General features: G+C 67.1%; 43 protein-coding genes and 3 pseudogenes (2 of these 46 only partly in view). 6 read left to right on the top strand and 40 right to left on the bottom strand.

Annotation, left to right across the window (positions count from 1 at the left end):
* The 4 genes from BG90_RS14535 to fdxA form a co-directional block, all read right to left on the bottom strand.
* Positions 1-2,211, bottom strand: the 5' portion of a protein-coding gene (locus BG90_RS14535) for a molybdopterin-dependent oxidoreductase (RefSeq protein WP_025989889.1). The gene continues 123 nt to the left of window position 1, outside the view; only the first 2,211 of its 2,334 coding nucleotides appear in the window; its start codon is at positions 2,209-2,211; the stop codon falls past the left edge of the window.
* Between the two features lie 508 nt (positions 2,212-2,719).
* Positions 2,720-3,493 carry a ferredoxin--NADP reductase gene (locus tag BG90_RS14530; protein ID WP_010116017.1) on the bottom strand — a complete coding sequence of 258 codons (774 nt, stop codon included), beginning with the start codon at positions 3,491-3,493 and terminating at the stop codon, positions 2,720-2,722.
* Between the two features lie 7 nt (positions 3,494-3,500).
* The gene (locus BG90_RS14525; protein ID WP_010116020.1) at positions 3,501-3,680 is read right to left on the bottom strand and encodes a hypothetical protein; all 180 of its coding nucleotides are present in this window, start codon (positions 3,678-3,680) and stop codon (positions 3,501-3,503) included.
* Positions 3,677-4,015 carry a ferredoxin FdxA gene (gene fdxA, locus BG90_RS14520; RefSeq protein ID WP_025989890.1) on the bottom strand — a complete coding sequence of 113 codons (339 nt, stop codon included), beginning with the start codon at positions 4,013-4,015 and terminating at the stop codon, positions 3,677-3,679. The genes BG90_RS14525 and fdxA overlap by 4 nt, the downstream gene beginning before the upstream one ends.
* A 949-nt stretch (positions 4,016-4,964) precedes the next feature.
* On the opposite strand from fdxA, the gene BG90_RS14510 reads away from it, so the two are divergent.
* On the top strand, positions 4,965-5,528 hold the full coding sequence (locus BG90_RS14510) for a TetR/AcrR family transcriptional regulator (protein ID WP_010104761.1): 564 nt from the start codon (positions 4,965-4,967) through the stop codon (positions 5,526-5,528).
* Between the two features lie 164 nt (positions 5,529-5,692).
* Here the strand turns inward: BG90_RS14510 and map are convergent, their stop codons facing one another.
* The 24 genes from map to BG90_RS36150 form a co-directional block, all read right to left on the bottom strand.
* A complete protein-coding gene (map, locus tag BG90_RS14505; protein WP_025989891.1) occupies positions 5,693-6,520 on the bottom strand; it encodes a type I methionyl aminopeptidase in 828 nt (275 codons plus the stop codon).
* Positions 6,520-6,747: a ParD-like family protein gene (locus BG90_RS14500; protein ID WP_010104764.1), complete on the bottom strand. Its 228-nt coding sequence runs from the start codon at positions 6,745-6,747 to the stop codon at positions 6,520-6,522. Before BG90_RS14500 ends, map begins: the two co-directional genes overlap by 1 nt.
* Before the next feature lie 313 nt (positions 6,748-7,060).
* Positions 7,061-9,724 (bottom strand): lyase family protein, encoded by a 2,664-nt coding sequence (locus BG90_RS14490; RefSeq protein ID WP_010116027.1) that lies wholly within the window; start codon positions 9,722-9,724, stop codon positions 7,061-7,063.
* A gap of 88 nt (positions 9,725-9,812) precedes the next feature.
* On the bottom strand, positions 9,813-10,877 hold the full coding sequence (locus tag BG90_RS14485; protein WP_025989892.1) for a cysteine synthase family protein: 1,065 nt from the start codon (positions 10,875-10,877) through the stop codon (positions 9,813-9,815).
* A gap of 4 nt (positions 10,878-10,881) precedes the next feature.
* Complete coding sequence (locus BG90_RS14480) at positions 10,882-12,096, bottom strand: GHMP family kinase ATP-binding protein (protein ID WP_045568190.1); 1,215 nt, start codon at positions 12,094-12,096, stop codon at positions 10,882-10,884.
* 22 nt (positions 12,097-12,118) lie between these two features.
* Positions 12,119-13,084: a sulfate adenylyltransferase subunit CysD gene (cysD, locus tag BG90_RS14475; RefSeq protein WP_045568189.1), complete on the bottom strand. Its 966-nt coding sequence runs from the start codon at positions 13,082-13,084 to the stop codon at positions 12,119-12,121.
* Between the two features lie 142 nt (positions 13,085-13,226).
* Entirely contained in the window at positions 13,227-14,045 is an 819-nt protein-coding gene (locus BG90_RS14470) for a galactosyltransferase-related protein (protein ID WP_010116050.1), read from the bottom strand.
* A gap of 81 nt (positions 14,046-14,126) precedes the next feature.
* Positions 14,127-15,221 (bottom strand): phosphoserine transaminase, encoded by a 1,095-nt coding sequence (locus BG90_RS14465; RefSeq protein ID WP_010116052.1) that lies wholly within the window; start codon positions 15,219-15,221, stop codon positions 14,127-14,129.
* A gap of 40 nt (positions 15,222-15,261) precedes the next feature.
* A complete protein-coding gene (locus BG90_RS14460; RefSeq protein ID WP_010104782.1) occupies positions 15,262-16,389 on the bottom strand; it encodes an acyltransferase family protein in 1,128 nt (375 codons plus the stop codon).
* Positions 16,390-16,440: 51 nt separating this feature from the next.
* Entirely contained in the window at positions 16,441-17,562 is a 1,122-nt protein-coding gene (locus BG90_RS14455; protein ID WP_025989893.1) for a hypothetical protein, read from the bottom strand.
* A complete protein-coding gene (locus BG90_RS14450; RefSeq protein WP_010116057.1) occupies positions 17,559-18,467 on the bottom strand; it encodes a transketolase family protein in 909 nt (302 codons plus the stop codon). Before BG90_RS14450 ends, BG90_RS14455 begins: the two co-directional genes overlap by 4 nt.
* On the bottom strand, positions 18,464-19,288 hold the full coding sequence (locus BG90_RS14445) for a transketolase (RefSeq protein ID WP_025989894.1): 825 nt from the start codon (positions 19,286-19,288) through the stop codon (positions 18,464-18,466). The genes BG90_RS14450 and BG90_RS14445 overlap by 4 nt, the downstream gene beginning before the upstream one ends.
* Positions 19,289-19,307: 19 nt before the next feature.
* Positions 19,308-20,384 (bottom strand): sulfotransferase, encoded by a 1,077-nt coding sequence (locus BG90_RS14440; RefSeq protein WP_025989895.1) that lies wholly within the window; start codon positions 20,382-20,384, stop codon positions 19,308-19,310.
* Complete coding sequence (locus BG90_RS14435) at positions 20,378-21,157, bottom strand: ATP-grasp fold amidoligase family protein (protein WP_010116062.1); 780 nt, start codon at positions 21,155-21,157, stop codon at positions 20,378-20,380. The genes BG90_RS14440 and BG90_RS14435 overlap by 7 nt, the downstream gene beginning before the upstream one ends.
* Before the next feature lie 19 nt (positions 21,158-21,176).
* Positions 21,177-22,025 (bottom strand): class I SAM-dependent methyltransferase, encoded by an 849-nt coding sequence (locus BG90_RS14430; RefSeq protein ID WP_010104800.1) that lies wholly within the window; start codon positions 22,023-22,025, stop codon positions 21,177-21,179.
* Between the two features lie 68 nt (positions 22,026-22,093).
* The gene (locus BG90_RS14425) at positions 22,094-22,972 is read right to left on the bottom strand and encodes a TauD/TfdA dioxygenase family protein (protein ID WP_010116063.1); all 879 of its coding nucleotides are present in this window, start codon (positions 22,970-22,972) and stop codon (positions 22,094-22,096) included.
* A 4-nt stretch (positions 22,973-22,976) separates the two neighbouring features.
* Entirely contained in the window at positions 22,977-23,771 is a 795-nt protein-coding gene (locus tag BG90_RS14420; RefSeq protein ID WP_010116064.1) for a sulfotransferase family 2 domain-containing protein, read from the bottom strand.
* The gene (locus tag BG90_RS14415; RefSeq protein WP_045568188.1) at positions 23,768-32,662 is read right to left on the bottom strand and encodes a non-ribosomal peptide synthetase; all 8,895 of its coding nucleotides are present in this window, start codon (positions 32,660-32,662) and stop codon (positions 23,768-23,770) included. The genes BG90_RS14420 and BG90_RS14415 overlap by 4 nt, the downstream gene beginning before the upstream one ends.
* An 88-nt stretch (positions 32,663-32,750) precedes the next feature.
* Positions 32,751-34,163: an FAD/NAD(P)-binding protein gene (locus BG90_RS14410; RefSeq protein ID WP_010116100.1), complete on the bottom strand. Its 1,413-nt coding sequence runs from the start codon at positions 34,161-34,163 to the stop codon at positions 32,751-32,753.
* Positions 34,164-34,212: 49 nt separating this feature from the next.
* Positions 34,213-34,371 (bottom strand): hypothetical protein, encoded by a 159-nt coding sequence (locus tag BG90_RS36765; RefSeq protein ID WP_010104823.1) that lies wholly within the window; start codon positions 34,369-34,371, stop codon positions 34,213-34,215.
* Between the two features lie 40 nt (positions 34,372-34,411).
* Positions 34,412-35,713: an MFS transporter gene (locus tag BG90_RS14405; protein ID WP_038802685.1), complete on the bottom strand. Its 1,302-nt coding sequence runs from the start codon at positions 35,711-35,713 to the stop codon at positions 34,412-34,414.
* A gap of 56 nt (positions 35,714-35,769) precedes the next feature.
* Positions 35,770-37,608, bottom strand: a complete 1,839-nt coding sequence (locus BG90_RS14400; protein ID WP_010116105.1) for a non-ribosomal peptide synthetase — start codon at positions 37,606-37,608, stop codon at positions 35,770-35,772.
* A gap of 50 nt (positions 37,609-37,658) precedes the next feature.
* Positions 37,659-39,077 carry an adenylyl-sulfate kinase gene (cysC, locus tag BG90_RS14395; RefSeq protein WP_010116106.1) on the bottom strand — a complete coding sequence of 473 codons (1,419 nt, stop codon included), beginning with the start codon at positions 39,075-39,077 and terminating at the stop codon, positions 37,659-37,661.
* A 228-nt stretch (positions 39,078-39,305) separates the two neighbouring features.
* On the bottom strand, positions 39,306-39,908 hold the full coding sequence (locus BG90_RS36150; RefSeq protein ID WP_158335896.1) for a hypothetical protein: 603 nt from the start codon (positions 39,906-39,908) through the stop codon (positions 39,306-39,308).
* Between the two features lie 347 nt (positions 39,909-40,255).
* On the opposite strand from BG90_RS36150, the gene BG90_RS14390 reads away from it, so the two are divergent.
* The 4 genes from BG90_RS14390 to BG90_RS14375 all read left to right on the top strand — a co-directional run bounded on the left by BG90_RS14390 (position 40,256) and on the right by BG90_RS14375 (position 46,251).
* A complete protein-coding gene (locus BG90_RS14390) occupies positions 40,256-40,489 on the top strand; it encodes a hypothetical protein (RefSeq protein WP_232288885.1) in 234 nt (77 codons plus the stop codon).
* A 93-nt stretch (positions 40,490-40,582) separates the two neighbouring features.
* Positions 40,583-41,806 carry an efflux RND transporter periplasmic adaptor subunit gene (locus BG90_RS14385; protein ID WP_010116109.1) on the top strand — a complete coding sequence of 408 codons (1,224 nt, stop codon included), beginning with the start codon at positions 40,583-40,585 and terminating at the stop codon, positions 41,804-41,806.
* The gene (locus tag BG90_RS14380) at positions 41,803-44,949 is read left to right on the top strand and encodes an efflux RND transporter permease subunit (protein WP_010116110.1); all 3,147 of its coding nucleotides are present in this window, start codon (positions 41,803-41,805) and stop codon (positions 44,947-44,949) included. Before BG90_RS14385 ends, BG90_RS14380 begins: the two co-directional genes overlap by 4 nt.
* 81 nt (positions 44,950-45,030) lie before the next feature.
* Positions 45,031-46,251: an MFS transporter gene (locus tag BG90_RS14375; protein ID WP_010104847.1), complete on the top strand. Its 1,221-nt coding sequence runs from the start codon at positions 45,031-45,033 to the stop codon at positions 46,249-46,251.
* Between the two features lie 22 nt (positions 46,252-46,273).
* Here the strand turns inward: BG90_RS14375 and BG90_RS14370 are convergent, their stop codons facing one another.
* Both BG90_RS14370 and BG90_RS14365 read right to left on the bottom strand, forming a co-directional pair.
* Entirely contained in the window at positions 46,274-48,121 is a 1,848-nt protein-coding gene (locus tag BG90_RS14370; RefSeq protein WP_010116112.1) for an autotransporter domain-containing esterase, read from the bottom strand.
* 143 nt (positions 48,122-48,264) lie between these two features.
* Positions 48,265-49,310, bottom strand: a pseudogene (locus BG90_RS14365) (acetyltransferase).
* 547 nt (positions 49,311-49,857) lie between these two features.
* Between BG90_RS14365 and BG90_RS37335 the strand changes: the two are divergent.
* Positions 49,858-50,202, top strand: a pseudogene (locus BG90_RS37335) (transposase); the annotation flags it as partial.
* Positions 50,203-50,286: 84 nt separating this feature from the next.
* On the opposite strand, the gene BG90_RS32825 reads toward BG90_RS37335, so the two are convergent.
* The 10 genes and pseudogenes from BG90_RS32825 to BG90_RS14320 all read right to left on the bottom strand — a co-directional run.
* Positions 50,287-51,098 (bottom strand): IS5 family transposase gene (locus BG90_RS32825; RefSeq protein ID WP_181911577.1). Its coding sequence is split into 2 segments (ribosomal slippage): positions 50,287-50,750 and positions 50,750-51,098, totalling 813 coding nucleotides; the frame shifts between segments, so codons are not numbered across the junction.
* A gap of 68 nt (positions 51,099-51,166) precedes the next feature.
* Positions 51,167-51,433: a hypothetical protein gene (locus BG90_RS37330; protein WP_232355032.1), complete on the bottom strand. Its 267-nt coding sequence runs from the start codon at positions 51,431-51,433 to the stop codon at positions 51,167-51,169.
* A gap of 10 nt (positions 51,434-51,443) precedes the next feature.
* Positions 51,444-51,770 (bottom strand): hypothetical protein, encoded by a 327-nt coding sequence (locus tag BG90_RS14350; protein WP_010121927.1) that lies wholly within the window; start codon positions 51,768-51,770, stop codon positions 51,444-51,446.
* A 55-nt stretch (positions 51,771-51,825) separates the two neighbouring features.
* Positions 51,826-52,377 (bottom strand): peptidylprolyl isomerase, encoded by a 552-nt coding sequence (locus BG90_RS14345; RefSeq protein ID WP_025990503.1) that lies wholly within the window; start codon positions 52,375-52,377, stop codon positions 51,826-51,828.
* Positions 52,378-52,464: 87 nt separating this feature from the next.
* Complete coding sequence (locus BG90_RS14340; protein ID WP_038802158.1) at positions 52,465-53,265, bottom strand: alpha/beta fold hydrolase; 801 nt, start codon at positions 53,263-53,265, stop codon at positions 52,465-52,467.
* Positions 53,262-53,435: a hypothetical protein gene (locus tag BG90_RS36460; RefSeq protein WP_162486567.1), complete on the bottom strand. Its 174-nt coding sequence runs from the start codon at positions 53,433-53,435 to the stop codon at positions 53,262-53,264. The genes BG90_RS14340 and BG90_RS36460 overlap by 4 nt, the downstream gene beginning before the upstream one ends.
* A 230-nt stretch (positions 53,436-53,665) precedes the next feature.
* Positions 53,666-54,544: pseudogene (locus BG90_RS14335) on the bottom strand (Tn3 family transposase); the annotation flags it as partial.
* Positions 54,545-54,709: 165 nt separating this feature from the next.
* Positions 54,710-54,973, bottom strand: a complete 264-nt coding sequence (locus tag BG90_RS14330) for a PAAR domain-containing protein (protein ID WP_010121919.1) — start codon at positions 54,971-54,973, stop codon at positions 54,710-54,712.
* 9 nt (positions 54,974-54,982) lie between these two features.
* Entirely contained in the window at positions 54,983-56,641 is a 1,659-nt protein-coding gene (locus BG90_RS14325) for a type VI lipase adapter Tla3 domain-containing protein (RefSeq protein ID WP_045568186.1), read from the bottom strand.
* Between the two features lie 18 nt (positions 56,642-56,659).
* Positions 56,660-57,671, bottom strand: the 3' end of a protein-coding gene (locus BG90_RS14320; protein ID WP_045568185.1) for a DUF3274 domain-containing protein. The gene runs 1,229 nt beyond the window's last position; only the last 1,012 of its 2,241 coding nucleotides appear in the window; the start codon falls outside the window, past its right edge — the gene reads right to left on this strand; it ends in the stop codon at positions 56,660-56,662.

The raw sequence follows: 57,671 nt of genomic DNA, 5'->3' as shown, positions 1-57,671 counted from the left end.
CAGACGATTGAGCTCGGGCCCGATCGGCGGCCCGCCCTTGTAGCGCATGCCGTAGCCGTGCGGCAGCGTGACCATCCCGCGCCGCACGCTGTCGTCGACCTCGACGACGACTTCGATGCTGCCCGTCGCGGACGCGCATACGAGCTTGCCGCCGTCCGCGACGCCGAGCGCCGCCGCATCGTCGGGATGAATCCGCAGCGAGCCGTGCGGATCGACCTTGCGCCACGTCGGATCGCGATAGATCTGGTTCGCGTTGTACGAGCGCCGCTCGCCCGCCATCAGCACGAACGGATAGTCGGCGCCGGGCGGCGTCTCCGTCTCGAGCGCGCGCAACTCGTCGATCATCTCGGGAATGTGCAGATGCACACGGCCGTCCGGATGGCGGATGAAGCGCCACATTTCGTCGAATTCGTGAACGCTGATCAACGTCCCCGAGCGCCGCTCGAGAATCGCGCGAAAGAGCGCGGTGCCGAGTGTCGCGCGATTGCCGCGAAATCCCGCGCGGCGCATGGCCGCATGGTGCTGTTGCGCATACAGCATCGCGAGCGGCAGCAGCGGCGCGGTCGCCGCCGCGTCGTTCGGCAGCGCGCGGCCGAGTGTTCGATAGACGATCGACGCCGCGTGACGCTGCCACTTCTTGTTCGCCGCAAGCACGATCCCGAGCGCGCCCATGTAGGCCAGATGCTTCGACGCGCGCGGCTCGAGCCGCGCGACGCGCTCGAGGATGGGAAAGCGGCGCGGCAGCTCGCCCATCTTCTCGAGCAGCCGCGTGTAGATCTCCGGCTCGGGCAGCGATTCGCCGAGCGGCGGCAGCAGCGGATGGCGCAGATGGAACGCGTTCGCGGGAAACTCGAGGTTGAAGCCCGTCGCCTCCCATTTCTCGAACTGCGACGCGGCGGGCAGCACGTAATGCGCGAGACGCGCGGTCTCGGTCATCGCGACGTCGATCACGACGAGCAGATCCAGCTTGCCGAACGCGCGCTCGTACGCGTTCGAATCGGCATACGTGACGACCGGGTTCGCGCTGTCGACGAACGCCGCGCGCACGCGCTTCTCGCCCGCGAGCTCGATCTCGTCGGGCAGGATGTTCGGCGGATAAATGCCCGCGATCGGAAACATCCGGTGATGCGCGGTCCGCTTGAGCGGCTTGCCGTTCCTGGTCGCGCGCTCGTCCGTATGACCGATGACGGGCAGCAGGAACGAATGCAGGTTGTTGCCGCCGCGCTTGCCGAAGTTGCCGGTCAGCAGAAACAGCAGTTTCTCGAGATAGCCGTTGAGCGTCGTGTGCAGCGTGTGCTGGATGCCGAGATCGATGCGCAGGCATGCGGCGCGCGCAGTCGCAAATCCGCGCGCGACACGCTCGATGTCGTCGAGCGGCACGTCCGCGCGGCGTGCGTATTCGGCGATCGGCACAGCGCGCAGCGCGCGCTCGACGAACTCGAAACCCGCGCAGCGCCGCGCGATGAACTCGCGGTCGATCAGCCCGTCGCGCAGGATGATCGCGAGCATCGCGCTCATCAGATACGCATCCGCGCCGGGCCGCACCTGCAGATGCAGATCAGCGATCTTCGCCGTCTCCGAGCGGCGCGGATCGACGACGACGAGCGTGCGCATCGGATCCTTCTTCAGATCGCGCAGCGTGTCGCGCGCGTTCGGGATGCCGTGCGCCTGATACGGATTCGCGCCGATGATGAGCACGTAGTCCGCGTGCTCGATGTCCTCGGTCGTGTGGCAATCCTGACGACCGAACAACCGGCCGTTGAGCCAGAAATCGCCCGTCTTCTCCTGGCCGAGCGCGTTGTATGCATAGCGGCTTCGCATCGCCGCGAGCAACTGCCGGCTGTATGCGCCGCCGACGTGATTGCCCTGCCCGCCGCCGCCGACGAACGCGAATGCATCGCCGCCGTGCCGCTCGCGCAGCGCGACGAGACGCTGCGCGATATCGTCGAGCGCCTCGTCCCACGTGACGCGCACGAAGCTGCCGTCGGGCTCGCGGCGCAGCGGATGCGTCAGGCGATCGTCGTGATGCTGGTAGTACGCGAGGCGCGCGGCCTTCTGGCACAGATAGCCTTTCGAAACCGGATGATCGTCGTCGCCGCGGATTTTCGCGAACTTGCCGTCCACGACGTCGACGACAAGGCCGCAATTGCGCGAACACAAAATACAGGCGGTTTTTTCGACTGCCATCGCACGCTCCATCTGCCGGCGCATGAGCCGGGATCGGGGAAAAGTGAATATGAAATAACGATCGTTACTGTAACGAACGTTATTTCATGCATTGATCGAAGTCAATCGAACAGAGGCTCCAAACACGGCGAATGCACCGCTTGTGCGTCGGCCGCGAAACACAACGACGCGCGCCGCGAGCGCGGCACCGACGCAGATGCGGTGGCGCGGGAGAGCGATTCCGCGAATACGGACGCAAATACGGACGCGGATGCGCTCACGGTCGCTGCCGGCATGACGATTGGCGCTCCGGCCGACACGCCGTTCGAACGCCGAATCGCTTCGCGCGAAGCGTCGAACGCGAACCGCCGAAGCGGCTGCCGACCTTCGCAAGCGGCTCGAATCGAGAGCCGCCCGAGAGCCGCCCGTTTCGCCGTGCCGCACGACGCCCCGGGCACCGCGCGCGCCGCTCGACCCGAGCCGCACTGCCCGATGCGCGTGCGAAATCTCGTGCGCCAACGTCGCGCCCCAAGCAATGCGCCGGGGCATGCCGTCATTTCTCGACGAACGCGCGCTCGATCACGTAATCGCCCGGCGCCTGGCTCGTGCCTTCGACGAAGCCGCGCCGCTCCAGCATCTCGACCAGATCGGCGAGCATGCTCGGGCTGCCGCAGATCATCACGCGATCGACCTCGGGATCGAGCGGCGGCAGACCGGTGTCGTCGAACAGACTGCCCGAGTCGATCAGCTCGGTCAGACGCCCCCGGCGCTCGAACGCTTCGCGGGTCACGGTCGGGTAATAGATCAGCTTGCCTCGCACGAGATCGCCGAAGTACTCGTTTTCGGGCAACTCCGCGGTGATGTGGTCGAAATAGCCCAACTCGCTCTTCCAGCGCACGCCGTGCACCAGGACGATCTTGTCGAACGCGTCGTAGTAGTCGGGGTCGCGGATCACGCTGATGAAAGGCGCGAGGCCCGTGCCCGTCGACAGCAGATAGAGATGCTTGCCCGGCCGCAGATTGTCGATGATCAGCGAGCCGGTGGGCTTGCGCCCGACGAGCAGCTTGTCGCCGATTCGAAGATGTTGCAGGCGCGACGTCAGCGGGCCATCGGGCACCTTGATGCTGTAGAACTCCAGATGATCGTCGTAGTGCGCGCTGACGACGCTGTACGCGCGCATCAGCGGCCTGCCGTCGATCTCGAGCCCGATCATCACGAACTGGCCGGTCTTGAAACGCAGGCCCGGATCGCGCGTCGTCTTGAAGCTGAACAGCGTGTCGTTCCAGTGGTGAACGGACAGCACGGTTTCGTGGGCGTTCGCGGACATCTTTTCCTCAATCCCCTGTCATGTTCATGAAGCGCACGATTTGCGGCGGCGCGCTCAGATCGAAGTGATGCCGCTCGGGCTTCAGCGGCATCGCGGCGACGATGGCGGCGCGCAGCCGGACGCAACCGGCCGGCGGTTCTAGGCGGCGCAAGCCCGGCTCCACGTCACGCGACATCACGGGCTTCACGCGCCGTTGCGATCCAACTGGTCGAGCTTGCCCTTCACGTCGGTCCACGTCGCGTGATCGGGAAGCGCCGATTTCTTGCCGGTGATTCGCGGCCAGCTCGGATGCCGGGCGAGCTCGGCGTTGAGCGCGACGAAATGCGTCTGATCGTCCGGCAGATCGTCGGCGGCGCGTATCGCGTCGATCGGACACTCCGGCTCGCACAGCGCGCAGTCGATGCATTCGTCGGGATCGATGACGAGAAAATTGGGTCCCTCGTGAAAGCAGTCGACGGGACACACTGCCACGCAATCGGTGTGCTTGCAGCGAATGCACCCTTCCATCACGACAAAGGTCATGCCGTATCTCCCTGAAGGCGGACTCGGGTCCGCGCATTTTGGATCGAACGACGCGCGCCGGACTACGCGGCCTTCCGCCGAGCGCCCGTATGCCCGGATCGTTTCGCGCACATAGTAAGTTCTACTTTAGAACCTATCAAGCAGCGATTCTAGAATGGCTCGACTACCTGATATCGATCACACACCCCGCATGACGATACGGAGTCCGAATCGAAAGTCCGACGACCAAGCGTGTCTTCCCGCTCGCGAATCGATGCGAATCGATGCGAATCGACCGGGAAGCGGAATCGTCCGGCGACGTGGCGTACACGCTCAGTTCGGCGACGAAATGCGCAACGCAGCGATATGACGCGCGCATCGCGCGGACGGCGACGGTCGACGCGCGAGGGAGCACCGCCGTCGATCGGCCGCCAGACGGACATCGACTCGCGTCGCGTCCAGGCGCGGTCGCCAGCGGGCCAGCCACGCAATGCCGCCGGGATCGCCCGCCCTGCCCGCCCCCGACGGACGCGGGCGCGTCATCACCGCGCGACGCATGCAACGCGAGCGCGCGCCGCGCGATGTCGTCTTGCGTCGCACACATGAGGCCGCCTCGGGTGCGCGCTCGAGCGGGGCGTCAAGCGGCCGCCTTCGCGATGCCGATGGCAATGCAACGCACACCGCACGCTCGCTCGAACGGATAGATATCCGAAACAAGATGCGCTCCATCGCCACAACCCCTCGCGCACTTGTCCAGGTCCACGTCGACCTCGAAACCGCAAGCCTCGAAACCGCAATCGAGCGTGCGGAGAACGCATGCGGTTTTTCCCGGTCGATGACGGATGCGCGGCCCGCCGGGAGCGGACTGCACGCGACCGGCGAATCTTCGAATAACGATCGTTATGGTAACGGACGTTATTCTATACTTCCATCGACGTCAATCGAACAAAGCCTCGAATACGGAACGGACATGCGTTACTCACCGAAACACAAGGAGGCGAGCCGGGCGCGCCTCGTCGAGGCCGGCGCCGCGCTTGCAAAGCAGAACGGCTTCGCGAACACCGGCATGGACGCGCTCACCGCGGCGGCCGGCGTGACGACGGGCGCGTTCTATTCGCAATTCCGCTCGAAGCCGGAATTCCTGCGCGCGATCGTCGAGCACGAGATGTCGAAGGTGCTCGCGACGGTCGAGCACCGCTCGACGGACGACCTCGTCGCCGCGCTGCGAAGCTATCTGAGCACCGCGCACGCCGATCACCCGGAGCTCGGCTGCCCGGTGCCCGCGCTCGGCGCGGAGATCGCGCGCGCCGACGTCGAGACCCGCAAGATGTTCGAAGACCTGATCAAGCGCTTTCAGACGTCGCTCGCGAACGCGCTGCACGACGACGAAGCGGCATGGACGCTCGGATGCGCGGCGATCGGCGCAGTGCTCGTCGCGCGCGCGATGGCGACGCCCGAGCGCCGCAGCGAAGTGCTGCGCTCGGTGCTCGCCTATACGATGCGATCGTTCGACGGCAACGCGCCGAAGAAGTGACGCGCGCGCGCGTCACGCCGGCGTAAGCCGCGCGCGAGCCGGATGCCGGCCTGCGCACGAGGCGCACGCAACGCCCGAGCGACAATATCGCGGCCGGCACAAACCGGCCACGTGCCGCCCTGCCCGACGCGCGGCCGCGCTCGACCGTCCGGATCCCGGACGATTCAGCCCTGCACGGCCGTGCCCGTCGCGCTTGCGGCGACCGGCCGCCGCGCGAGATCGCGATCCGGCCACGGCGTCAGAATGTCGAAGCCGTCTTCCGTCACGACGACCATATGCTCCCACTGCGCGGACCACGAGCGATCCTGCGTCACGACCGTCCAGCCGTCGGCGAGTTGCCGCGTTTCGGCGCGCCCCGCATTGAGCATCGGCTCGATGGTGAAGATCATCCCGGGCGCGAGACGCAGCCCCGCGCCCGGCCGTCCGTAATGGAGCACTTGCGGCTCGTCGTGATAGATGCGGCCGATGCCGTGACCGCAATACTCGCGCACGATGCTGAAGCCCTCGCGATGCGCGACGCGCTGGATCGCATGGCCGACGTCGCCGAGCGTCGCGCCCGGGCGCACCGCCGCGATTCCCGCCATCATCGCTTCGTAGGTCGCATCGACGAGACGCCGCGCCGGCGCTGCCGGCTCCCCGGCGAAGTACATGCGGCTCGTGTCGCCATACCAGCCGTCGTTGTCGAGCGCGACGTCGATATTGACGATATCGCCGTCCTGCAACGCGTGATCGGAAGGAATGCCGTGGCAGACCACGTGGTTCACCGACGCGCAGATCGTCTTCGGGTACCCGTGGTAGCCGATGTTCGCGGGCCGCGCGCGCAGGACGTCGACGATGTACTCGCGGCATAGCCGGTCGAGCGCGTTCGTCGTCACGCCGGCCTTCACATGCGGCGCGATCATGCTCAGCACCTCCGCGGCCATCATGCCCGCGCGGCGCGCCATCTCGATCTCGGCTTTCGAGCGGATCGGCACTTGTCGTGAACGCGCCATCATGCGCTCCTCGCCGCGCCGTCGGCCGGCGACGTCGCTTCGTCGCCCTGAATTTCCGTCTCGATCAACAGACGGCAGATCTCCGCATAGCTGAGCGTCGGATGCAATTCCACGAGCATCCCGATTCGCAGCCAGTGCTCCGCCTGCGCGTTGATCGACCGGCTCAGCGCGGCGCTCGCGTGGCGCAGCGATTCATGCATCGCGTCGGATATCTTGACTATTCCCATTGCACGGATTTATACGGTTTATATACGAAACGTATATTATCCACAAACCGGGAATCGATCAAGCCGCCGAACCGGCGGCGACCGCAGACGTCGCGCGCCGGGCGGCCGGCTTGATCGAACAGCGGCTGCGCGCCGTCTCGCCGATGTCGCCGACGTCGTCAGGCGCGCCGGCATCCGCGCGTCCTCGGAACACAACTCGGACTCGCACGCCGGCGTCCGAATGGACGAACGGAACGAACGGGACGAACCGCATGCATCGGCCACGCCGTACGCGCCGCGCTCACGACGACGGTTTTTCGCGCACGGGCCGGAATCAGTCGCCCGCCAGTTGTTCCACCGCGAGCCGCCGCATCTGCTCCGCCTCCCGCCACACGTCCTGCCTGCGGCGAAACGCGGCTTCGTCATCGGCCAGCGCGCGGCACGCGCGCGCGACGCCATGGTTCAGGTCCGCCGCGCCCGGACCGCCGCCGAAACGATGGCTGCGCGCCCAATGGAGCGGACTGCGCGACACGAAGTCGGGATCCAGCGCGACGAGCGCGTCGTAACTCGAGCGCCCGTGTGCGAGGCTGTCCCGCACCGCTTGCGCGACCTGCGTATGCGCCGAGCGAAAATCGAGCGACCGGCGGACGACGAGCGATTCGGCCACCGCCATCGCGACCACCCCCGCGTCCTTCAGATGCGCGTCGATGCGCGCATCCGCCGCTTCGAGCCCGTCGATCAGCAGCGCGCCGACCGCCGCGGCCTCTTCGATCGCGGCGCACGCCTGCGTAATCAGCCCGTTCATCGGCGAGCCCGCTTCGAACGAGTTCGTGTACGGCGTCTTGCCGAGCGTCGCCGAGCAGCTCGCGAGCGCGCCGAGCGGCACGCCCGCGCGGCTCTTCACGAATTCGACGAGAAACGGGTTCTTCTTTTGCGGCAGCATCGACGAGCCGCCCGTCAACGCGGCGGGCAGCGAGACGAGCGCGAACTCCGCCGTCGTCCACATTTGCAGATCCTGCGCGAGACGCGACAGCACGAGGCCGATCGCGTTCATCGCAGACAGGAAATGGACGACGCCGCTGCGGTTCGCCACCGCATCGAGGCTGTTCGACGCCGGCTGCTCGAAGCCGAGCAGCCGGCAGACGAGCTCCGGATCGATCGGCAACGTCGTGCCGCCGCCCGCGCCGGCGCCGAGGGGGCAGACGTCGATGTGCTGAAACAGCGCGAACAGCGCGTGGATTTCGTTCGCGAGCGCGTCGTCGTACGCGAGCAACTGATGCGCGAGCGTGCCCGGCAGCGCCGGCTGATACTGGCTGTAGATCGGGAACGCACGCTCCACGTTCGCCGACGCCTTGAAGACGATGGCGCGCCGCAGGCGCCATAGCGCGTCGAACGCGCGCGACGTCGCGTCGCGCAGATGCAGCTTGGTCGTGGCCGCGTTGATGTCGTTGCGCGAGCGGCCCGTTTGCAGCACGCCGCCGACGTCCTCACCGAGCGTCTCGATCAGGTAGTTTTCGACGAGCATGTACAAGCCTCGCGGCTTCGGCCGCGCGAGCAGCGGCTCGTAGCCCGCGCGCCGCAGTCGACGGTGGGCGTCGAGAAGCGGCCTGATCCGGTCGAGCGCGACGATGCGCGTCGCCCCCAGCATGACGAGGTGCGCCTCGTTCAGATCGAACAGATAGTCGAGATCCGCGAGCGGCGCTTCGCTCGCCCCGTCGCCGTAGACGATCGCCTGCAGGCGCGCCGGCAGGCCCGGCGGCGTCGCGTTCGGCGCCGCCGCGGGCACGGGCACGGGCGCGTCGGCGTCGATGTCGGCTTGCAGCTCGGCGACGGCGCGCTCGGCGACCGCCTCGACCGATTCGCGATGATCGCCCGCGCAGACGACGGCGGCGATGCGGTCGCGGAAGCTGCCTTCGAGCCGCAGCGCGTCGCCCGGCCGCGCGATCGGATGAAAATACCGAAGCTCGGGCGTCGCGGCGATGTCCGCCGGTATCGCGAGCGGGCTTTTGAGCACGCCCTCGCGCGCCGGCAGCGCGAAGCGGATCGCGCCGTAGCGCTTCGCGGTGAGATCGGGAAACGCGGCCACGCCGAGCCACATGTCGAGCACGTGGTCGAGCAGGTCCACGCCGAACACCTCGCCGAGCAGCACCGGAATCAGGCCGCCCGCCAGGCGCGGGTTGATCTCGATGATCGTGACCGTGTCGCCGCGCACGCGCAGCTCGGTGTGCGCGGGCCCGAACGCATAGCCGACCGCCTCGAGCGCGCGCAGCACCGTGCGCTCGATTCGCTCGCGCTGCCCGCTCGACAACGGCGCCGGATAGTCGTGGCCGATCTCGACGAAGTGCGGCTCGCGCCCGAGGCGTTTTCTGACGATGCCGACGATTTGCGTCTCGTGCTCGACCGTCAGCGTCTCGACCGAATACTCGTCGCCTTCGACATAGGTCTGCACGAGCGCCGCGTGCGTGCCCGCGCGGTACAGCGCGGCGCAGTGCTCGCCCGCCTCTTCCGCATTCGCGCACAGTCGCACGCCGACGCTTCCGGAGCCCGTTCTCGGCTTGACGACAACCGGATAGGCCAACCCGTCGAGCGCGGGCGGCGCGTCGGTGTCGAGCGAAAGCGCACGCGTGCGCGGCGCGTCGAGCCCGTGCTCGGCGAGCGCGTCCGCGAGACGCTTCTTGTCGCGGCAAATGCGCGTCGCTTCGGTGTTCGCGGTCGGCAATCCGAGCCGCCGCGCGACTTCGCTCGCGACTTCGATGAAATATTCGGACGACGACAGAACGCCCACGACGCCGCCGAGCGACGACACGAAGTCGTGAATTCCGTCGGCGTCGCTCGTGTCGATCGATACCGTCACGACCCGGACTGCGTCGAGAAACGGATACTTGCCGCGATCGGCCGTGAGGAAGTACGGCGTGAGGCCGCGTTGCAGCGCCTTGCGCACGAGGAGTTCGCCGGTGCCGGTCGTGTTGCTTTCGATGAAGACGAAGATGCCCGTCATGTTTTCCGCGAAACGTCGATGAATGAGGGGCCGGACGCGCCTTCCGGGCGCCGGGCGGATGCGGGCCGGGCCGCGCGTGCGCAATGCGTCATGCGCCGAGCGCCACGCGCCCCTGCTGCTCGGCGAGCGACTTGCGCCCCCATGCGATGCAGGCCCACTCGCGCGCGGGATCGACTTGATCGAGCCGCTCGACGCGATGAGGGGCGGCGCACGGCGCGCCGGCGATCTCGCCGTTCATCTTCAGCCAGCGTTCGTCGAAGATCGTGTCCTGATAGCGGTAGCCCGTATCGGGCGCGACGAACAGCGTCTTGCGCTCGGGCTGCCGCGCCGCCGCGTGGCGCGCGATCCGGTAGGCGGCGCCGCTCGTCGGGCCGCAGAACAGGCCGTGCCTCGCATGCAGCTCGATCGCGGCGAGATTCGCCTGCGGGCTCGTGAGCCAGTGGATTTCGTCGAACTGCGTGTGATCGAGGATCTTCGGCATGATGCTGTTGCCGAGCCCGCGAAGCGTGCGCTTGCCGTCCGGCAAGCCGAACAGCACGCTGCTGAACGTGTCGACGCCCGTCACGCGGACCTGCCCGCTGTGCCGCCGCAGGTGCGTCGCGAGGCCGACCGACGAGCCGCCCGAGCCGACGCACGCGACGAGATCGAACGCCGGGCCGACTTCGTCGAGCAGCCGCTCGGCGAGCGAGCGATACGCATCGGGATTCTGCGGGTTGTCGTATTGCTGCACCCAGAACGCGTTCGGATGCGCGTCGAGCAATTGCGCGACGCGCGCGAGCCGCAGGCGCTGGTACGCGCCGAACGCATCCGGTTGCTCGATGATGTCGACTTCGGCTCCGAGGTTGTGCAGCATGCCGCGCAGCTTCGGATCGATCGCCGGATCGCCGACGATCCTCAGCTTGAGTCCCTGCTCGCGGCACACCACCGCGAGGCCGAGCGCGAAGTTGCCGCTCGACGACTCGACGACGAGCGTGTTCCGATCGATCCTGCCGTCGCGCATCGCCTGCTCGATGATGTGCTTGGCCGGAATGATCTTCATCACTTCGAGCGCGACCGCGTAAAGATTCGGCGAGAGCTGGACGATGCGCGGCTCGGCCATCGCATCGGAGACTTTCTCTCGGGTTTTCCTGTTCGCTGCAGTGCCGTATGTCATGAGCTCACCTGGTGAAGAATCGCGAGATGGGTTGGCGAAGCGCGTCGCGCAGCGTGCGCTCGGCGTGCGCGATCGTGTCGAGCGCGTCGGGATGCGACGCATCGAAGCACAGGCCGATGAAGGTGCCGCTGTGGCAGTTGACGATGCCGTCCGCGCCGACTTCGCGCATCAGCGCTTCGAGCTGCCGCAGCGTCCGCTTCGGGTTGCGCTTCTGGTGCATTTGCGCGCTGAGCGTCGCGGCGCGCCCGATTTGCCGGACGTCGCTGCGCGAGATCGCCGCGTCGACGTCGGCGAGGAGCGCCGCATACTGGTCCGCTTCGTCGCGGGAGAATTCGAAGCGATGGCCGTTGTACTCGACGGTATCGATCGTGCCGCCTTCGTCGATCGCGAGGATGCAGATTTTCGGCAGCTTGCCCATCACCTTGCCGAGCTCGACCCTGCGATGGAAGAACGCGACCGATTCGTCGAACATCACGCCGTCGGTCGGCTCGATCTCGCGGATGATCGCGCACATGTCGTCGGGCGAAAGCGGAATCTCGAAGCACACGGCGAGCGCGCGCAGCGTCGCGACGATGTCGGAGGACGAGCTCGCGAGCCCCTTGCCCTCGGACACGTCGCTGCAGATCTGCAGGACGCCGCCCGTTCGGATGCCGAATCGATCGAAAAAAAGCGTGGCCGCCTTCAGCGATTTCCTCTTGCTCGCAGGGAAAACATACAGGCGATCGGAATGCCGGAAGCGGCAGAATCGGGCGGTCGACGTCAACGTAATCGGAAGCGTGATCAGAAAATCGTCTCCGGACACCGGTTCGCGCCCCTGCACCAGTTCGCCGAACGTGGCCGGGGCGTTGCCGACCGAGAAGAGGCGCCTGGCCGGCGAATGCGCGCGTCCCGGCGGCGGCCTTCCAGGCTTGGCGAACGGCCGCTCGGCGTTGCGCCCGGCATTGCCGTCGGCGTCCGCCGAAAGCCGGTCCGCCGCGCGTGCGCGAGCAATCGCATCGAGGTCCGGCGCCGCATCCTCGTGGCGGCCCGGCGCGAGGTCGAGCTCGTCGCCGACCGTGCGCTTGTTCTTTGCGCGCGACAGCGCGGACAGCTGGTCGGACAGCACCGCCTTGCTGTCGTACAGCAGCCGCCCGATCAGCGTGCTCTTGCCGTCGTCGACGCTGCCCGCCGTGATGAAGCGCAGCACGCCGAGGTCTTCGTTGTTGTCGATGATGCTCATGATGGGAATGTCCTCGCGTGCGTCAGAAATAGCCCTGCTTCTTGCGCTGCTCCATCGCGGCCTCGGACGTCTGGTCGTCCATCCGCGTCGCGCCGCGCTCCGTGATCCCGGTCACCGCCGTCTCCGCGATGATCTTCTCGACGTCGTCCGCGTCGCTCTCGACCGGGCACGTGCACGAGATGTCGCCGACCGTGCGGAAACGTACGAGCGCCGTCTCGCCCGTCTCGCCCTCGCGCATCGGCGTAAGCGGCGTGACGGGCACGAGCAGGCCGTTGCGCCGCACGATCTCGCGGCGGTGCGCGTAGTAGATCGACGGCAGCTCGAGCTTCTCGCGCGCGATGTACTGCCATACGTCGAGCTCGGTCCAGTTCGAGATCGGGAACACGCGCAGGTGCTCGCCGCGGTGCAGGCGCGCGTTGAACAGGCTCCACAATTCCGGGCGCTGCGCCTTCGGGTCCCACTGGCCGAATTCGTCGCGGAAAGAGAAGATCCGCTCCTTCGCGCGCGCCTTCTCCTCGTCGCGCCGCGCGCCGCCGATCATCGCGGTGTAGCCGTGCGCCTCGATCGTCTCGAGCAGCGTGACCGCCTGCGCGGCGTTGCGCGAATCGGTCTCGCGGCGCAGCACGACGGTGCCGCGCTTGATCGAATCCTCGACGTGGCCGACGACGAGTTCCGCGCCGATTTCCTTCGCGCGGCGGTCGCGGAAGTCGATCACCTCGTCGTAGTTGTGGCCCGTGTCGATGTGCACGAGCGGGAACGGCAGCGACGTCCTGCGGTTCGCGCCGAGCCCGAACGCCTTCAGCGCGAGATGCAGCACGACGACCGAATCCTTGCCGCCCGAGAACAGCAGCGCGGGCTTGCTGCACTCGGCGACGAGCTCGCGCAGGATGTGGATCGACTCGGCTTCGAGCCAGTCGAGATGGCCCATCCGGCCGGACGACGCGCCGGCGGGCGGGGCAAAAGCGGACGGTTCGAGCGAGGCATTCATTGTTCCGGTCCCCGGTTCTGCGCACATGCGGCGCGATCGCCGTGCGACGGCGTCGGTCCCGCGCGCCGGCCAAGCCTGTGAAAGGCGATGCCGGCCGCGCGGCTGTCGCCGGGCCGCTTCGCCGCGGCCCGGCGCGCGTCGCTCATGAGCAGGCCACGCCCATGTCCGCCGCGAAATGCTCGACGTCCTCGGCGTACGTCCCGAGAAAATCGTCGTCGTCGTAGTACGCGAGCGCCTGCCTGAACATCTTGTCGCGGCTCTCCCAGCGGTTCGCCATCGGGTACTGCGACACGCGCGCGTGATCGTCGTGCGAGATGTGCAGCGCGTGACCGTCGACGTGCCGCACGAGGCCGGCCCCGAGGGTCAGCCGCGAGATCATGTCCTGATCCTCCCAGCCCCATCCGTGCAGACGCCCGTTGTAGCCGTTCACCGACAGGAAGTCCCGCTTCCTGACGAGCAGCAGCCCGGGCGCCTGGCGCGTGCCGTCCTGCGCATCTTCCTCGTTGTCGACGATCGTGAGCGCGCGGCCGTTCCGGATCTTGACTTCCAGGCGGTAGCCGAAGCAAACGACGTTCTTCGCCTGCCGCGAATTCTGTTCGGTCTCGCGCACTCCCTTCAGGGTCGCGAACGTGCCGGGCGTCGCATCGAGCTTGCGCACGAGCGACACGATCACGTCCGGATCGACGATGATGTCGCAGTCGCAAAAGAACAGAATGTCGTGACGGGCCGCGTGCGCGCCGAGATTCTGCGCCTTCGTCTTGTGGAAATAGCGCTGCTCGCGCAGCTCGGCGACGTGGACCGCATGCTCGTGACCTTCGAGCTGGCGGGCGAGGCTATCCGCGTCGCCGCCGAAATTCACGATCACGATCTCGCCGTTCAATCGGCCCGCGGTCTCGACGAGCCCCGGCAACGCGCCAGCCAGCTCGTTCCGGTTTCGCCATGTCACGATGATGGAAAGCATGGTCAATCTCCTTCTGGTTGAGCAGATGTCGATGAAGCGACGCATGTTCTCGCGCGCGTCGCGCCGACGATCGCCGATCCGTCACGCATGGCGGATCGCGAAGTCCTTCAGGAACGCGGTCAGCCGGCCCACCGCTTGTTCCGATACCGCGTTGTACAGCGACGCCCGGATGCCTCCGATCGAGCGGTGCCCGCTCAGGCCGGACAGGCCGGCCTCGGCGGACTTCTCCTTGAAGAGCGTGTCGAGCCGCGCGTCCCTGAAGCGGAACGCGACGTTCATCGTCGAGCGCGCCGCCTTCTGCGCATGGCAGTCGATCACCTCGTCCAGCGCGTCGAGCGTCGCGTAGAGCGCGGCGGCCTTGCGCGCATTGATGTCGCGCATCGCGCCCACGCCGCCGATGGCGTCCCTGATCCAGCGCAGCACGAGCGCCATCACGTAGATCGCGAATACGGGCGGCGTGTTGTAGTTGGACCGATGCTCGACGTGCGTGCGGAAATCGAGCATCGGCGGCAGCGTGTCGGGAATGCGCTTGAGGAGCGCGCGCCGGATGATCGCCACCGTCACGCCGGCGGGCCCCAGATTCTTCTGCGCGTGCGCGTAGACCATTCCGTACGCGTCCACGCTGAACGGCCTCGACATGAAGTCCGACGACATGTCCGCGATCAGCGGGCTGCCGGGCAGATCCTCCACCTCCGGAAACTGAAGTCCCTCGACGGTCTCGTTGGACACGTAGTGACGAAACGACGCGCGCGCATCCCAGTCGAGCGCGGCGAGCGGCGGCAGCGTGCGGTAGCCGCCCGCCGCGCCGTCCCAGACCACGCGCATCGCGGCGACGCGCGACGCCTCGCCGATCGCCTTGCGGCTCCAGTAGCCCGTCGTCACGTACTCCGGCGCGGCGGCGCCCGGCAGCGAGAAGTTCATCGGGATCATCGAGAACTGCAGGCTGCTGCCGCCTTGCAGGAACACGACGCCGTAATCGTTCGAAATGCCCAGCAGTTCGCGCAGATCCGCTTCCGCCTGCGCGAGCAGATTCGAGAACCAGCCGGAGCGGTGGCTCATGCCCAGCACCGACAAGCCGGTTTCCGGCAGCTCGACGACCGCCTGCCGGACCTGCTCAAGCACGGAATCCGGCAGCGCGCCGGGGCCGCCCGAAAAATTCAGTTGATTGCGATGCATCTGACGACACTCCCGCGACAAGGTGAGGACCGGAATCGGATCATTTCTGCAGATAGCCTGCCGACGGGCGCATCGCCCCCCGTCTGAGCGCGCCGTTGAGCGGCTCCGAGTAGTACTTGAAGACGAGTTGCGCCACGAGCGCCGACACGCACAGATAGAAGACGAGCCACAGCGGTTTCGCGTAGATGTCGACGTTTTCCCGCGTGACGTACTCGCGCAGGACGCCGAGCACGACGATGTGAAACAGGTACAGCTCGTAGCTGCGCTGCCCGAACCAGCCGACGAAGCGGGAGACGAGCGAAGGCGCCGCCGCCTCGCGCGGCGCGCCGTTTCTGAAGCTGTACAGCAGCACCGCGGTGCAGAACGCGACGACCGACACGCCCCAGACGACGTGCTGCATGATCGGGCCGGACAGATACGTCGCGGCGATCGCAACCCCGGCGATCCATCCGATCGCCCGGCTCCAGCCGCGCGAGATGGCGCGCGCGGGCAGCAGCGCCGCGCAGCATCCCATCGCGATCGCGTCGAAGCACGACAGATAGCCGTACAGCGCGACGATCTCGTCGTCCGCGTGCAGGCTCCGGTAGACCGGCGCGACGATGATCGGCACGCACAGAAACAGCAGGATGTAGCGGCGGCGCTTCAGCAGCAGGCACAGAATCGGAAACGACAGATAAAACACCTCCTCGACCGACAGCGACCAGAGGATGTTCATGCTGTAGTTGAAGTAGCCGGCCTTGGACATCAGCACGTTGTGCCAGAAGGTCAGCACGGACAGCACCGAGACGAGCACGCTCGCCGTATCCGGCTTGTTGACGAACGAGCGCATGCCGAGCGAGCCGAGCGCGACGATCACCGCCAGCACGAGCACGAGGCACGGCAGGATGCGCGACGCCCGGAACCGGTAGAAGGTGGCCGGCCGGATCGCGCCGAGCGAGCCGAAGCGCTTGATCGACGTCGACGTGATCAGGAAGCCCGATACCGCGAAGAACATCGTGACGCCGTAGTTGCCGTTGCGCGAGATCGCCTTGATCGCGTCGGACAGCCACGGGGCATCGAGGGGCGTGACGTGCAGCCGGTATGTCAGGTGAAAATGCAGGATCAGCACGAGCAGGATCGCGATCCCGCGCAACAGGTCCACACCATCGCTACGTTTTTTCAATTCCATCTTCCATTCCTGTTCCAGATTCCCGTTCCGCGGCGGCCGGCGGCGGGCCGCTCAAGCGGCGCGGCGTTGTAAATCCGCCTTCACGCGCAAAATGTGTCGAGCGACGTCCTCGATCTCGCCGATGCGATACGACAGCGGCAGCGCGGTTCCGCCCTCATCGTCCTCATCCCCCTCATTCCCCTCATCGCCTTCAACGGCCGCGCGCGCCCGCGCGATCCGGACGCCCCCGCGCGCGTCGAGCGTGACGCCCTCGTCGCGCGCCCATTCGCGATTGCTCGCGACCGCGTCGTCGAGCGTCAGGCCGGGCGGCAGGTCCACCTCGAGCCGGCCGCCGGACAGCGTCACCGGATAGCCGCCGCAAAGACCGAGCGGCCCGGGCGCGTGCCCCGCGTAGCGCTCGATGCGGCCGAGCAGCGCGGCGAGCAGCCGCGCGCCCGTCGCCCCGGTGATGAGGTTCAGCGCCGGGCCGGCCGGCAGCCGCACGTCGGGCAGCGCAGCCGGCGTGCTCGCCGCCGCGCCGTCGATCCACACCCGCGGCGGATGCAGGCGGCTCTGCCCGGCGATGGCCGCGGCGACCTGCCGGTGATGCGCGAGCATCCGGAGCCGCGACGGCGCATCGAGGCCCAGTTGCGCAGCATACGTCGCGGCCAGCGTCGCGACGTTGCCGATGCCGCATGTCACGTCGTGACCGAGCCGCACGAGGATCTCGTTCGATGCGTCCGGATAGCACGCGTTGACGAGGCGGCTCGACGGCGCGCGCTCGCCGATCGCACGCGCGACGCGCAGCGCCAGCGCGAGCTGCAGCGGCAGCGTCGCGCCGTAGCCGCTCGCGCGGATCTCGGCCGCCCACGCGTCGTTGCCGCTCGCGATCTCCCACATCGATTGCAGCGACGCCGCATGGAACACGACCTTCGGCGCGCAATCGCCGACGAGCCTCGCGAGATCGTCCGGGGCGTCCCAGTCGATCGCGCGGCACGCAACCCGGTGACGCGTGTCGAGCGCGCACGCGCGCGCATTCGCGGCCTGCGCGAGCCACGCGAGCCGGCCCGCATTGCGCGCGGCCAGCATGATCGTCATCGGCTCCGCGGGCGCCGGCATCGTCGCCAGATCGAACAGCACGGCCTCGACGAGCGAGCCGGAACCCGTCACGAGCAGATCGGCGGGCATCGTCAGCCCCCCCGCCCCAGTTCGGCCGCGATCCGCCCGGCGATATCGGCCGCGCACAGGCCATGACGCTGCAGCAGCTCGGCGGTCGGCCCCACGTCGCCGCTCCAGTTCGCCGGCCAGCTGAACACCGGCTCGCGGACCGCGTAACCATTCGCGCGGAGCAGATCGGCAAGACCGCCGAAGCGAGTATGGTCGTCGACGACCCAGATTCCGTCGACGCCGTCGACGAGCGCGGCGAAAGCGTCGGCGGGAAACGGCGCGAGCCGCGCCATGTGAAGCGCGCCCGCGTCGACGCCGAGCGCGCGCAGTTGTCGGGCCGCGCCGTCCGCGACGTGCGTGAACAGTCCGCAGCTCACGAGCGCGAACCGACGCCGCTCGCCGATCCAGCGACACACGGCAGGCTCGCCGGGCAGCTCGCCCCACGGCTCGCGCGGGTAGCGGATGTACGCGGGCCGATCCGCGTCCATCACCGCATCGACGACGAAACGCGTGTCGCGATCGCTGGCGGGCGTCCAGACGTCGACGTTCGGCAGCGACGCCATCACCGCGATGTCGTTCAGCGCCAGATGGCTCTTGCCGTTCGGGCCGCCGCATCCGCCGCCGTGCGAGCCGACGAGCGTGACGGGCATCCCGGTCTGCGCGAGACCGACACGGATCTGATCATAGGCGCGGTAGCACAGGAACGCCGCGAACGAGAACACCCACGGCCGCAGGCCGCATGCGGCCATGCCCGCCGCCGTCGACACCATCGACTGCTCGGCGATCCCCGCCATCAGGAACCGGTCCGGATGGGTCGCCGCGAAACGGTCCGCGCCGTACGAATCGGCGAGATCGCCGTCGAGCACCCAGATCCGGCGATCGTGCGCGGCGCGCTCGACGAGCGTCTGCACGCAATGTGCGGCGGGCCTCATGCGACGCCCTCCGCCACGGCCACCGCGTGCCGGAACTGATCGTCGGTGAGCGACGTGCAGTGCGACAGCCCGGGATCGAATTCGAACGCGGGAATGCCGCGCCCTTTCACCGTGGTCGCAAGCAGCACGCTCGGCCGCCCCCGCTGCGCGGTCATCCCGCGCATCGCGGTCTCGAGCTGCACGAGGTCGTGCCCCGCCGCTTCGCTCACGTGCCAGCCGAACGCCGCCCACTTGCGCGCCGCATCGGGCAGCGGATCGGGAACCACGCCGTCGATGCCGCGCCAGCCCATCTCCTGAAAGCCGTTCAGATCGACGACCGCATGCAGGTTGTCGACGCCGTAGCGCGACGCGAGCTGCGCCGCTTCCCACACCTGGCCTTCCTGGCATTCGCCGTCGCCAAGCACGACCCAGACGCGCGCGCCGGTGCCGCGCAGCGCGAACGCCATCCCGAGGCCGACGGACAGCCCCTGCCCGAGCGAGCCCGTGGAGAAATCCACCGCGTCGAGCAACGTCATGTCCGGATGGCACGGCAGACGGCCGCCGCCCTTGCCGTACGTGGCGAGCTCCGCCTCCGGCAACTCGCCAGTCGAAGCGAGCACCGCGTACAACGCGACCGACGCGTGCCCTTTCGACAGGATCAGCCGGTCGCCGAGCCCGGCGGCCCGGCGTCCCGCGTCGCGCCGAAGCACGCGGTGATACAGCACGACGAGCGTATCCAGCACGCTCATCGCGCCGCCGAAATGTCCGCCGTCGACGCCGTGCAGCATCTTCAGCACCCGCTTTCGATTTTCCAGCACCTGCTTGTCGAGATTCATCGTGATTCCTGTTCGAAAGAAGGGTTCAGCGCAGCCGCGACAAACCGCGTTCGCTCAACAGCCGCTCCGGCCGGATCTCGCGCCAGCGCGCGTCGAACGCGGCGAGCGCGCCGGCGTCGCCCGTTCGCGCCGCGAGCGACGCGCGCGACAGGCCCGAGCCCTCCTGCGCGTCGGTCCCGAGCGCCTGCTCGATGGCGGCGCGGTGCGCATCGAGATCGTCGCGCGCGCGCAGGATGCGCCGCAGCGATCCCACCGGATCCGCGAGCAAGTCCTCGTACCAGACGAGCACCGGATCGACGCCCGCCGCATGCATCCGGTCGAACGCTTCGACCGACGCCTTCAGCAGGTCGGCGAGCGCCTCCCCGCTATCGCCGAACGCGCGCGAGCTCGACCGCACCCAGTCGTCGCGGTTGCGGCACATGAACACGTAGCGCGCGTGCGGCATCGCGTTCAGGAACACGTCGATCGCGCGATTGCAGCGCGCCCGCAGCTTGATGATCGGCGCGCTCCCGCACGCGGGCTCGAACGCCGCGACGCAGCCCTGCACGACCCGCTCGCGCGCACCGTCCGCCGCCGCGCGCTCGGCGTCGTCGTCGAAATGCGCGACGCTCGTCAGCACGTCCGGCTCCGACACCGCCTGCTCGCCGGCCGCGGCCAGCAGGCGCGACAGCAACGTCGAGCCGCAGCGCCCGACCGAGAAGATGAAGGTCGGCGTCATGCGGGCCGCGCGACCGGGCATGTCCAGATGCTCGAACGGCACGTCGAGCAGCCGCCGCGCGGTGCGCCGCTGACGCTGGTAGAGAAACGGCACGTCGGTCATCGCGCAATCGTCGTCCCAGCGGCTCATGAAGAGCCGCGCGTCCCGCCAGTCGACGCACAGCGGCACGTAGCGCCGCCAGTCGGCGACGTCGGCGACGCTCGCCGCCTGCGCGACCACCTCCGTCTCGAAATCCCGCGGCCGGACCATTCGCGTCGAGTCCGCGTGACGGGACGCCAGTACGCGCAGCACGCGCACCGGCCGGCGCGCGCGTGATGACCACTCGTTCATCGTGTCGTGTCTCCGATCATCCGGCGGCGATGCACCGCGTCCGCCGCTCACCACAGCGCACCCAGCAAAACCTGCGCTTCCTCGGTGAACCCTTCCCCGCCGTTCGTGCCGCCCGCGTACTCGCCGAACACGGGCCCCTTGTCCGAATCGAACAGATCGACCCGCACGTGCTCGATGCCCGTCCAGTGCCGGTAGTAATCCGCGAGGCGCTCGGCAAGCCCGATCACCATCGGGAAGGTGTCCGGGCGCGCAATGCCGCGCTCGACGGGCTGCGCGCTGTGATACAGCCTGACGCGGTTCCAGTCGCGGTCGTAGTCGTAGGCGACGCAGCCGAGGTCATAGCCCGCGGTCACGTAGTGGACGTATTCGACGCGGCCGTGAAACGTCAGACACTTGAACTGGGACACGCACGGCGAGCCGTCGCGGTTCTCGATCATCTCTTCGACCAGCACGTCGTTGTTCAGGCCGCGATAGCACCACTGCCGCTCGAAGAACGCGCGGATGCCGTCATGGCCGACCGCCTTGCCGGTCTTCAGGTCGACGCCGTCGTCGATCAGCATCAGCACGCCGGTCTGGCAGCGCGGCTTGATCACGTAGCGCGACGGCAGCGCGGCGAAATCGCAATCGGCGACGTTGCCCTCGAAGTACAGCCTCGGCAGATACTCGCCGTATGCGTGGAGGTGGGAGCGGCACGTCAGCTTGCAGTCGAGCTGCGTCTCGCACGCCACGCGCCGCATCTCGTCCGGCGTCGCGCCGGGCAGGAAGACGCCGCGCCGGTCGTCGTAGTGCGGCCATCTCGCCCGGACTTTCTCTCTGAATGTCTTCACGACTCTCTCCGCTCGAACGTCACGCGCGGCGGGCGCGCGCGATCCAGCTCTCGCGCCTGCCGAGCCGATAGTCTTCGAGCTCGCTCCAGTCGGCGACGCCTTGCGCGCGCCAGTCGACGCGCTCGTGCGCGAGCCCGTAGTGATCGAACAGCATCTCGACGAGCGAGCGGTTCGCCCAGCCCATCAGGCCGCTCTGGCGCACGGTCGCACCCGGCGCCGCCGCGTCCTCGTAAAGGAACACGAGATTGCCGGTGCGGCTGTGCTCGCTCGGGATCACGTCGTTCAGCCAGCTGCGCATGCGCGCGAGTCCCGACACGCCGCCGAAGCCGCCCTGCTGCGTGCGCCGGACAAATGCGTTGACGCGACGGTTGCGCAGCCGTTCCCGCAGATTCCAGCGCTCGCGCGCGACCCACGTGTCGAGGATGAACGCGCCCGGCGCGATGCGGCCGACCTCGCGCACGATGTCGACGTGCTCGATCAGGTGGCTCAGCACGCCGAAGCAGAGGATCGTGTCGAACCCGCCCGTGTCGACCGACTTCAGGTATTCGACCAGGTCCGCGCAGACCACGTCGTAGCGGTCGCGATCATGGCCGCCTCGCGCGAGGTTCGCCCGCGCGCTGTCGACGTGGTCGGCGCGCGCCTCGACGCCGACCACCTTCGTCGCGCCGTGCGCGAGCGCCGCGTGCATGAAGCGGCCGTCGTGGCTCGCGAGATCGAGCACCCGCTTGCCCTTGAAATCCGCCGCGTGAGCGCTGATGAGCACTTTCGAGCGCCAGTTCAGGCGGTGCGCGTTCGCGCGGACGTTGCTCGATGCAAGAAACACCGAACCGGAGAAATCGACGCCGGATTGAATCAACTGATTTGACATATCGGACTCGCGCTAAATTGAAGAATCTGCCGCGGACCGCCCGCGGCGATCGTGTCTGCCGCCGCCCGTCACGCGGCGACGGTCGTGGCCGGCGTGCGTTCGCCGACGCCGAAAGGCACATCCCCGCGCACGCAGACGCGCTGCGCGAAGCGGCGCCCCGCGCCGTAGTCGTCGACGGCCGTGTGCATCGTGCACCGGTTGTCCCAGAGCGCGACGTCGCCGTTCGACCAGTGCCAGCGCACCACGTACTGCGGCCGCTCCATCAGCGCATACAGGTGGTTGAGGATCATCGCGCTTTCGGCCGAGTGAAAGCCCGTGATGTGGGACGTGAGAAACGGATTGACGAACAGGCACTTGCGCCCCGTCTCCGGGTGCACGCGCACGACCGGATGCTCCGCGCCGAACACGTTGGACAGGTCCATGTCCGAGCGGCCCTGCGTCTGGAACGCGCCCGGCCGCTCGGCATACTGCGGGGTCATCATGTCGTGCACCGCGCGCTGCCCTTCGAGAAACGCCTGCATGCCCGGCGACAGCGCGGCGTACGCGGCTTCGAGGTCGGCCCACATCGTGTCGCCGCCGCTGTCCGGCGTCTCCTTCACGCACAGGATCCCCATCGCGCTCGGCCGCTTCGCGATGCTGAGGTCCGTATGCCAGATCGACGCGCGGCCGGTCGACACCGCGCCGTCGAACACGGTGACCTCGGGCTGCCCGTCGGGCTTCGCGGTAAACGACGGGAAATCGGTCTCCAGTTCGCCGAACAGCTTGCCGAACGCGATCTGGGTCTCGACGCTCAGATCGGGCTGGTTCGTGAAGAACAGCACCTTGTAGCGCAGCAGCGCCTGCCGGATCTCGTCGACGCGCCCGCTCTCGACGACGCCGGCGAGCGTGCAGTTGCGCACCTGAGCGCCGATGGTTCCGCTCAGCGGCCGAATCTCCAGTGTTTCCATCTCGTCAGCTCCTTGTCGTATGAATCGCATGATCGGCCGCGCGATCGGCCGAACGATCTGCACCCTCGCCGCCGCCCGCTGCGGCGGACTCGAAGTGCGCTTGCGCAAAGCGGTACAGCTCGATATCGAATCGGTTTTTTTCCTCGACGCAGGCGCGACACGCGTCGCCAAGCGCCAGGTCGCGCCCGTACGCGCCCTCGTTGCGGCGCGCCTGCGGCGCGAGCGGCCAGCCGAATTGCCGCGAAAAGCGTTGCATCGACGCGTCGAACCGCTCCGTGAGCCCGAACGCCGCGAACCGCTCGACCAGGTTGTGCTTGGCCATCTCGAGATGCGCGTGGGTCACGCGCTCGCGTGGCGACGCGAACGTCGCGCCGGACACCGCGCGCACCTGGTAGTTGTCGAGGTCGATGCTCGCGTCGCTCGTCAGGAACTGCTCGAGCCCGATGCGTCGTTGCAGCAGATACGCGTGCAGATAGTTCATCGGCTCCTTCAGCGCGTAAAAGTAGTACGACACGAGACGCGCGACGGGCTCGCGCAGCAGCGTGACGTAGCGGCAGCCGCTCTCGCCGCCGTCGAAGCCGTACACGAAATGGCCGCGCAGCAGCGCGAACGACGCCTTCTCGCCGGCGTCGAGCCGGCGAAACGCATCGACCTTCTCGTTGACGACGGGATGCGACTCGTCCGCATAGAACTTCGCCGCGTCTCGGCCCGCGTACAGCTCGTCGAGATACGCGCCGAACGTCGTGCCGGCCGTTCTCGGGATATGCACGAATGCGATGCGATGGCCGTGGGTCGTCATGCCTCGACGCTCCGGCGGGACACCGCTTCCCACGCGTCGCCGAGCGTGCGCGCGACCGCTTGCGGACAGTCGCGCAGCAGGTAGTGGCCCACGCCCGCGTACTCGACGAGCTGCACGCTGCTGCCGATGCGCGACCAATCCCGGTAGCGCGTCTCGTACTGCGAGACGAGCGGATCCTCGGTGCCGACGAGGCACCACGCCGGGATGTCGAGCGGCGCGAGCGCGCCGCGGCTCGCCTCGTCGACGAGGTGGTTGTAGTAGACATCGGCGAGCCAACTGTCGTAGCGGAAGTCGTGCAGGAAAAACGCGCGCTCGTCGGGCCGGCTCGGCAGCGTCGAGCCGATGCCGCCGAGGAAATTCAGGATGTCGTTGTCGGTGCGCGCGTCGCGCTCGCCGCTCGCCGTGCGCATCAGCGCGCCGCCCACGCACAGCGCGCGCACATCGGCCGACCGCCTGACGAGCTCGCGCGCGACGGCGATCGCGAGCGCCGAGCCGTTGCATTGCGCGAACACGATGATCGGCAGTCCACTCGCCGCGAGGAGATCGTCGCAAACCGCGTTCGACAGGCGCGTGACTTCGGCGAGCATCGCCGCGTCGCTGTCGACCGCGTTGCGCGGCAGCTTCACCGCGAACACCGCGAGCTCGTGCGCCTGCCCGGCCATTGCCCGGCTCATCTCGACGAAATTGACCGGGCCGCCCGCCGCGTTCGCGATGCAGACGACGACCGCCTTCGCCGTCGCCGGATCGCCCGCCATCGGCACGATCGAGCGCTCGAGCCCGGGCGCGCGCTCGAGATGCGCGGCGAGCGCCTCGATGGTCGGATGATCGTAGATGTCGGTCACTTCGAGCGGCGCGCCGTATTTGGCCGCGATGCGAATCGCCTTGAACGAATCGCCGCCGAGCTCGAAGAAATCGTCGCGAACGCCGAACGCGTCGTGGCCGAGCACGTCACGGAAGATCTCCGTCAGGCGATGCTCGACCGGCGTGCGCGGCGCGACCGCGCGCGCGCTCGCGCGCGGCGTTTCGTTCAGGAACTGCTCGCGCAGCCGGTTGCGGTCCACCTTGCCGCTCGGCAGTTGCGGCAACTCCGCCTCGAAGCGGAAGACGGACGGCACCATGTACGGCGGCAGCTTCGCCTTCAGCAGATCGACGATCTCGTCGCGCGCGCCGTCGAGCGGCACGACATACGCGCAGAGGAACGCCTCGCGGTTCTCGGGCCGGATCGCGAGCACCGCCGCCTGCCGGACCGCGGCGATCGCACGCAGGCTCGCCTCGACCTCCTCGAGCTCGATGCGCATCCCGCGAATCTTCACCTGCCGGTCCTTGCGGCCGTGAAACATCAGCACGCCGTCCGCGCGCATCTCGCCGACGTCGCCCGTCCGGTAGAGGCGCCCCTTGTAGCGGTCGGGAAACGGACTCTTCACGAACGCCTGCGCGGTGGCGCCCGCCATGCCGATGTAGCCGCGTCCGATGCCGACGCCCGTCGCCACGATCTCCCCCTTCGTGCCGATCGGCACCGGGCGCAGCTCGTCGTCGACGATGTAGATGTCGAAATTGGCGAGCGCACGGCCGACGGGGACCGGATTCTCGATCTCGTCGTCGGGCGACATGATGTGATGCGTGATGTCGTCGGACGCCTCGGTGGGGCCGTAGGCGTTGATGAGCTTCGTCGCGGGAAACAGCGCGAACCAGCGCCGGATCAGCGTCGCATCGACGGTCTCGCCGTTGACGATCAGGAACGTCAGCGATGCGGGACGCACGCAGTCGGGGTGCTCTTCCAGATATTCGACGACGGCGATCAGATAGGTCGGCACCACCTCGAGGATCGTCACGCCGTCGGCGGCCATCCGACGGACCAGCCCGGCGATGTCGTTGACGACGCGGTCGTCGTAGACGAACGTCGTGCCGCCCTTGGTCAGCGCGATGAACATCTGCCAGACGGACACGTCGAAGCTCATCGACGAGTTCTGCGCGACGCGGCTGTCCGCGCCCATCTCGAGGTCGAGCGCCTTGTTCGCGATGTTGTTCAACATGCCGATGTGCTCGATCATCGCGCCCTTCGGCTTGCCGGTCGATCCCGACGTGAACAGCACGTAGCTCAGATCGTTGCCCGAGAGGTGGACATCGGGGTTGTCCTCGAAAAGCGGGTCGTCCTTCACGAGATCGTCGAACACGACGCGCGGCACGCCGGCGACGGCCGGCTCGGCGGCGGCCACTGCCGCATCGACGACGAGCGCCTTCGCGTTCGCCAAGTCGAGCATCTCGCGCATGCGCTGCTCGGGCAGGACGGGATCGATCGGAATGTAGGCCGCGCCGATCTTCCAGATCGCGAGGATCGTCAGGACCAGCCGGTCGCTGCGCGCGATGCGCACGCCGACGAGCGAATCCGTGCCGAGATCCGGAAACGCCTGCATCAGCCGATTCGCGATCCGGTTCGCGGCACGGTTCAGCTCGCCGTAGCTGTATGCGCGATCGTTGTAGACGAGCGCGCGGCGCTCGGGCGTGGCCGCCGCGTGATCCTCGACGAGGTGCGGCACCAGATGGCGGCCGAGCCGCAGCTCGCCCTGCCGCAACACGCAACTGAGCGGCGCCGCGCCGTCCGCCCGAGGCTGCGCGCGCGCGGCGCCTTCGCCGCCGGGCACGTCGCCGACGGGCCGCTCGAGGTCGTCCGGAATGCGGTTCAGCACTGCTTTCAGGTTGTCTGCCATGGTTTCGATATCCTCGATGTGGTACCGCGAACGATCAAAATTGATTTCGAGGCGCAAACGCGTCCCCGGTGTGGCGGAAACGGTCAGGCCGTAATGCGTTTCCTCGGCGTAGCCGTAATCGCGCAGGCCGAGAATGCGCTCCGCGCTGAGTTCGGCGAGCGGATAGTTCTCGACGACGAGCAGGCTGTCGAAAAGCGACTGCCCGCCGCGCATTCCGCTTTCGCGCTGGATGTCGATGAGCTCGACGAGCTGCGCGTGCGCCTCCCTCTCGACGTGGCGGTCGTGCACCGCGCGCAGCCAGTCGCGCAGCGGCATCGACGCGTCGATGTCGACACGCGCCGGCACCGTCGCGATCAGCGGGCCGACGATCGTCTCGATGCCGGGTAGGTCGATCGCGCGCCCCGACGTCGTCACGCCGAACACGGGCGCCGTCTCGCCGCTCCCGCGCCCGAGCATCAGCGCCCAGGCCGCCTGCAGCATCGCCGCCAGCGTCACCCGGCATACGCGCGCGGCTTCCACCAGACGCCGCGTCGCCGCTTCGTCGAGCGAACGCTCGACGACGGGCGTCGCCTGCGCCTGCCCCGCGAGCCCGGTCTGCTCGATGCCGAGCACGGTGCGATGCGTGCGCGCGCCGATCTGCTCGCGCCAGTACCGCCTGTCCGCGTCGCTCGCGCGCTGCTGCCGCCACGCGAGCACCGCGTCGAACTGCGCCGCCGCCGGCAGCGCGGCGGGACGCCCGTCCGCGAGCGCCTCGTAGATGCGCAGCAGATCGGACCAGACGAGCTGCACGCTCCATCCGTCGAGCACGGCGTGGTGATAGGTCCAGACGAAGCGGTATTGCGCATCGTCGTGGCGCACCAGATGGAAACGCATCAGCGGCGCGCATCCGAAATCGAACGGCGTGGCCTTGTCCGCCGCGAGCAACGCCTGGAAGGCCGCATCGCGCGCGTCGGGCGCGAGGTGCCGGTGATCGATGTCGCGCCACGGGCACGCGACGTGCGCGCTCACGATCTGCAACGGCTGCTCGCGCTCGAATCCGACGAATGCGGTGCGCAGCGCCGCGTGGCGCTCGACGATCGCCTCCCATGCACGCCGCAAGCGCGCGGCGTCGAACGTGTCGCCGCCGACAGTCGCATAGACCTGATTCGTATAGGCGCTCGCCTGGTTCGGCAGCAGACTGTGGAACACCATCCCCCACTGGATCGCGGTCGCGGGGTACAGCGTGTCGAGCTTCGGATGGCGCGCGTGCCAGGCGGCAAGCTCGTCCTGCGTCACGGCGGCGAGCGGGAAATCCTCGGGCGTCGGGCACCACGCGGCGCGCGCGTTGCAGTGCGCGGCGATCTCGCGCAGCGCATGCATGAAATGCCCGCCGAGCGCCGCGATCGACTCGTCGTCGAACGCGTGCGCCGAGTAGTCGATCTCGAACGCGAGGCAGCCGTCCTTGACCTCGCCGTTGATGCCCAGCTCATGCTCGCGCGGCCTCGCCGCCGAGATGTCGTCGCGCGACGACATGCCGAGCACGGCGATGTCGGCCGCCTCTTCGTCCGCGACGTCGAACTGGCCCAGATAGTTGAAGACGATCTCCGGCGCGTGGGCGGCCTCCTCGGCCGCCAGTTCCGGATCGCCCGTTATGTGGCGCAAAATGCCGTAGCCGAGGCCGTGATGCGGCGTCGCGCGATACTGCGCCTTGACCGCCATGATCGCCGCGGCCACCGGGTCGGAGGCCCGCGCGCGCTCCGCCAGCGTCAGCAACTGCGGGTAATAGCTCGTGAACCAGCCGAGCGTTTCGCCCACGTCGAGCAGCGCGAGCTCCGCGCCGTACCGGGCGAGCACCTCAGCTTCGCGCCCGTGTCCCTCGAGCGCGACGCGAAGCGTGTCGTGCCCCTGCCACCGGTGGGCCGCGAGCAGCAGTCCGGCGAGCAGCAGCTCGATGGTCTGCGTCCGGTACGCGTGATGCGTGTCGGCCAGCAGCGCGCGGGTATCGGCCGCATTCAGGCCGAACGACCGGACGCGCGTCGCGCGGCGGGTCGTGTCGCCGCGCGCGCCGCGATCGAGCCGCAGGCGCGCCGCCGGCGCGCGCAGCACGCGCAGCCAGTGCGCGCGCTCAGCGCGCAGCGCCGGGCTGTCGGCTGCCGCGACGACCGCTTGCGCCCATGCCTGGTAGGTGTCGCGCTTCGGCCCGAGCGTGAGCGAGTCCCGCGCCGCCCATTGCGTGAACGCTTGCCGCAGGTCCTCCACGATCACGCGCCAGGACACGCCGTCCACCACCGCGTGATGCCCGATCAGCAGCAGGCGCCCCCGTCCCTGCGCGCCGGCCGCAAGGGCGGCGACGAAGAGCGGGCCGTCGGCGAGGCGCACGCTGCGCCGCGCGTCGGCGAAGAACGCGTCGACCGCCGCTTCGGCCGGCCGGGCCGACGCGGCGCCGCACACCGTCAGGCGCACCGCCGCGTCGCATGCCTGCGCCGCGGCGAAGTGCGCGCGCCAGCCCGCCTCCGTACGCCGGAAGCGCAGCCGCAGCGCGTCGTGGCGCGCGACGAGCGCCGCAAGCCACGCGGCGAGAAAGTCCGCGTCGACGCCCGCGGGCACGTCGAGGAGCCGCGACTGGTGATAGTGATCGACGTGCATCGAATCGACCGAGAAAAACCAGTGGTGAATCGGCAGCAGCGGCATGTCGCCGGCGCTCGCCTGCCGCTGCGCGCCGAGCGCCTCGCATCGAACGTTCGCCGCGAGAAGCTCGACGGTCTGATGGCGGAAGATGTCGCGCGCCGAAAACACGAAGCCCTGCTGGCGTGCGCGCGCCGCCACCTGGATCGACAGGATCGAATCGCCGCCGACGGCGAAGAAATTGTCGGTCACCCCGAGATCCGGCATGCGCAGCACGGATTGCCAGATCCCGCACAACGTGCGTTCCGCGTCGTTGCGGGGCGCCACCGCGCCGGGCGCGGCATGCCGGGCCGGCGCGTCGACGGGAAGCGCCTCGAGCGCCTTGCGGTTCAGCTTGCCGGTGATGCCCTTCGGCAGCGAAGGCGTCAGCACGTAGGCCGCCGGCACCATGTAGTCCGGCAAACGCTGCTTGAGCGCGCTGACGAGGGCGTCGCGAAAGCGCGCGTGCTCCTCGCGCGCGGCGCTCCGCTCCATGCCGTCCGCGGCAACGACGTATGCGACGAGCTGCGCGGCGCCGTCGGGCTCCCGCTTCAGGATCACGGCCGCCTCGTCGACGAGCGGGTGCGCGTTCAGCGCGCTCGCGATCTCGTCGAGCTCGACGCGATAGCCGCGGATCTTGATCTGCTGATCGGTGCGCCCGAGAAACTCGAGCATTCCGTCGCGCGTCCAGCGCGCGAGATCCCCGGTCATGTAGATGCTGCCGCCCGGCGCGAACGGGTCCGGCAGGAACCGCTGCGCGGTCAGCGCCTCGCGATTCAGGTAGCCGCGCGCGACGCCCTCGCCGGCGATATAGAGATCGCCCGGCATCCCGACCGGCATCGGCCGCAGCCGTTCGTCCAGCACGTAGACGCGCATGTTGCCGAGCGCGCGCCCGATCGGCACCCTGCCGTTCGGGATCGGCACGGCGTGCGCGTAGCCGGTGGCGAACACGGTCGCCTCGGTCGGGCCGTACATGTTGTAGATCGACGCGGGACGCAGCGCGCTCAATGCGTCGTTCGCGAGCGCGCTCGTCAGTTCCTCGCCGACGACGAACACGTGCTCGAGCCGGTGCTCGCGGGCAAAGCGCGCGTCCGACGCCGCCTCCGTCACGAACTGGCGCAACAGCGACGGCGTGAAGTTCACGTGCGTGACGCCGTGCCGCAGCACCGCATCGACGATCAGATCGGGCGAGCCTTCGGCCTGCGGCGCCAGGATCGCGAGCGAGCCGCGGCCGACGAACCAGCCGAACAGCTCCGGCACCGACACGTCGAACGCATAGTTCGTCTTCAGCAGATAGCGCTCGTGCGCGCCCACCGGATAACTCGCCTCCATGGCATCGAGCAGGTTCGTCACGTTCGCGTGCGTGACGACGACGCCCTTCGGCGTGCCGGTCGACCCCGACGTATAGAGCACGTAGGCCGCTGCCTGCGGGTCGACGGCGGGCGCCGCCTCACGCGGCGGCGCGGCGCGCGGCGGCGCGGGCTCGTCGAGGCACAGCGTCTCGACGCCGAGCGACGGGAACCGCTCGCGACGGATCGGGCGGATCGTCAGCAGCATCGCCGCCGCGCTGTCGCTCAGCATGAAATCCACCCGGTCGGCCGGCAGTTGCGGGTCGATCGGCACATACGCGCAGCCGGCCTTGAGCGTTGCGAGGATTGCAATCAGCATGTCGAACGAGCGCTCGAAGCAGATCGCGATGCGCTTCGGCTCGCCGCCCGTTCGCTCGAGCAGCCGGCCGGCGAGCGCATCGACGCGCCCGCCGAGCGCGGCGAACGTCATCGACGCAGCGCCGGCGCGCAGCGCGATCGCGTCGGGGCACTCGCGCACGCGGGCGTCGAAGCGCGCGTGGATCAACGGCGACCCCGTCCGCTCGAATGCGGTCGCGTTCCAGGTGCGCGTGACCTTGTCCAGTTCGTCGTCGGGCATGCACGAAAGCGACGCGACGGGCGCATCGGGCATCGTCGCGATCTGCTCGAGCAGCGCCTCGTACTGCGCGAGCATGCCGTCGATCGAGCTGCGCGCGAACAACGCCGTCGCGTATTCGATCGCGCAGGCGAGGCCGTCGTGGCGATGGGCGATCTCGAGGCTCAGGTCGTACTTGGCCGCGCCGACGTCGTGCTGCACGGCGCGCACGGGCTCCGCCTGCTCGGCCCCGGCGCCCGCCCGCTCGTTGTGGAACTCGAACATCACCTGGAACAGCGGCGTGTGGCTCGGGTTGCGGCTCGCGCCCGCGAGCTCGAGCACCTCGCGCAAGGGCAGTGCCTTGTGCTCGTATGCGTCGAGCGTCGCTTGCGCGACCCGCGCGAGCAGGCCGCTGAACGGCTCGTCCGCGCGCACGCACGCGCGCAGCGCGACCGTATTGACGAGATAGCCCACGGTCGACTCGAACGCGCCGGCATCGCGCGCCGCCATCGGCGTCCCGATCGCGAACGCGTGTTGCCGGCTGCAACGCCACAGCAGGATCTGCCATGCGGCCATCAGCGTCATGAACAGCGACGCGCCGTGACGCGCGCCGACGGCCGCGAGCCGTTCGGCGAGCCCGGCGGGCAGCGTGCGCAGCGCCGTCGCGCCGGCGCCGTCGCGCACGGCCGGCCGCGTGAAGTCGGTCGGCAAATCGAGCACTTGCGGCACGTCGGCCAGTTGCGCGCGCCAGTATTCGCGCAACCGGGCGCAACGCTCGGGCGTGAGCGCTGCGCGCTGGCCGCGCGCGAACGCGCCGGGCGAAGCCGCCGCCCCGCTCCACGCGATCGCCCGGCCCGCTTGTAGCGTGCGGTACGCATCGACGATGTCGCGCGACACGACCATCCGCGACCATGCATCGAAGACGATGTGATGGACGACGACCTGCAGCACGTCGCCATCCGGCGCCACGCGGTACAGGCACGCGCGCAAGAGCGGCCCCGCGAGCAGATCGAAGCGCGGCTGCGCGAAGCGCGTCAACGCATCGCGCAGGCGGGATTCGCGCTCGTCGACTTCGGCGGGCGCGGGCAGCGCGGTCTCGGACCAGTCGACCTCGGTCTCGGCGCGCACGCATTGCCGCAAACCGTCTGCGTCGTGCCGAAAAGTCGTGCGCAGCGACGGATGACGCGCGACCACCTCGGCGAGCGCCTGCTTCATCAGCGCGCAGTCCACCGGGGCGTCAAAGCGCAGCGCGATCGACAGATGGTAGGCGGCGCCCTCGTCCTGAACCTGCGCGGCGAGCCACAGATCCTCCTGTGCGGGAGAGGCCGGCGCGTCGTCGGCGTCCTCCGGCACGGCGGGCGCATCCGAGCGCGCGGCGTCCGGCTCGCGCGCCGCGCCGCCCGTCCGCTCGACCAACGCCGCCAGCTCGCGCAACGTCGCGCACGCGAGCACGTCGACGCGCGTCGCATTCGTGCCGCCGCACGCGCGCACGACATCGACGAGTGCGTCGAGCGACAGCGCGTCGCCGACGTGATCGACGAGCGGTTCATCCACGTCGATGTCCGCCACGTCCAGATGCGCGGCGAGCCCGGCGCGCAGCCGCAGCGCCCCCTCGACCATGTCATATGATTGATTCATATGCAGTCCTGTTTTATGCGTCTCGTACTGAAGAACTCGTGCTTGCGCCGTCTTCCGCAAGCGCGCGGACCCGCCCCGATCCGCGCCGCTAGATCAGCACCCCTTCGTTGCGCGGCGCGAGCAGCGTATCGGCGAGCCGCTTCACGTACTGCCGCAGCTCGGGCACCGCCGTCGCTTCCCAGTCGCGCGCCTGCAGCAACGGCCCGACATAGCGCAGCCATGCCGATGGCGAGCCGTCGCGGCCGCGCACCGCGCCGTCCTCCGCGATCTCGAACCCCATGCCGATCGCATCCGGCACGATCAGACCGGCCGCGTACAGATTGCCGAGCAGCGACCCCGCGCGCGCGCTGAAGTCGGGCGCCGGCCCCGTGCAGTTGACGACCGCACCGACTTCGAGGCGCTCGTCCACGGTCGCGCCGCGCCGGCGAACCGCCACGCCGACGCCACGCGCATGCTCGGTGTAGCCCGTCACCCGCCCCGCCATGACGACGACGCCGCCTCGCCCGACTTCCGCTTGCAGCCGCGCCGCCGGCCCGGGCGCGCAGCGGTGGCGATGCACGTCCCAATACGGCCGGACATGGCGCAGGAAGCGCCGGCGCTCGTCGCTCGACAATTGACGCCACAACGCGGGCGTCGCCGCTCGCAGCGAACCGATCACGTCGCGCCAGTCGCCGCCGCCACGGAGCGCGTCGCGCACCGCCTCGCGCACGGCACGCACGTAATGGCGCACGTTCGCGTGCGCGAGCATGCGGCTCGCCAGCCGGTCGTCGTAGTACGGCGCCGCGTCCATCTCGCGATGCGCGAGCGGCAACAACCCATGGCGCGACACCACGTGAATCGGCGCCACGTGACCTCGGGCACGCAGATCGAGCACGACGTCCATCATCGTGAGGCCGCTGCCCACGAGCAGCACCGGCGCGTCCGGCGCGATGCCGCGCAGCGCGCCGGGGCGCCACGGATCGCTGACGTAGGCGCCGCTGTCGTAGAACCGCCTCTGCGATTCGGCGATGAACGGATCGCGACGCATTTCGTTGCCGCTGCTCAGCACGACGCGCTCGGCATGGATCACCGTGCCGTCGTCCATCGTGATCGCCCCGCGCGCGCCGCCGTCGACCGGCACGATCCGCACCGCGCTTCCCACCACGCTGCGCAATTCAACGCCCGCTCCGGCCTGCTCGATCGCCTCGGTCAAGCGCGCCTCGAGGTAATCGCCGTATATCCGCCGCGGCACAAAGCTGTTGCGTGCGACGCGCGGATCGCGCCCGTTCGCGTACCGATAGAAATCGTCGTCGTCCCCCGCCATCGCGCTCATCCGGCCGGCGGGCACATTGAGCAGATGGCCGAGCGCGCGCGTGCCGTAGGCCACGCCGCGAGCCATCGCGCCCGATCGATTGATCAGCAGCACCCGCATCGGCCGCACCGGCGGCCGCCGCAGCAGATGCGTCGCCAACGTCGCCCCGCAAAATCCCGCACCGATAATCGCAACTGTCGTCGTGCTCATCGATTCCTCGTTCGCTTTGAGTGAGTCGAGCGCCCCGGTCCCCGGGCGCCTATTCGTTCGTCGCCGCCATCGGATCGCGCCGGCCGCGGTCCGTCACCTTCGCCGGAAACACCACTGCGCCCGCCTGCTTCCCGCCGATCCGCGCGGGTTCGTGCTCGCTCGTCAGCATCTGCCCTTGCGCATCGGTCACGTTCGGGTAGGAGCGCATGCCGTCGCGATCGATTCGAATTCGACGGCCGATCTGCCGTTCATGTCCGTTGCGGCTCGCCGCGCGCGTGCTCGCCGAGCATCTCGTGCGTCGGCAACGGCAGCCATGCCGCGAGAACCACCGATACCGCCATCATCAGCGCCGATATCGCGAATGCCGAGTTGATCGAACTGCTCGTCGCCGCGACGCCCCAGAGGTAGCTGCCGATCGAGAGTCCGCCGACGATGAACGAGTGAAACAGCGACAGCGATCGCCCCGCCACCCAAGCCGGCGACGCCGTCTGAATCGTGAGGTTGTAGGTCGAGACGCACGCGACCCAGCTCCCGCCCGCGACGGCGAGGCCAAGCATCGCGACGGCCTGGCACGGGCTCCACGCCGTGGCCAGCATGCCGGCCGCGAACGTGAGCGTGCACAGCCGGATCAGCGCCTCGCGGCCGAGCCTCGCGCGCCCTGCCGCGCCGCCCAGCGCGCCGCACGCCGCGCCCGCGCCGAACGATGCGAGCAGGATCCCGTAGGTGCGCGCCTCGCCGCCGAATTGCGTCTTCGCAAAGAGAGGCAGAAGCGCCCAGACGGGGCTGCCGAGAAATCCGAACAGGCTGCTGCGAATCAGCGTGCCGCGGATGCCGGGCGTGCGGACGCAATAACGAACGCCTTGAACCAGCATCGTCGCGAGGCGCGCGCGCGCGGGCTTTCGCGCGGCGGCGCCGCGTAGCGAACGCGACAGCACATAGATGAGCCCCGCGTACGACAGTCCGCTCAGGACGAACGCCGCATTCGGCGAGACGGACGCCACGATGAAGCCGCCCAACGCCGGCCCCGCGGTGCGCGCGAAGTTCATCGAAAAGCTGTCGAGCGCGATCGCCGCGGACAGCTCGTGCGCCGGCACCTGCTCGGTCACGGCGGACTGCCACGCGGGCTGAAACATCGCGCCCGCGCAGCCGCCGACGAACATGCAGACGAGCAGGCGCATCGGCGTCATCGCGCCCGCGGCCACGAGCGCGACGAGGCACAGCGCCACCGAGAACATCAGCGACTGCGACAGCAGCATCACCGTGCGGCGATCCCATGCGTCGGCGGCGACGCCCGACATCAGCGCGAACAGCGCGATCGGCAGCGTGAACGCCGTCTGCACGAGCGAGACCATCGTCGGCGACGGCGCCATCGACGTCATCAGCCACGAGGCCGCAACGGTCTGAATCGATCCGCCGATGTTGCCGACGAGGCTCGCGATCCAGATCGACGCGAACGTGCGGTACGCGAACGGACCGCGCAGCGTCGCGAGCCACGAGACGCGCGCGGGCCGCGTGGCTTCGTCGATGCTGTCCTGCGCGCTGTCGGTCATGTCCGTCTCGCTGAATCGAGTTGATCGCGTCGACATTTCTCCGGCCGCGGGGCCGGTCATCGTGAAGCCAGCAAGTGCTCGGCCAACGACTCGACCGTCGGATGACGGAACAGGTCGCCAAGCCGCGCATCGAGCTCGAGGTCGCGCTTCACGCGCGAGAGCAGTTGCGTGCCGAGCAGCGAATCGCCGCCGAGCTCGAAGAAGTTCTCGTCGATGCCGACTGCGTCGCGTCGCAGCACGTCGGCCCAGCACGCGGCGAGCACCCGATGCAGCGGCGTGCGCGGCCCCTTGCGCTCGCCCGCCGATGCGTCCGCCCGCGGCGGCGCCGGCAGCGCGCGACGATCCAGCTTGCCGTTCGGCAGCAACGGCATCGCGTCGAGGCGAACGATCGCGCGCGGCACCATGTACGCGGGCAGACGCTGCGCGACGTAATCGCGCAACGCCGCGACGTCGACCAACGCCTCGCGCAGCACGACGTAGGCGACGACTGTCTGCTGCTGCGTGAGGTCGTCGAGACGCGGCAGCACGATTGCCTGCAGCACATCGTCGTGCCCGCCGAGCGTCGCCTGGATCTCGCCCAGCTCGACGCGCAAGCCGCGGATCTTGATCTGATCGTCGACCCGCGTCAGGTGCTCGTAGCATCCGTGCGCGTTCATCCGCAGCAGATCGCCCGTGCGATACCGCCGCGCGCCGTCCGGACGCGCCGCTTCGCCGAAACGCTCGGCCGTCAGGTCCGGACGCCCCCAGTACCCGAGCGCGACGAACGGGCTGACGATCGCGAGCTCGCCTTCCGTCGCGCAGACATCGCCGGCGGCATCGAGCAGCGCGACCTCGACGCCCGGCACCGGCCGGCCGACCGGCAGGCGCGCGACGGCCGCGTCGGCGACGGGATCGGCGACGTACTGCAGCGCCGTCGTGCATTCGGTCGGCCCGAGGCCGTTGAGCAACCGGCATTGCGGGCCGCCGTGCCGCGCCACGAGCGCCACGTCGCCCCCCGTCGCCGCCTCCCCGCCCAGCACGACCCAGCGCAGCGCGGCCGGCCGGGCGAAGGCGGGAAACGCGGCGCGCAGCACGCTCGGCGTCGAATGCCAGATCGTCATGCGCTCGCGCGCGAGCCAATCGCCGATGCCCTCGACGCCGCGCTCGCGCACGTCCCAGAGATGAAGGCTCGCGCCCGTCAGCAGCGTGGCGAAGATATCCATCACCGACGCGTCGAAGCCGTAGTACGGCAACAGCGTCATCCGGTCGTCGTCGCCGAGGCCGATCGACGACGCATAGCACGCGGCGTGGTGCAGCACGTTGCGGTCGCATTGCATCACGCCCTTCGGCACGCCGGTCGTGCCGGACGTGAACAGCAGATACGAAACCGCGTCGCTGCCGCGCGCATCCAGCGGGCCGTCCGCTTCCGGCAGGCTCGCGTCGTCGACGACGCTCGCCGCGACGCCAAGGCGCGCCGCCGTCTCGGCGAGCGCAGGCGCGGCGAGCACGATCCGGCAGCCGCACTCGCGCACGATCGACTGCAGGTGCGGCAGCGGGTGGTCCGCGATCAGCGGAACGTAGAACTTGCCGGCGCCCAGCACGCCGAGCATCGCGGCGATCATCGGCGCGCCGTGCGCGTAGAGCAGCGCGACCGGCTCGCTGCCGTCCCCGCCCGCCGCGCGCACCGCTTCGGCGATGCGGCATGCCCGCGCCGCGAGCATGCCGTACGTCCAGCGCTCGTCGCCGCACACCACCGCCGCCGCATCGCGACGGCGCGCGGCCACGTCGGCGAATCGCGCCGTCAGCGAATCGGCGGCGGCGATCTCGGCCGCGGCCGCCGTCGCAAAATGCCGGCCAAATCGATCCGCGCGCGCCGGCGCGACGTCGTGCGCGCGAGTCATGTCGTGAACGCTCATCGTGTGTCTCGCCATTCGCTGTCGGGAAAGCATGAATCCATGCAACGGCGTCACGCCGCGGCCTCGGCGGCGCCCGCACGCTCGGCGGACAGGCGCGTGTCGATGTAGTGGCGGCGCAGCATCTGCGTCGCGGCCTCGACGTCGTGCGCCGTCGTATCGATGCGCAACTGCGGATTCCGCGGCGGCTCGTAGTCGGAATCGATCCCGGTGAAGGAGCCGATCAGTCCCGCGCGCGCGCGCCGATACAGTCCCTTCGGATCGCGCGCTTCCGCGACCGCGGGCGGCGTATCGACGAACACTTCGACGAACCGCCCCGCGCCGACGATCGTGCGCGCCGTTTCGCGAAACGATCGTTTGGGCGAAATGCAGGAGACGACGACGAGCAGCCCCGTGTCGGCCATAAGCGCCGCGACCTCGGCGATGCGGCGCACGTTCTCCGCGCGGTCCGCGTCGGAGAAGCCGAGATCCGCGTTCAGGCCGCCGCGCAGCGTGTCGCCGTCGAGCACGACGGCCGGCCACGCATCGGCATCCGCATGCCGCTTGAAGCACGTCGCGATCGTCGTCTTGCCCGCGCCCGAGATACCGGTCAGCCAGAAGACGAGCGGCGCGGGCGCGCCCGGCGCACGCATCGCGGGCGCGAGCCACGGCGCGGCTTCGCGGCCGTCGAACGGCGCGGCCCGCGTCATGTCGTCAACGCGCACCGCGATCGTGTCGCCCGCGTCGAGATCGACGCGCTCGTCGAGCCAACTGCATCCCTGGATCCGCTCGATGACGATGCCGTCGTGTATCAGCTCCTGCGTCCACACCACGCCGTCGGCGCGGCCGCGCTGCGCAGCGGTCAACACGATCTGCTCGGGCGCTGCCGCGCCGTTCGCGCAGGCGTCGCCGGGACGGCATGTCAGAAACGGCAGCGGCGCGCCGAGCGCGCGCAGCGCGTCGGCGCGCACGCGAGAGCGCGGCGCGGCCGCGTCGGACACCTGCTCAAGCACCGAGTCGAACGTGATTTCATAGCGCGATTCGAGGAGACGCTTCTTCATCGCGACGTCCGCCTCGAGCAGCGCCGCATCGCCCCATTCGACGAGTTGCGCGGCGTAGCGCACGCCGTTGGGCACGACGGCGACGTTCGCCGCGCCGAACCGGCGAGCGAATTCGCCGAGCCGAGCGCCGTAATGCGGATCGAGCCCGGCGCGTTCGCCGGGCGCGAGCCCCAGCACGACGTCGAACCGCCCTTCCCGGTCGGCGAGCGTTGCCGCCCGATCGGCCTCGACGAACGATATCCGCCCGTCGAGACCGTTCGCCTCGGCCTGGGCACGGACGAGCGACGCATCATCCCCGTGCGCGAGCGCCACGACTCGCTGCGCACCGCACTGCAATGCCAGCAATCCGGCCGCGCCCGCTCCGCACGTGTCCAGCACCCGATGCGCCGGCGCGATGGTGCGACGCAGGCCGTTCACCGCCGCGATGGACAATTCCGATGTCCGCAGAAAATCATGGCAGGACCGCATAAAAGCAATACCGCGTCTACGCTCTCTCATGGACGTCGTCATTTAATCGTTTTACATGCGCATGCACTATGAGCACGCGCCCTCGGAATGTCTTTTTTCGATCTTCTGCGGCGCTATGGAAAGGCGACCGGCTTTCCGAATCGCCTCTCAATCAGCGTGTTTTTACATTACTTATTCTTAACGAGCAAGTACTTATTTTTGTAGTTCATATAGAAAATATTTGGCATCACAAAAATCAGTTTTTCCTGCACGCCATAAAGAGGCGTTCGGAATCATCCCATTTCTCCGAGTTTGCACATGAAGCAACATTTCAACGACATCACTGCAATTCATATCGATATGCGCAGGCTTGACAAACACTGTAAGGTCCTGTTGAATGCCACAACCCGAGTGTGATCGAGACATGATGGCAAACGCGCGGATCGACGCGGTTACCGCCTCCCAGAAGGCGGAACGCGAATCGCCGCAACAACCGCCCGCGTTCGAGAAGCCTTGCGGCGCGCACGACATGCGACGCCCGCCGATCCGCAAAGGGAGCTGTGGCCATGGCCGGGCCATCTCAGTCATCTCTCTACGGTAGAAAGGCGCGACATGAATTCCGAGGTTCATCGACGTCCCGATGCTGCTTGCCCCGACGTGGTCCCGCTCCCGGCGGAGACCTGGCGGGCCAATCAAGCAAATCCCGCCTGCGCGCTCGTACGTAGCGAGCGGCAATCCGTTCTCAGTCGATACCGGCACACGCCCGCGCGCGCCGAACGCTCGTCGTCGATCGTGGCGAACGAGCGTCGCCGGCATGCGCGCGCATCATAGCTGCACGGCATTGTCCGCCGTTTTCCCGTTCTGGCGCCCCGCTGAAATACCGGCGTGAAGATCGATAAGCCGCGCCTGATTAAATGATTAGGCGCGGCTTGAAAAGCCGGCTTATTCGCCCGGCCAGATCCGCTCGCCGCGCCATTCGTTCCGAAGACGAAAATCAATGCAATTTTTCGTCCAATGGATTTCGATATATATGGCCCCATTTCATCGCACGGCGTCAAATCAATTGAACCGGAAAATAGAATGCGTTCGCCGCGATGCGCGTACTCCTACCGTCATTCGCGGCGGAAAACTATTTTGAGACTCCTGTTCCGGACAGGCCCAGCATGAAATTCGAGTCGAGCGAACAGGTGATCAACGACAGGCTATTGCGCCCGCGCGACGGGTTTGCCCAAGGCGGAAATACCTGCCCGAAAATGGAGGATTTCGCCCCCGGCGACTCGGTCGAGGCCAACGCGCCAGCCCTCGCCGAGAAGCGCCCCGAGCGGCGCCGCGCGAACCCGCAACGCCCGGCACGCGGGCCCCGGCACGCCGACCTCATCACGTCGCACCGGCCGTGACGCGTTCGCTCGAATACGTTCCCGACCGTTCACCGACGCCGACATCGCGCCGCGATGCCGGCCGCATTCATTTGTACGCCCATCTGCATGCCCATGTCTTTCCTCACGCGCCGTAAACTCGTTGCGCTCGCATCGATATCGATCGCCGCGATCGCGTTCCTTGCCTGGCTCGTCAAACCTTCGGCCGACGCGCGCGCAGCCGCCGCGAAGCGGGCCGATGCCGCGATTCCCGTCACGGCAGCCGTCGTCGGCACGATGAACCTGCCCGTCTACCTGACCGGAGTCGGCTCCGTCACGCCGCAGTACGACGTGACCGTGAGGAGTCAGGTCGACGGCCAGATCACGAACGTGCGGTTCCAGGAAGGCCAGCAGGTGCATGCGGGCGACGTGCTCGTCGAGATCGATCGCCGGGCGTTCCAGGCGACCGCCGATCAGGCGGCCGCGAAGCTCGAGCAGGACAAGGCGACGCTCGCGAATGCCCGGCTCGAGTTCGAACGCTATCGGAGGCTTTCCGAAGTGAACGCGACGACGATGCAGTTGCTGGAATCCTGGAGGGCGCGCGTCAACGAACTGAACGCGCAGGTGCGCGGCGACCAGGCCGCCCTGCAGAACGCCCGCGTGGCAGTCGATTACACGACGATCCGCGCGCCCATCTCGGGGCGCATCGGCTTCAGGCTCGTCGATCAGGGCAACCTCGTCAAGGCCAACGACACGGTCCTGCTCACGCTCGTCACGACTTCGCCGATCACGGCGATCTACTCCGAGTCGCAGGACGCGCTGCCGGCAATCCAGGCGGCGCTGCGGCGCGGCCAGGTCGAGGCCGTCGCGATGAGCACGGACGGCGCGACGGTGCTGTCGCACGGGCGGCTGAGCACGATCGAGAACCGTGTCGACCCGAGCAGCGGCGTGATCCGGATGAAAGCGGTGTTCGAGAACGCCGACGGCGCGCTGTGGCCGGGGCAGTCGGTAATGATCCGCACCGTCGTCGACGTGCTGCGCGACGCGACGGCCGTGCCGGAGGATGCGATCCAGATCGGGCCCGAAGGCAGCTTCGTCTATGTGATCGGCGCGGGCGACAAGGTCGCGATGCAGCCCGTCAAGGTATCGCAACGGGCGCTCGGCTACGCGGGCGTCGCGAACGGCCTGCAGGTCGGCCAGCGCGTCGTCGTGCAGGGCCAGTACCGGCTGCAGGATGGCGCGCGCGTCGCCGCGACGATGATGCCGGCGCGCGACGCCGAGGCCCGCGCGACCGGCGACGGCGCGCGGGCGGCCGGCGGCGAAGCGGCCACGACCATGACGGGCGCGCACCGATCATGAGCCAGAACATGTTCGCGGTGTTCATCCGCTATCCGGTCGCCACCTGCCTGATGACGGCGGGCATCCTGTTCGCGGGCGTGGCCGCGTATTTTCATTTGCCCGTCGCCCCGCTGCCGCAGGTCGAGTTCCCGACCATCCAGGTTTCGGCCGTCCTGCCCGGCGCCGATCCGGTTTCGGTCGCTTCGACGCTCGCGCAGCCGCTGGAGACGCAGTTCTCGAAGATTCCGTACGTCACGCAGATGACGTCGCAGAGCACGCTCAGCTCGACGTCGATCGTGCTGCAGTTCAGTCTCGATCGCAGCATCGACGCGGCCGCCAACGACGTGCAGTCCGCGATCGACGCGGCGGCCGCGCAATTGCCGGCGGACCTGCCGTCGCCGCCGACGTTCCAGAAGGTCAATCCGGCCGACTCGCCGATCATGCTGCTGAGCGCGATATCCTCGACGCTGCCGCTCACGACGATCGACGACTATGTCGAGACGCGGCTGACGAAAAGCCTGAGCCAGATCGACGGCGTCGGCAGCGTGTCGATCGGCGGGCAGCAGAAGCCGTCGATCCGCATCCAGCTCGACCCCGTCAAGCTCGCATCGCGCGAGCTGTCGTCCGAGGAGGTGCGCCGCGCGCTGTCGGGCCTGTCGGGCGTGAATCCGAAAGGCGTGTTCAACGGCACGACGCGCTCGTACACGATCTACACGAACGGACAGCTCACCGATCCGGCGCAGTGGAACGACGCGATCGTCGCCTATCGGGCCGGCACGCCGGTGCGCATCCGCGATATCGGGCGCGCGGTGCTCGGCCCCGAGGACAACACGCTCGCCGCGTGGATCGACGGCAAGCGCTCGATTTCGGTCGGCATCTACAAGAAGCCCGGCGCGAACACCGTCGCGACCGTCGACAAAATCCGCGCCAAGCTGCCCGAACTCGAGGCGTCGCTGCCGCCGTCGCTGAAGATCGCCGTGCTGGCCGACCGCACGCAGACGATCCGCGCATCGCTGCTCGACATCGAGCTGACGCTGCTGCTGAACGTCGTGCTGGTCGTCGTCGTGATCTACGCGTTTCTCGGCAGCGTGCGCACGACGATCATTCCGGCCATCACGGTGCCGGTCTCGCTGTTCGGCGCGTGCGCGCTGATGTGGGCGTGCGGGTACAGCCTCGACAACATCTCGCTGATGGCGATGACGATCGCGGTCGGCTTCGTCGTCGACGACGCGATCGTGATGGTGGAGAACATCGCGCGCCATGTCGAGGAAGGCGAACGGCCGCTGCAGGCCGCGTTGAAGGGCCTGAGCGAAACGAGCTTCACGATCGCGTCGATCAGCATCTCGCTCGTCGCGGTTCTGCTGCCGCTGTTGCTGATGGGCGGCATCATCGGCCGCATGTTCCGCGAGTTCGCCGTCACGCTGTCGATGACGATCATCGTGTCCGCATTCGTCTCGCTGACGCTCACGCCGATGATGGCGTCGTACCTGCTGCGCGCGCAGCGCCACGACGGCGGCCGCGCGCCCCGGCCCGGCCTCTTCGAGCGCGCGTTCGCGCGGATGTCGGCCGGATACGAGCGCGCGCTCGATGTCGCGCTCAGGCACCGCTTCATCACGCTGTGCGCGTTCTTCGCGTCGGTCGCGGCCTCGGTGTTCCTCTACATCGGCATCCCGAAAGGCTTCTTCCCGCAGCAGGACACGGGCGTGATCACCGGCATATCCGAAGCCGCGCAGACCATTTCCGTCGAGGACATGGCGCGCCACTCGATGGCGCTCGCCGCGATCATCCGCGCCGACCCCGCCGTCGAGCACTGCCAGATGGCGGTCGGCGGCAGCGCGTATGCGGGCACGACCGTCAACAACGGCCGCTGGTACATCACGCTGAAACCGCGTGATCAGCGCGACGCCACCGCCGACGAGGTGATCCGCCGGCTGCGGCCGCAATTCGCGAAAGTGCCCGGCGTGCGCATGTATCTGCAGGCGGCACAGGACGTGATCATCGGCGCGCGGCTCGCGCGCACCCAGTACCAGTTGACGCTGCAAAGCGCCGATGTCGGCGAGCTGACGACGTGGGCGCCCCGCCTGCTCGCGCGGCTGTCCGCCCTGCCGCAGTTGCGCGACGTCGCGAGCGACCAGCAGGTGAACGGCTCGGCGCTCAGCGTCTCCATCGACCGCGATCAGGCCGCCCGCTACGGCCTCACGCCCGAGGCGATCGACGGCACGCTGTACGACGCGTTCGGCTCGCGCCAGGTCGCGCAGTACTTCACGCAGTTGTCGACCTACAAGGTCATCATGGAAACGCTGCCGTCGCTGCAGCGCGATCCGGGCACGCTCGACAGGATCTACATGAAATCGCCGTCGGGCGCGCTCGTGCCGCTGTCGTCGGTCGCGCGCTGGACGACCGACTCGGTGCAGCCGCTGTCGGTCAATCACCAGTCGCATTTCCCGTCGGTCACGATCAGCTTCAACCTCGCGCCCGGCGTCTCGCTCGGCGAGGCGACGACCGCCATCGAGGCCGCGCAGGCCGCGCTGCGCATGCCGCCCGCCGTCGTCGGCTCGTTCCAGGGCACGGCGCAGGCATTCCAGAGCACGCTGGCGACGATGCCGATGCTGATCCTGTCCGCCCTGATCGTCGCGTATCTGGTGCTCGGCGCGCTGTACGGCAGCTTCATCCATCCGTGGACGATCCTGTCGACGCTGCCGTCGGCTGGCGTCGGCGCGATCGCGACGCTGTGGCTGTTCAAGTACGACTTCAACCTGATCGCGCTGATCGGCGTGATCCTCCTCATCGGCATCGTCAAGAAGAACGGGATCATGATGGTCGATTTCGCGATCGCCGCGACGCGCGAGCAGAACATGACGTCGTTCGACGCGATCCGCAACGCGTGCCTGCTGCGCTTCCGGCCGATCATGATGACGACGATGACCGCGCTGTTCGGCGCGGTGCCGCTCATGTTCACGCCCGGAATGGGATCAGAGCTGCGGCAGCCGCTCGGCTACGCGATGGTGGGCGGGCTGCTGGTCAGCCAGGTGCTCACGCTGTTCACGACGCCCGTCATCTATCTGTATCTCGACACGCTGTCGAACCGTCTGAAGGCACGCTTCAGGCCGCTCGGCCTCGACATGCCGTCGAACGCACACGCGGAGGGCGCGCCCCAGGACTGACGGGCCGTGCGCCGCGCCTCGCGGCGCGCGCCCGACGCCCACCCGTTGCGCGCGCCCCCTCCCGTCAGGACGCCCCGCCCCATGAGCGCATCGCGACCGGCCGGCAACGGCGATCACCCGTTCACCGTCGTGCGCGTGTTCACGCTCGCGCTCGATTACGCGAAAGGCTTTCTGCTGCCGCTGCTCGTCTACCAGCAAAGCGGCGGCAGCACGCTCGCGGTCGGCATCGCCTATTTCGTCGAATTCATGCCGCGCGCGCTGCTCTCGCCGGTGTTCGGCTCCATCGTCGACCGAAGCGTCGGCAAGCGGCTCGCCTTCGCCGTCGAGGGCTTGCGCCTTTTCTTCATGCTGGCGTGGGTGCTGCTCGGCAAGACCCATTTCGCATGGATGCTGTCGAGCGTGGTGTCCCTGCTGTCCGGCATGTCGCTCGTGTACTACGAGGCCACCGCCGCGCAGCGGCTCGCGCCTGCCGGCCTGCAGCGCTTCCAGACGCGCTCGCAACTGCTGGAGCCGCTCGCGCGGCTTGCGGGGCCGGGCGTCGCCGCACTGGCCTTTTCCGGGCTGTCGCCGCGCGCGGCGATCGGCGCGCTCGCGCTCGGCTACGGGTTGCTGTTCGCCGCGTCGATCGCCTGGCGCGCCGCGACCACCCGGCTTTTCGCCACCTCCACCGACCGCTGGACGCTCGCGTCCGAATGCGCGCGTTTCATGACACTCGCGACCAACGCGAAACTGCTCGCGCTCACGTTCGCGGGCGGCTTCCTCAACGTCTTCTTCGGGGTCTTCCAGTCGCTGATCGCGCCGACGATGATCGGCCTCTACGGCCTGCCGGTCGCGTACAGCGCGATGCCCAACCTTGTCGGCGGCGCGATCTCGTTCGCGCTTTGCATCGCGATCCCGCGCTGCGCGAAGGATCTGCGCCCTGCCGGGTTCGGACGCCTCGGCGTGCTGTGCCTCGCCGTCGCCGCCGTCCTGTCGGCGGCGAATCTGAGCGTGTGGCTCTTCTGCCTGGCGTTCGGACTGCTGATCGTCGGCAGCGCGTTCTTCGGCATTTTCTTCCGCGACAAGCGCTACAAACTGATTCCCGAGCAGCAGCTCGCGCAAGGCATCGGCGCGACCACGTCGGTCATGACCGCGTTCCTGCCGGTCGCGGGGCTCGTGACCGCCGCGACGAGCGCGTTTCCTTCCGTGCTCGTCATCGGCGGCGTCGGCCTCGTCGTGGCCGTCGCGCTGCTCGCCGCGATCCGCTTCGTCGGCGGCGACGCGCACGGCGCGGCGCGGCGCTTCGCCGCCGCGGATGAGTAGCCGGCGGCGTCCTTGCGCTCGCTCAGAATGAGCCGCCCAGCATCGCGAGCAGATTGTACGAACGACGCTGCGCGTTGCCGATATCCAGTTGCACGGCCAGCTTGCCTCGCCACCGCTTCGCGGGATCGATGGTCAGCGCGATCGATAACCGTTCATAGGTCGCGCTCGCGCCGTCGACAGCCGTGCGGATTGACAGGTCGGGCGCATAGCGCTGGGCGGTGACGAGCGTTCGGCCATTGAACGCATCGTGGCGCAGATGCGCCTCGGCCGACAATTCGCCACCGCGCAGCCCGATCGCCGCGAGCGGCGCAGCGAAGCGCACGCCCGCCCCCGCGCTCACGCCCTTCAGCCGCTGCACGCCGACGCTCTGCACGAGGATCGGATCGCCGTCCTCCGCGTAGCCGCGAGCGACGAGCTGCGTATAGCCGACGTCGGCGACCGGGCCGAGCCGCGCACCGCCGAGCGGGAACAGATACCCGGCCTTCACGAGCCCGCCGAAGTCGAAGCCGTTGGTGTTCGCGCTGATCGCCCCGGCCAGCACGGCGCTGCGGTTGAGCCGGTACTGGCTCCAGCCCGCGCCGACATACGATCGCACGAACAGGCCGGCGCGCTCGAATGCGTGATAGAAGCCGAGCCGGTATGCATGAAGCCCGATCCTCCCCTGCCCGTTCGCGATCGAGCCGTTCGCGTTGCCGCTCGAAAAAAGCGCGCCGGCTCTCGAGCCCGCGGACAGCCTGTACTCGGCGCCGATCGAGAACATCTCGACGTCGCTGTCGAACGCGTCGATACCGGTCGCGGCGCCGTGGAAGTTACGCGTATAGCCGACATCGGCGAAGAGCGACAGCTTGTCCGACAGCGCGACGCGCCGCGGACCGAGCGGCCCGCTGTCGGCGCCGCTCAACGCCGACAGCGCGCTCGCCCGCGCGACGTCGAGCCCGAGCATCGGCGCGGCCGAGATCGCGGTCGGCGCATTCAACTGATTCGCGACGTAGCGTGCGATGTACTCGTGCGCGCTCGTCATCATGTGCGTGCCGTCCGCCGTGAGATAGGTGTTCTGCAAATCGACGGAGCCGCCGTTGCAGGACGGCACGTGGCGGCACTGCACGTCCGGCGTATCGTTCAGCCCGTAGGCGGACGGATTCCGGCGCATCTGGTTCAGCAGGGCCGACACGTCGAACAGATGAACGTTGACGCCTTGCCGCGAAAACTGCACGAGATCCGCCGGCAGCTTGTTGTTGTAGTCGACGTATCCCGGCCGCGTGCCGTTGGCGTCGTTCAAGTTCAGGATCACGAACTGGCGGCCGCCGATCCCGATCAACCGCTGCAACTGCGCATTGAGGTTCGACAGCGTGTACGCGCTCATTTCCGCGATATTCGCCGGCCGGGGCACGCCGAGAAACGGCTCGATGCCGTTCAGGCTCGCCTTGGTCAGATCCTGGTCATTGGTACCGATCCAGATGCCGACCACATCGTCGTGCTGCAGGCGCGGGCGCGCGGCGATCAACTGGTCGACCTGATCGACGAATCCCGGCAGCGTGCGCCACGCCGGACGCGCCGCAATGATGTTGAGATAGCCGCCGTGGCCGCTCAGCGCGCCGTTGATCGCGTAATCGTCGTCGGGGGAGAATCGCGCGCCGATCAGGCTCGGCAGGTATTCGGCCCACACCGGGCCGTTCGACGAGCGGCCGTTCCGAAAGATCGTCGACGTGGCGTTCGGCAGGATGCCGGTCAGCCTGACGACCCGGCCGTTGTCGGTCAGGCTGTCGCCCAGCGCGTAGAACTCGTACGCGGAAGCTGCCTCGGGCATCGCCAGCGCGACGCCGATCGCGATCGCCCCGAACGCAAGCGCCTTCTTCGCATGGATCTTCATTTGTCGAAGCACCGTCCCTCGATATTCGACATGCATGTTGTCCGAGGCTCGTGAGCGAGCCTTTCTCATATCCGAAATCGCCGCTGAAAACCGGCGCCTGCGCGACACGGCCGCCCCGCGCAGGCGCGCGCGCCGCACGCGGCTCAGCCGGCGAACGTGGCCTGAAAGCGCGCGGCGAACCGATCGACGTCGATTTCGGGAAGGTGATTGATCCCGGCCGCGAGCTTGCGCCCGCCTCCCGTGTCGAACAGGCGGCAGAAATCGTCCGCGCCGACCGGGCCGCCGGCGGGCACCCGCACGCTCACCACGTAGCCGCCGTCGCGCCGCGGCTCAGGATCGCGAGCGCGCGGCGCGACCCGTCCTGCATCAGCTCGTTCGCAAGCACGCCGCTCACGCGGCGCGCCCATTTCTCGGCCGGCAGCACGAGCATCGTCGCGTCACGCGACTCGAACGCCGGCTCGATCGAGCGCGCGCGATGAAGATCGTCGCGACAGCCCTCGGCCAGCACCGGCATCACGTCGGCCCGGGCGATGAAGTCGAGCGGATCCGCGTACGGCAGCATCGCGTCCGCCAGCGCGAGCGGCGAGAAATGCAGGTCGTCGAGATCCTCGCCGTACGCGTTGTAGTTCAGGCAACGGCCCAATTGCGCGAGCGATTCGATTGCGCCGGGCGCGACGCCATGCTTTTGCGCCAGCGCGCGGCCGACGTCCGGCAGCGCGTCGCCGAATGCGGCAACGACCGCCCAGCTCGCATGACGTCCGTGCAGGTAACGATTGACGAGCACGCCCGTGCAGACGTCGGGCGCGGTGTCGATATACGCGTGAAAGCGCGGATGGTTCGGCAGCTCGCCGGCAAAATGATGATCGAAGTAGCGCAGCGCGGCGCCTGCCGCCAGGATTCTCGCGACATCGTCGCGATTGCGGTCATGGGACACGTCGAGCACCGTGACCCGGCACCCCGGTCCAGCCGATACGCGCGCCAGTAGCTGAATGTCGCGCTTGACGCCCGTCACCAGCGAGGCGCCCGCCCCGTCGCCGAGCCGCAACTGCTGCAATGCGCACAAGCCGTCCGCATCGCCATTGAACACGTAGATTTCTTCCGCCTTCCCGCGCGACGTCGCCGTTTCCACTGCCTCGGCCTTCGGGTTTCCCGCATCGCGCAATTGCGGCGTAAATGGGTTGTCGTCCAATTCATCCTCTTTTCAAAATCGAATAAAGACGATCCTGCCATCGGCGATTGTCTTTTTCAGTCGATATGAGTGGAGCTTGAATGCCAATTCGCGATTCGCCTCCGGTTTTCCGATTGATTTACCGCCGACAATGGCCTTTAGCCGTCGCGCGGGAAATCGCGTTTGATGCATGCGAGACCCGCTTGCGTCGCGGCATAACCCGCCCGTTTCGGCCAGATTCCCGATGCGCTCGGGTGCGCCGCATGCCGTATGCCTCGCCTTCCGTTTCAACGATGTCTATCGGAAAATACCAATCCGCCCGGTTCGATCGGCATATATTTTGGAAACCAAATATCTTCACATGACGGATCGATCATCGCCGATTTTGAATGTCAATGGAATGACTTCGGCATGGTTGCAATCGTCGACAGGAGAGCCGATAGAGGTCGTTTCGGAAGCGTCGTCGCATTCGCATGCCGCGCGGCAATATGACGCACGCGAATGCATGCGTTGCTGCGTGACAGAGATGGCCGCGCAAATTCGGACAGTCGGACAAGACAGTACGACTTTCTATGTCGTCTACACTCCACGCAGCATAGCTTCACTGCAGATTCTGGTGAATGTCGCGGGACGCAGGTGGGAAATCGAAACTAGCTTTGAAGCGACCAAGGGGGAGTGCGGCCTGGATCATTATGAGGTGCGTCGATGGCGCGGGTGGCACCGCCACATCACTCTGGCGCTTCTGGCGCACGCAGTACTCGTCACCCTTCGGATCGAGGGTAAAAAAACTCCTGAAGGCAAGATGCCCCTCAGCCCGCAGGAAATTCGTCGGCTGCTGTGCCGCCTGTTATGGCGCGCCGTCCATCTGATCAATCATGTGATTGCTTGGTCAATTTGGCGACGTACTCACTAGTGGCGCGTGCAACAGTCCCATTACCAGCGCCGTGGTTTCACCCCGCCTTTCAGTTAGTATCTACGGCTGTAGTACTAAGAAGCGCTAACAGAATGATTTTTGGAGGTGTCGCCAGCAAATGATGCAGGCGGCGATTTTCATGAACGCCTCGTGTATGGCGGCGAGGCGCTCGAACCGAATGCGCAGACGTCTGAAGTTGTGCAGCCACGCGAAGGTGCGCTCGACGACCCACCGGGTCTTGCCGAGGCCGCTGCCGTGGGGCTCACCACGGCGTGCGATCTGCGTGGCGATACCGGCAGCGTGCAAGGGCTTACGATATTTGTCGTGGTCGTAACCGCGATCGGCCTGCACAACGACGGGCTTTGACAGAGGCCTCCCGCGCTTGCCACGAATGGGCGGAATGGCCTCGATCAGAGGCAGCAGTTGGGTGACGTCGTTGCGATTGGCACCCGTGAGGATCAGCGCGAGCGGGATGCCCTGCGCTTCGGTAACGAGATGGTGCTTTGAACCGGGTCGCGCCCGATCGGTGGGATTGGGTCCTGTTTTTGACCCGATCCCACTGCACGAATGGAGGACGAATCGATAACCACACGCGACCAGTCGATGCGATCGGCTGCACGAAGTTTGGCCAGCAATACTTCGTGCAGCCGGTCCCAGACACCCGCCTGTTGCCAGTCGCGCAGTCTGCGCCAGCAGCTCATGCCCGAGCCGCAGCCCATTTCCTGCGGAAGCATTTCCCAGGGAATACCGGATTGCAGCACGAACAGGATGCCGGTCAGCACGGCGCGATCGTCCAGCGGCTTGCGGCCCGGGTATCGCGTACGGCGTGGCTTCGGTGGAGGCAGCAGCGGTTGGATCAGTGACCACAGTTCGTCATCGAGTATCGGTTTGGCCATGGCCTCCTCGTCAGCGAAACAACGAAGAGGTTAACAAAATGCGCGGCGGGTTAACAGCCCCCAAACACTCATTTTGTTAGAGTTTTTAAGCCTTGTTGGAACGCTTTACACCGGCAAAACACATCAAAATCAACGTACCCCCTGCCGGGTAGCATCCGTGGCTGTATATTGATATGCACCGCGTTGGGATTCGTCACGCCCGCCTTGCGCTGGATTTCCCCGGCCTCGGTCGCCTGGATGTTCAGGAGCATCCCGAAATCGACCTGCAGATAACCGTCGCTGACCGCCGTGACCGATACGCCACCGATATCTCGAGTCGGAAAAATCGTGCTCATGATGTTCACCTCAGTTCTTTGCATGAATACTGCCATTCTCGTAGGAGAAACACCGGATTCGCGCCGCCACTCCGGTCTTCTCCTTGATCAGGGAATCGACCTCGTTCACGAAGTCGCCCAACACCGGCGCCGTCCGGAACACTTCCTTACGCAGCTTTACCTCGACATAGATCGGCGTTCCGAAGCCGACTTGCGCCGACACATAGCATACGTGGACATTGCTCTGCTTTGCCTTCAGGACCTCCACGCACAGGTTCGCGAAGGAGGACGACAAGGCCGAAGCAGCCTCGGGTTCCAGACGATTATTCTCGGATATGAAGACAGCGATGTTTGGCATCTTGCATTGATTCCTTGCGGATACGCTCCGATCACAAAGAGGGCCCAATCGCCTGTCAGCCCGCCGTCAGACGGACGCTTCCGATGAGGTCGGGATTGGCGACCTTCCCGGTATCGGGCACGCCTAGGCGGAGCTGGTCGATCAGTTCCATTCCGCTCGTCACCTTTCCGAACGCGGTATATCTCCCGTCCAGGAAAGCGGCATCCGCGAGCGTGACGAAAAACTGATGGCAGGCACTGTTCGGATTCCGTGAACGGGCCATGCCGACCGTTCCGCGCTCGAACGGCAGGTGACTGAATTCCGCGTTCAGCTTCGGCAACGACGCAAGGTCCACGTCGGTGCCCTTGCGCGGGTCGCCGGTCTGCGCCATGAATCCGTCCACGACACGGGCAAACGGCATGGCGTCATAGAATTTCGCACGCACCAGCGACTTGATGCGGTTCACGTGATTCGGCGCCACGTCAGGGTTCAGCTTGATGGTCACGATCCCACTGCTCAGCGCCATTTCAAGGTAGTCGCCCGCATATTCCGACCAATCCAGTGCGACAGGAAGCGCTGCGCCGGCACACAGCCCCAGGGATCCACCGATAAACGACCGACGATTCATAAGATTCACTCCGACCAAAATGCAGGATCCGCGCAATCTCGCCACACTGCGAATCCAGTCACGCACACTCCGCGGAACGCCTGTTCCTCATTCCCGGCTTTCGCTCGCGGCGGGGATTTTCGTGTTCTCGATAAACGAAATGATTTCGTCGGTGAGCGCGTCGGGTCGCTCGAAATTCGGCAAGTGCGCCGCCCCCTGGATAATGTGCAGTTCGGCGTTCCGCTTGTCGGCCAGGCGTTGCGCATAGTCCATTGGCGTCAGCGTATCGTCGCTGCCTCTGATCACGACCGCCCTCACGCCCGGGATATTCATGTTCGTCAGATCCGACTCGGCGATGGCCAGCGAGCACCCGGCGAACGCCTCCACTGAGGTTCGACGCAGCATCTGCTTCATGCCGTCCGCATCCGGGCTATGGACGAAACCCGGCGTCACCCAGCGGCTGAGAATCTCCACTTCCAGATGCTCGATCCCGTGATTGAAGACATCCTCGGCCCGGGCCCGCCAGAGCGCCGGTGGAGCCGCATTGACGAGCGCCGTGTCGATGATGATCATTCCGCGTACCCGCCGGGGGATCTTGAAGCCGATCCATTGCGCGATCGTTCCTCCGATCGAAGCGCCCGCAACGTGGAACTCCTTGATCCGCAGCTGATCCAGGACCGCCATGACATCATCCGCGAGATCCGACATCGAAAACGGCTGGGCGTCGACAGCGCTCAATCCGTGACCCCTGATGTCCAGCCGGACGACGCGATATCGTTGCGTGAGGCGCTCCATTTGCGGGTCCCACAGATGCATGTCGGTTCCAAGGGAATGGAGAAGCACCAGCGTGGGCGCCTGAGCCGGCCCCCGCACATCGACCCTGAACAGTCGCTCACCAGTGCAATTCATGGCCATTGGCCCAATTGATTGCCCGATGAACCCTTCATCCATTTCAGCGCTTCGAACCCGAATATGGGCAGTTGCGGTTTGAAACTTCTCGATATGCCCAGCGTGGCGCGCTTGAGCGCGAGGGTTTCAGGCTCCATCGCCCGTCGCACAATCAAGACGCGATTCTTCAATTCACACTTTCAATCGAACACGACTTGGAGGAGCAGCTTACGATGCGGCGCACCACATCGCCAACGGATAATATCGATACAGGTATCGAAGGCATCGATGACCCAATGAGATAAAAAAGCTCATCGCAGAAAGAGGGTCGGCCGGGATTCGCAAATTTTTCGCCAAAATGGCCTTAAACCGCTGATTTTAAAGAAAAATCAAAGTCGATCACCGGATCGAGCGGCGGCACTTACCGCTGGAGGTCGAGCAGATAGGAGCCGAGCCGGTTGATGTGGTCTCTGCGGTATGGCGAGAGCGCCTCGAGCACATCGGCGTCGACCGGATGGCGTTTCGTCTGCATTTCCTTGAGCTTGCGCGACTTCCACTGCACGTTATAGAGGATGACCCTGTTCGCGACGAGCTGGTTGTACTTGATGACCTTGCGCTGCTCATGCCGAAGGTTCTCCGCGATAATATCCCCACCGAACATTAGCCATTTCGCGCAATCGTTGAACTGCTCGCTCTTGTTCGTCGCGGCGTGAATCGTGCGGCGCATCTCTGGGTCGTGGATGTAACGCAGCAGGAACATCGTGCGGATGACGCGCCCGAGCTCGTGAAACGCGAAGTACAGCTTGTTCTTCACGCTCTCGGAGCCGAGGCGCCGCAGGATCGTCGAAGGCGTCATGAGGCCGGCCTTGATCGAGATGGCCACGCGTAGCATGTCGGGGAAGTGCCGCTCAATCAGGGTCCAGTCGATGCTCACCCGGAACAGTGACTCGAAGTTCTTGTAGCGCCGGCATCGGTCGGCCTTATAGAAGACCAGATCCTTGACGTCGCGGATGCGAGGCATCGGGTTGATGCCGAGCAGATGTGCGAGCGCGAAGACCGGCGCGCTTTGCGCGTGCGTGTCGCCGTGGACCATGTCCGGCTGGATGTCGGACGTGTTCTTGATCAGCCCGTCGAGAATGTCGACGGCCTCGTGCACGCCACACGGGATGAAGTGGCTGAACAGCACGATGTACTTGTCCGAGACGTGGTAGTAGCCGATGCCGCCATAGCCGCCGTAACGGATGGGGTATTCGGACAGCAGGTTCTGCTCATAGAGGTTCCACTTCGTGCCGTCGGCCGATATGCGGCAGGGCAAGTGATCCGAGTTTGGCATGACGATGAAGCACGTGAGATCGTCGCCGGTAGCTTTTCGGAATGGCTCGGGCGAGTGGCGGCCAAGTTGGTCGAGTCGTGACATATCGGTCTGCTGCTAGGTCGCACTTGTGGTGCTTCCAGACCAATTCCGTTATGTGCGCCCGGACGTCGACATTGACGAGATGAGCGTCGCGCCGCACGACGTCTTGTGGCCGTCGAAAGCCACCGCGCGCCCATCGATTCGCACGCCTTCGTCGCCCTCCACGATCACGCAATGTTCGTGTCCGTTCATCGGGCACGTGCAGCGGTCGCCGACACAGGCCACCGCCCGCCCCATCACGGTTGAGCTCTCGCGGCCGGTTTCGACGCAGCCGCCGTGCGAAGTCGAGTCACCAATGCGAATCACGCCGCGCATACGCGCCTCTTATCGGAAAGGATTCACATCCGATTGCTTGTGCGTCGGCGGGCTCACCATCACGATCGTCGCCGTGCCGTTCGGCCGCCGATTGATCGTGGCGCTGGCTCCGCCTTCGTTGTAGCCGGCAATCAGACCGAGTCCGATTTGGACCAACGGCGAGCTGATGCCCGTGTTCCCGATCCGGCGGCCGATGTCGTAGCCTTCCTTCACGTCATCGAGACTCGGCGCGGACGGGCCGCTTTGCGCGAGCGCCTGGTTGATCGGCACGACCCAGGTGCGATCGCCCGTCGTGTCATAGAAGACCCGCTTCGGCGTTTCCCCGGTCGGCAGCGTATCGATGGCCTGCTGCCACCCCGCCTTGAGCGCTTCCGCTTGCTGCGCGGTCTTGAGCGGCTTGCCGTGCGCATCGGCGAATTTCACGTCGATGGGCCGATGCAGGTAGCCGAGCAGCGGCGCGTTGTCGAATTGCTTCACCTGCCATGTCGTCCAGCGCACCGGGATGTACGGCGTTGGTTTGAACTCGCCCGGCCCTTTGTTGCTGATCGTTTTCCAGAAATCGGGGAGTTTGGTTTGCCACCAAGCCGAAGTGACAAAACCCGGTGACATCGGCGTATCGACGCCTGCCTTCCGTTCCTGAGCATCGTAATGTGCGGAGAAGCTGTCTGGCCCGGAATCGTGATTGATCTTCCAGAAGTAGTTCCACAGACGCGTGATATCGTAATCGGTAGTGTTCTTGTTGACGTCCTCGGTCTGTTCGACAGCGTACGGACGGATCAGCCTGTCGACTCGATCTGAGCGGGACACGAGCATCGAAACCATGCTGTCCGGCATCGAGGGGATGTTCGACTGCTTGAATGTATCCACATAACCCGGTGTCTGGTTGAGCTTTCGGGTAGCTGCCCCATCAAACGTCACGATTACCGCTTCAGGAACATCCGGATGCGCGTCGAAGAACGCGAATAACTTCTCGACGATGCTGGTGCCGTCGTCGGTGTTCGCATCTTCCTGCCATAGCAGCAACGTGACGCCCAGGCTCGCCTCCTGTCGAAGACCGGAAAGTTCTGCGCCTGGCCGGTCGGCGCGCTGAGCCTTCGGCGGCTCCCAGATGAATACCGGAACCGGCCAATATTCGACGGAATGATGAGCTGCCAATTGGAAGCTCAGGCCGGTCGCAACGTCCAGATAGGTCATCCGGCTATCGTCGTTATCCGGGTAGTCCGCGGAATTTTTGGACATGTACGTCGAATAATTATCTGCCTTCGCTTCGATGGCCTTCCAAATCTCATCATTTGCATTGCGCCCTGTCACGAGCCCCAGACCGCGGACTTCCAACACGAATTTCTCGCCTGTCTGGGCAAGCAACGCCGGCGCACCGTTGTTGCCGTGCATTACTGCTGCCGGCGTCTCCGAAACGGTTGACGCGGAACTCACGGCTGCCGGCATCGGTTCATGTGGAACTCGATGCAGCCAGACATAGCTCGCCGCAAAGGCCGCTGCAACGACACCCAGTGCAACCAATACCCCGTTCCGAATGCTACCCGCCATGCCCGGCATCTCCTGTCCCGTTGCTTGCCAATGATGATAATGCTGCGTCATCACGAGGAATGTCCAAACTAGCGCGATCAAAACGAACACAGCCGCGAACGGCCAGATACGAGGTTTCATAGCGCCTCTTCAATAATCTCATGTTTTGCTTTCAGCCTTTAGTTCGCTGGTAACCAATGGCGGAAGTGTAAGCGTCACGAATTTCTCAGCCGGGAATTGACCGGTTCGGTAGTACGTTGAGCATGCGTCCAGAAAATTGCGCGTATGTTTATCCAACCGATTGAAGGCTTTGCATTCCTTCATTTGCTTAAACGCGCGAGACGTCATCTTCCAATCCGCCATCAAAAGCAACAACTGCCGCCAGTCCGGATCATCCAGCGTCACCGCCTGGCCGATCGCCACGTCCATCGCCGTGACCCAGCGATGATTCTCCGAACTGAGCAGAACGCCCGAATGATAGTTGTTCGCTTCCAGTTGATCGGCATCGGTACCCATGCGCTTGCGAACCTCGTCCGGGGTCTCCTCGCGTTGGATCACGTACGTCTGATACCGTCCGCCCGTGGCGGCCGCCGACAGAATCGAACCGAGCGACTGACTCGGCACGATGCGCCAGTTGTGCGATTGCTCGTCGACCGGACGGCCGCGATTGAACGCCAGCTTGTGCGGCTCGATGCTGGCGCCCGGATCGTCCGTCGCCGCGACGTCTTTCCATTTGAACTTCGCGTACTGATTGCCGAGCGCGACGTTTTTCGTCACGTCGTCGGGACGCATCAATCCGGCGACATCGGCGTGCCCGGGCACCTGCCCGCCTTTCTGAACCTCACCGCCGTACAGGTCGGGCTCGTGCGGCGGCTTCAGTTGCTCGCCGTTGATGAGGCGAATGTCGTTGCGCTTGAACGATGCCTGCAGCGCCATGTTCTTGCCGGATTCGACCAATGTGCCGAGCATCGTGCCGTCCGTGTCGGGCCCCGGTGTCAATCGCTGAACCTGATCCCGAACCGGCATGCGCGCGGGCGGCGTGCCGACGGCGACCTTCGAGCGCTTCCCCTTGCCGTCCTGGTCGCGCTCCAGCCGCGTCCACATGCGCTGAAAAAAGCGCTTTGGTTCGAGCACCGTCATCGCGTGCATCGTTTTGCCAAGCTTGGCTGCC

It is taken from the genome of Burkholderia oklahomensis C6786 (assembly GCF_000959365.1).
Lineage (GTDB): Bacteria > Pseudomonadota > Gammaproteobacteria > Burkholderiales > Burkholderiaceae > Burkholderia > Burkholderia oklahomensis.
This window is presented reverse-complemented; position numbering and strand designations above follow the sequence as displayed.

Excerpts from the sequence above, each read along its gene's own strand:
- map (WP_025989891.1), bottom strand. The coding sequence starts at position 6,520 with ATGGCGCGTTCACGACAAGTGCCGATCCGCTCGAAAGCCGAGATCGAG.
- BG90_RS14425 (WP_010116063.1), bottom strand. The coding sequence starts at position 22,972 with ATGGAAACACTGGAGATTCGGCCGCTGAGCGGAACCATCGGCGCTCAG.
- BG90_RS14485 (WP_025989892.1), bottom strand. The coding sequence starts at position 10,877 with ATGACATACGGCACTGCAGCGAACAGGAAAACCCGAGAGAAAGTCTCC.
- cysD (WP_045568189.1), bottom strand. The coding sequence starts at position 13,084 with ATGAATGCCTCGCTCGAACCGTCCGCTTTTGCCCCGCCCGCCGGCGCG.
- BG90_RS14340 (WP_038802158.1), bottom strand. The coding sequence starts at position 53,265 with ATGAATTGCACTGGTGAGCGACTGTTCAGGGTCGATGTGCGGGGGCCG.
- BG90_RS14415 (WP_045568188.1), bottom strand. The coding sequence starts at position 32,662 with ATGAATCAATCATATGACATGGTCGAGGGGGCGCTGCGGCTGCGCGCC.
- BG90_RS14405 (WP_038802685.1), bottom strand. The coding sequence starts at position 35,713 with ATGACCGACAGCGCGCAGGACAGCATCGACGAAGCCACGCGGCCCGCG.
- BG90_RS14345 (WP_025990503.1), bottom strand. The coding sequence starts at position 52,377 with ATGAATCGTCGGTCGTTTATCGGTGGATCCCTGGGGCTGTGTGCCGGC.
- BG90_RS14465 (WP_010116052.1), bottom strand. The coding sequence starts at position 15,221 with ATGCATCGCAATCAACTGAATTTTTCGGGCGGCCCCGGCGCGCTGCCG.
- BG90_RS14420 (WP_010116064.1), bottom strand. The coding sequence starts at position 23,771 with ATGACGACCCACGGCCATCGCATCGCATTCGTGCATATCCCGAGAACG.
- BG90_RS14385 (WP_010116109.1), top strand. The coding sequence starts at position 40,583 with ATGTCTTTCCTCACGCGCCGTAAACTCGTTGCGCTCGCATCGATATCG.
- BG90_RS14330 (WP_010121919.1), bottom strand. The coding sequence starts at position 54,973 with ATGCGCGGCGTGATTCGCATTGGTGACTCGACTTCGCACGGCGGCTGC.
- fdxA (WP_025989890.1), bottom strand. The coding sequence starts at position 4,015 with ATGACCTTTGTCGTGATGGAAGGGTGCATTCGCTGCAAGCACACCGAT.
- BG90_RS36765 (WP_010104823.1), bottom strand. The coding sequence starts at position 34,371 with ATGCGCTCCTACCCGAACGTGACCGATGCGCAAGGGCAGATGCTGACG.
- BG90_RS14410 (WP_010116100.1), bottom strand. The coding sequence starts at position 34,163 with ATGAGCACGACGACAGTTGCGATTATCGGTGCGGGATTTTGCGGGGCG.
- BG90_RS14470 (WP_010116050.1), bottom strand. The coding sequence starts at position 14,045 with ATGCTTTCCATCATCGTGACATGGCGAAACCGGAACGAGCTGGCTGGC.
- BG90_RS14370 (WP_010116112.1), bottom strand. The coding sequence starts at position 48,121 with ATGAAGATCCATGCGAAGAAGGCGCTTGCGTTCGGGGCGATCGCGATC.
- BG90_RS14390 (WP_232288885.1), top strand. The coding sequence starts at position 40,256 with ATGAAATTCGAGTCGAGCGAACAGGTGATCAACGACAGGCTATTGCGC.
- BG90_RS14375 (WP_010104847.1), top strand. The coding sequence starts at position 45,031 with ATGAGCGCATCGCGACCGGCCGGCAACGGCGATCACCCGTTCACCGTC.
- BG90_RS14530 (WP_010116017.1), bottom strand. The coding sequence starts at position 3,493 with ATGTCCGCGAACGCCCACGAAACCGTGCTGTCCGTTCACCACTGGAAC.
- BG90_RS14325 (WP_045568186.1), bottom strand. The coding sequence starts at position 56,641 with ATGAAACCTCGTATCTGGCCGTTCGCGGCTGTGTTCGTTTTGATCGCG.
- BG90_RS14350 (WP_010121927.1), bottom strand. The coding sequence starts at position 51,770 with ATGCCAAACATCGCTGTCTTCATATCCGAGAATAATCGTCTGGAACCC.
- BG90_RS14480 (WP_045568190.1), bottom strand. The coding sequence starts at position 12,096 with ATGAGCATCATCGACAACAACGAAGACCTCGGCGTGCTGCGCTTCATC.
- BG90_RS14460 (WP_010104782.1), bottom strand. The coding sequence starts at position 16,389 with ATGGAATTGAAAAAACGTAGCGATGGTGTGGACCTGTTGCGCGGGATC.
- BG90_RS14490 (WP_010116027.1), bottom strand. The coding sequence starts at position 9,724 with ATGACGGGCATCTTCGTCTTCATCGAAAGCAACACGACCGGCACCGGC.
- BG90_RS36150 (WP_158335896.1), bottom strand. The coding sequence starts at position 39,908 with ATGCCGGCGACGCTCGTTCGCCACGATCGACGACGAGCGTTCGGCGCG.
- BG90_RS37330 (WP_232355032.1), bottom strand. The coding sequence starts at position 51,433 with ATGAGCACGATTTTTCCGACTCGAGATATCGGTGGCGTATCGGTCACG.
- BG90_RS14500 (WP_010104764.1), bottom strand. The coding sequence starts at position 6,747 with ATGGGAATAGTCAAGATATCCGACGCGATGCATGAATCGCTGCGCCAC.
- BG90_RS14450 (WP_010116057.1), bottom strand. The coding sequence starts at position 18,467 with ATGAGGCCCGCCGCACATTGCGTGCAGACGCTCGTCGAGCGCGCCGCG.
- BG90_RS14380 (WP_010116110.1), top strand. The coding sequence starts at position 41,803 with ATGAGCCAGAACATGTTCGCGGTGTTCATCCGCTATCCGGTCGCCACC.
- BG90_RS14510 (WP_010104761.1), top strand. The coding sequence starts at position 4,965 with ATGCGTTACTCACCGAAACACAAGGAGGCGAGCCGGGCGCGCCTCGTC.
- BG90_RS14430 (WP_010104800.1), bottom strand. The coding sequence starts at position 22,025 with ATGTCAAATCAGTTGATTCAATCCGGCGTCGATTTCTCCGGTTCGGTG.
- BG90_RS14400 (WP_010116105.1), bottom strand. The coding sequence starts at position 37,608 with ATGAGCGTTCACGACATGACTCGCGCGCACGACGTCGCGCCGGCGCGC.